Origin of the sequence: Tepidimicrobium xylanilyticum, from assembly GCF_900106765.1 — a bacterium.
GTDB classification, from domain to species: Bacteria; Bacillota; Clostridia; order Tissierellales; family Tepidimicrobiaceae; genus Tepidimicrobium; species Tepidimicrobium xylanilyticum.
In genome coordinates this window covers 1-57,671 of sequence record NZ_FNNG01000013.1, presented here as the reverse complement: position 1 = coordinate 57,671, position 57,671 = coordinate 1, and the positions used below count along the sequence as shown (strand labels likewise).

The 57,671-nt window shown below is 30.2% G+C and carries 72 protein-coding genes (1 of these 72 running past the window's edge); 3 read left to right on the top strand and 69 right to left on the bottom strand.

Translation table 11 applies throughout. The features are described from left to right. From BLV68_RS12440 to aroE, 66 genes are all read right to left on the bottom strand, one after another. A protein-coding gene (locus BLV68_RS12440; RefSeq protein WP_093754351.1) for a MurR/RpiR family transcriptional regulator crosses the window boundary here: on the bottom strand, positions 1-111 show its start. It extends 780 nt beyond the left edge of the window; 111 of the gene's 891 nt are visible here — the first part of the coding sequence; the start codon lies at positions 109-111; its stop codon lies beyond the left edge, outside the window. A 14-nt stretch (positions 112-125) separates the two neighbouring features. Continuing rightward, positions 126-659 (bottom strand): 2-oxoacid:acceptor oxidoreductase family protein, encoded by a 534-nt coding sequence (locus BLV68_RS12435; protein WP_093754315.1) that lies wholly within the window; start codon positions 657-659, stop codon positions 126-128. Position 660: 1 nt separating this feature from the next. Beyond that, entirely contained in the window at positions 661-1,482 is an 822-nt protein-coding gene (locus BLV68_RS12430; RefSeq protein ID WP_093754313.1) for a 2-oxoacid:ferredoxin oxidoreductase subunit beta, read from the bottom strand. A 1-nt stretch (position 1,483) separates the two neighbouring features. Beyond that, positions 1,484-2,626: a 2-oxoacid:acceptor oxidoreductase subunit alpha gene (locus BLV68_RS12425; protein WP_093754311.1), complete on the bottom strand. Its 1,143-nt coding sequence runs from the start codon at positions 2,624-2,626 to the stop codon at positions 1,484-1,486. Then, positions 2,619-2,822, bottom strand: a complete 204-nt coding sequence (locus BLV68_RS12420) for a 4Fe-4S binding protein (RefSeq protein ID WP_093754309.1) — start codon at positions 2,820-2,822, stop codon at positions 2,619-2,621. Before BLV68_RS12420 ends, BLV68_RS12425 begins: the two co-directional genes overlap by 8 nt. Before the next feature lie 152 nt (positions 2,823-2,974). Continuing rightward, entirely contained in the window at positions 2,975-4,372 is a 1,398-nt protein-coding gene (locus BLV68_RS12415; protein WP_093754307.1) for an oxaloacetate decarboxylase subunit alpha, read from the bottom strand. 14 nt (positions 4,373-4,386) lie between these two features. Then, on the bottom strand, positions 4,387-4,956 hold the full coding sequence (locus tag BLV68_RS12410; RefSeq protein ID WP_234949918.1) for a class I SAM-dependent methyltransferase: 570 nt from the start codon (positions 4,954-4,956) through the stop codon (positions 4,387-4,389). Beyond that, a complete protein-coding gene (locus BLV68_RS12405; RefSeq protein WP_093754303.1) occupies positions 4,946-5,356 on the bottom strand; it encodes a GNAT family N-acetyltransferase in 411 nt (136 codons plus the stop codon). The genes BLV68_RS12410 and BLV68_RS12405 overlap by 11 nt, the downstream gene beginning before the upstream one ends. An 82-nt stretch (positions 5,357-5,438) precedes the next feature. Further along, on the bottom strand, positions 5,439-6,146 hold the full coding sequence (locus tag BLV68_RS12400; protein WP_093754301.1) for a pseudouridine synthase: 708 nt from the start codon (positions 6,144-6,146) through the stop codon (positions 5,439-5,441). 162 nt (positions 6,147-6,308) lie between these two features. Continuing rightward, positions 6,309-7,406: a D-alanyl-D-alanine carboxypeptidase family protein gene (locus BLV68_RS12395; RefSeq protein WP_234949917.1), complete on the bottom strand. Its 1,098-nt coding sequence runs from the start codon at positions 7,404-7,406 to the stop codon at positions 6,309-6,311. A 52-nt stretch (positions 7,407-7,458) separates the two neighbouring features. Beyond that, positions 7,459-7,911 carry a GerW family sporulation protein gene (gene ytfJ, locus BLV68_RS12390; protein ID WP_234949916.1) on the bottom strand — a complete coding sequence of 151 codons (453 nt, stop codon included), beginning with the start codon at positions 7,909-7,911 and terminating at the stop codon, positions 7,459-7,461. Then, entirely contained in the window at positions 7,856-8,470 is a 615-nt protein-coding gene (locus BLV68_RS12385) for a DUF2953 domain-containing protein (RefSeq protein WP_093754295.1), read from the bottom strand. The genes ytfJ and BLV68_RS12385 overlap by 56 nt, the downstream gene beginning before the upstream one ends. A gap of 105 nt (positions 8,471-8,575) precedes the next feature. Continuing rightward, positions 8,576-9,121 carry an SMC-Scp complex subunit ScpB gene (gene scpB, locus BLV68_RS12380; protein ID WP_093754293.1) on the bottom strand — a complete coding sequence of 182 codons (546 nt, stop codon included), beginning with the start codon at positions 9,119-9,121 and terminating at the stop codon, positions 8,576-8,578. Continuing rightward, positions 9,122-9,874 (bottom strand): segregation and condensation protein A, encoded by a 753-nt coding sequence (locus BLV68_RS12375; protein ID WP_093754291.1) that lies wholly within the window; start codon positions 9,872-9,874, stop codon positions 9,122-9,124. Between the two features lie 12 nt (positions 9,875-9,886). Beyond that, positions 9,887-10,477 (bottom strand): site-2 protease family protein, encoded by a 591-nt coding sequence (locus BLV68_RS12370; RefSeq protein WP_093754289.1) that lies wholly within the window; start codon positions 10,475-10,477, stop codon positions 9,887-9,889. Positions 10,478-10,576: 99 nt separating this feature from the next. After that, entirely contained in the window at positions 10,577-11,734 is a 1,158-nt protein-coding gene (locus BLV68_RS12365; RefSeq protein ID WP_093754287.1) for a D-alanyl-D-alanine carboxypeptidase family protein, read from the bottom strand. Between the two features lie 139 nt (positions 11,735-11,873). Beyond that, positions 11,874-13,199 (bottom strand): pyrimidine-nucleoside phosphorylase, encoded by a 1,326-nt coding sequence (locus BLV68_RS12360; protein ID WP_093754285.1) that lies wholly within the window; start codon positions 13,197-13,199, stop codon positions 11,874-11,876. Continuing rightward, positions 13,196-14,032, bottom strand: coding sequence for a purine-nucleoside phosphorylase (locus BLV68_RS12355; protein WP_093754283.1), 837 nt, complete (start codon positions 14,030-14,032; stop codon positions 13,196-13,198). The genes BLV68_RS12360 and BLV68_RS12355 overlap by 4 nt, the downstream gene beginning before the upstream one ends. Before the next feature lie 3 nt (positions 14,033-14,035). Then, a complete protein-coding gene (xerD, locus tag BLV68_RS12350; RefSeq protein ID WP_200773782.1) occupies positions 14,036-14,935 on the bottom strand; it encodes a site-specific tyrosine recombinase XerD in 900 nt (299 codons plus the stop codon). Positions 14,936-14,985: 50 nt separating this feature from the next. After that, the gene (spoIIM, locus tag BLV68_RS12345; protein WP_093754281.1) at positions 14,986-15,621 is read right to left on the bottom strand and encodes a stage II sporulation protein M; all 636 of its coding nucleotides are present in this window, start codon (positions 15,619-15,621) and stop codon (positions 14,986-14,988) included. Positions 15,622-15,698: 77 nt separating this feature from the next. Then, positions 15,699-16,238, bottom strand: coding sequence for an NUDIX hydrolase (locus BLV68_RS12340; protein ID WP_093754279.1), 540 nt, complete (start codon positions 16,236-16,238; stop codon positions 15,699-15,701). A 15-nt stretch (positions 16,239-16,253) separates the two neighbouring features. Then, positions 16,254-17,330, bottom strand: a complete 1,077-nt coding sequence (locus tag BLV68_RS12335; RefSeq protein WP_093754277.1) for a DUF3866 family protein — start codon at positions 17,328-17,330, stop codon at positions 16,254-16,256. 8 nt (positions 17,331-17,338) lie between these two features. Further along, positions 17,339-18,154 carry a phospho-N-acetylmuramoyl-pentapeptide-transferase gene (locus BLV68_RS12330; RefSeq protein WP_093754275.1) on the bottom strand — a complete coding sequence of 272 codons (816 nt, stop codon included), beginning with the start codon at positions 18,152-18,154 and terminating at the stop codon, positions 17,339-17,341. A gap of 4 nt (positions 18,155-18,158) precedes the next feature. Then, complete coding sequence (locus BLV68_RS12325) at positions 18,159-18,848, bottom strand: glycosyltransferase family 2 protein (RefSeq protein WP_093754273.1); 690 nt, start codon at positions 18,846-18,848, stop codon at positions 18,159-18,161. Position 18,849: 1 nt separating this feature from the next. Further along, positions 18,850-19,749, bottom strand: a complete 900-nt coding sequence (locus tag BLV68_RS12320) for a copper transporter (protein WP_093754271.1) — start codon at positions 19,747-19,749, stop codon at positions 18,850-18,852. 13 nt (positions 19,750-19,762) lie between these two features. Further along, complete coding sequence (steA, locus tag BLV68_RS12315) at positions 19,763-20,881, bottom strand: putative cytokinetic ring protein SteA (protein ID WP_093754269.1); 1,119 nt, start codon at positions 20,879-20,881, stop codon at positions 19,763-19,765. 278 nt (positions 20,882-21,159) lie between these two features. Further along, positions 21,160-21,981, bottom strand: coding sequence for a sporulation transcription factor Spo0A (gene spo0A, locus BLV68_RS12310; RefSeq protein WP_093754267.1), 822 nt, complete (start codon positions 21,979-21,981; stop codon positions 21,160-21,162). A 120-nt stretch (positions 21,982-22,101) separates the two neighbouring features. Next, positions 22,102-23,418, bottom strand: a complete 1,317-nt coding sequence (gene spoIVB, locus BLV68_RS12305; RefSeq protein ID WP_093754265.1) for a SpoIVB peptidase — start codon at positions 23,416-23,418, stop codon at positions 22,102-22,104. A gap of 203 nt (positions 23,419-23,621) precedes the next feature. Beyond that, positions 23,622-25,325 carry a DNA repair protein RecN gene (recN, locus tag BLV68_RS12300; RefSeq protein WP_093754263.1) on the bottom strand — a complete coding sequence of 568 codons (1,704 nt, stop codon included), beginning with the start codon at positions 25,323-25,325 and terminating at the stop codon, positions 23,622-23,624. A 59-nt stretch (positions 25,326-25,384) separates the two neighbouring features. Further along, positions 25,385-26,203 (bottom strand): TlyA family RNA methyltransferase, encoded by an 819-nt coding sequence (locus BLV68_RS12295; protein ID WP_093754261.1) that lies wholly within the window; start codon positions 26,201-26,203, stop codon positions 25,385-25,387. 28 nt (positions 26,204-26,231) lie between these two features. After that, the gene (locus BLV68_RS12290) at positions 26,232-26,828 is read right to left on the bottom strand and encodes a hypothetical protein (protein WP_093754259.1); all 597 of its coding nucleotides are present in this window, start codon (positions 26,826-26,828) and stop codon (positions 26,232-26,234) included. 675 nt (positions 26,829-27,503) lie between these two features. Continuing rightward, positions 27,504-28,373 carry a polyprenyl synthetase family protein gene (locus tag BLV68_RS12285; protein WP_093754257.1) on the bottom strand — a complete coding sequence of 290 codons (870 nt, stop codon included), beginning with the start codon at positions 28,371-28,373 and terminating at the stop codon, positions 27,504-27,506. 4 nt (positions 28,374-28,377) lie between these two features. Beyond that, positions 28,378-28,611 carry an exodeoxyribonuclease VII small subunit gene (gene xseB / locus BLV68_RS12280; protein ID WP_093754255.1) on the bottom strand — a complete coding sequence of 78 codons (234 nt, stop codon included), beginning with the start codon at positions 28,609-28,611 and terminating at the stop codon, positions 28,378-28,380. Then, a complete protein-coding gene (xseA, locus tag BLV68_RS12275; protein WP_234949915.1) occupies positions 28,601-29,824 on the bottom strand; it encodes an exodeoxyribonuclease VII large subunit in 1,224 nt (407 codons plus the stop codon). The genes xseB and xseA overlap by 11 nt, the downstream gene beginning before the upstream one ends. Before the next feature lies 1 nt (position 29,825). Beyond that, positions 29,826-30,818, bottom strand: coding sequence for a Kae1-like domain-containing protein (locus BLV68_RS12270; RefSeq protein ID WP_143035283.1), 993 nt, complete (start codon positions 30,816-30,818; stop codon positions 29,826-29,828). Further along, entirely contained in the window at positions 30,781-31,194 is a 414-nt protein-coding gene (gene nusB / locus BLV68_RS12265) for a transcription antitermination factor NusB (RefSeq protein ID WP_093754249.1), read from the bottom strand. The genes BLV68_RS12270 and nusB overlap by 38 nt, the downstream gene beginning before the upstream one ends. A 42-nt stretch (positions 31,195-31,236) precedes the next feature. Then, on the bottom strand, positions 31,237-31,470 hold the full coding sequence (locus tag BLV68_RS12260; protein ID WP_093754247.1) for a DUF2273 domain-containing protein: 234 nt from the start codon (positions 31,468-31,470) through the stop codon (positions 31,237-31,239). Between the two features lie 18 nt (positions 31,471-31,488). After that, positions 31,489-32,037, bottom strand: coding sequence for an alkaline shock response membrane anchor protein AmaP (amaP, locus tag BLV68_RS12255; protein ID WP_093754245.1), 549 nt, complete (start codon positions 32,035-32,037; stop codon positions 31,489-31,491). 61 nt (positions 32,038-32,098) lie between these two features. Further along, positions 32,099-32,512 (bottom strand): Asp23/Gls24 family envelope stress response protein, encoded by a 414-nt coding sequence (locus tag BLV68_RS12250; RefSeq protein WP_234949914.1) that lies wholly within the window; start codon positions 32,510-32,512, stop codon positions 32,099-32,101. Between the two features lie 55 nt (positions 32,513-32,567). Beyond that, positions 32,568-33,230, bottom strand: coding sequence for a SpoIIIAH-like family protein (locus BLV68_RS12245; RefSeq protein ID WP_093754243.1), 663 nt, complete (start codon positions 33,228-33,230; stop codon positions 32,568-32,570). Positions 33,231-33,241: 11 nt separating this feature from the next. After that, positions 33,242-33,820, bottom strand: coding sequence for a sporulation stage III protein AG (locus BLV68_RS12240; protein WP_093754241.1), 579 nt, complete (start codon positions 33,818-33,820; stop codon positions 33,242-33,244). After that, entirely contained in the window at positions 33,813-34,424 is a 612-nt protein-coding gene (gene spoIIIAF, locus BLV68_RS12235) for a stage III sporulation protein AF (RefSeq protein WP_159428696.1), read from the bottom strand. The genes BLV68_RS12240 and spoIIIAF overlap by 8 nt, the downstream gene beginning before the upstream one ends. Before the next feature lie 31 nt (positions 34,425-34,455). Next, positions 34,456-35,637 (bottom strand): stage III sporulation protein AE, encoded by a 1,182-nt coding sequence (spoIIIAE, locus tag BLV68_RS12230; RefSeq protein WP_093754237.1) that lies wholly within the window; start codon positions 35,635-35,637, stop codon positions 34,456-34,458. A gap of 11 nt (positions 35,638-35,648) precedes the next feature. Further along, positions 35,649-36,038, bottom strand: a complete 390-nt coding sequence (spoIIIAD, locus tag BLV68_RS12225) for a stage III sporulation protein AD (RefSeq protein ID WP_093754235.1) — start codon at positions 36,036-36,038, stop codon at positions 35,649-35,651. Between the two features lie 15 nt (positions 36,039-36,053). After that, positions 36,054-36,251 (bottom strand): stage III sporulation protein AC, encoded by a 198-nt coding sequence (gene spoIIIAC, locus BLV68_RS12220; protein WP_093754233.1) that lies wholly within the window; start codon positions 36,249-36,251, stop codon positions 36,054-36,056. A 13-nt stretch (positions 36,252-36,264) separates the two neighbouring features. Beyond that, a complete protein-coding gene (locus tag BLV68_RS12215; RefSeq protein WP_093754231.1) occupies positions 36,265-36,789 on the bottom strand; it encodes a stage III sporulation protein AB in 525 nt (174 codons plus the stop codon). 13 nt (positions 36,790-36,802) lie between these two features. Continuing rightward, positions 36,803-37,780 (bottom strand): stage III sporulation protein AA, encoded by a 978-nt coding sequence (gene spoIIIAA / locus BLV68_RS12210; RefSeq protein ID WP_093754229.1) that lies wholly within the window; start codon positions 37,778-37,780, stop codon positions 36,803-36,805. 83 nt (positions 37,781-37,863) lie between these two features. Then, complete coding sequence (locus BLV68_RS12205) at positions 37,864-38,208, bottom strand: CD1247 N-terminal domain-containing protein (protein WP_093754227.1); 345 nt, start codon at positions 38,206-38,208, stop codon at positions 37,864-37,866. Between the two features lie 42 nt (positions 38,209-38,250). Next, positions 38,251-38,808: an elongation factor P gene (gene efp, locus BLV68_RS12200; RefSeq protein ID WP_093754225.1), complete on the bottom strand. Its 558-nt coding sequence runs from the start codon at positions 38,806-38,808 to the stop codon at positions 38,251-38,253. Between the two features lie 12 nt (positions 38,809-38,820). Further along, a complete protein-coding gene (gene aroQ, locus BLV68_RS12195; protein WP_093754223.1) occupies positions 38,821-39,261 on the bottom strand; it encodes a type II 3-dehydroquinate dehydratase in 441 nt (146 codons plus the stop codon). Between the two features lie 40 nt (positions 39,262-39,301). Then, positions 39,302-39,862: a shikimate kinase gene (locus BLV68_RS12190; RefSeq protein ID WP_093754221.1), complete on the bottom strand. Its 561-nt coding sequence runs from the start codon at positions 39,860-39,862 to the stop codon at positions 39,302-39,304. Then, positions 39,855-40,121, bottom strand: coding sequence for a late competence development ComFB family protein (locus BLV68_RS12185; protein WP_093754219.1), 267 nt, complete (start codon positions 40,119-40,121; stop codon positions 39,855-39,857). The genes BLV68_RS12190 and BLV68_RS12185 overlap by 8 nt, the downstream gene beginning before the upstream one ends. Positions 40,122-40,148: 27 nt before the next feature. After that, positions 40,149-41,141 carry a hypothetical protein gene (locus BLV68_RS12180; protein ID WP_093754217.1) on the bottom strand — a complete coding sequence of 331 codons (993 nt, stop codon included), beginning with the start codon at positions 41,139-41,141 and terminating at the stop codon, positions 40,149-40,151. A gap of 42 nt (positions 41,142-41,183) precedes the next feature. Then, positions 41,184-41,729, bottom strand: a complete 546-nt coding sequence (locus BLV68_RS12175) for a PulJ/GspJ family protein (RefSeq protein ID WP_093754215.1) — start codon at positions 41,727-41,729, stop codon at positions 41,184-41,186. Next, entirely contained in the window at positions 41,729-42,178 is a 450-nt protein-coding gene (locus tag BLV68_RS12170) for a type IV pilus modification PilV family protein (protein WP_159428695.1), read from the bottom strand. The genes BLV68_RS12175 and BLV68_RS12170 overlap by 1 nt, the downstream gene beginning before the upstream one ends. A 10-nt stretch (positions 42,179-42,188) precedes the next feature. Further along, the gene (locus BLV68_RS12165) at positions 42,189-42,638 is read right to left on the bottom strand and encodes a GspH/FimT family pseudopilin (RefSeq protein WP_093754211.1); all 450 of its coding nucleotides are present in this window, start codon (positions 42,636-42,638) and stop codon (positions 42,189-42,191) included. 6 nt (positions 42,639-42,644) lie between these two features. Next, positions 42,645-44,639 carry an S-layer homology domain-containing protein gene (locus BLV68_RS12160; RefSeq protein WP_093754209.1) on the bottom strand — a complete coding sequence of 665 codons (1,995 nt, stop codon included), beginning with the start codon at positions 44,637-44,639 and terminating at the stop codon, positions 42,645-42,647. 16 nt (positions 44,640-44,655) lie between these two features. After that, the gene (locus BLV68_RS12155) at positions 44,656-46,065 is read right to left on the bottom strand and encodes a LysM peptidoglycan-binding domain-containing protein (RefSeq protein WP_159428694.1); all 1,410 of its coding nucleotides are present in this window, start codon (positions 46,063-46,065) and stop codon (positions 44,656-44,658) included. Next, positions 46,007-46,615 (bottom strand): PilN domain-containing protein, encoded by a 609-nt coding sequence (locus BLV68_RS12150; protein ID WP_093754205.1) that lies wholly within the window; start codon positions 46,613-46,615, stop codon positions 46,007-46,009. Before BLV68_RS12150 ends, BLV68_RS12155 begins: the two co-directional genes overlap by 59 nt. 10 nt (positions 46,616-46,625) lie before the next feature. Then, positions 46,626-47,684, bottom strand: coding sequence for a pilus assembly protein PilM (gene pilM, locus BLV68_RS12145; RefSeq protein WP_093754203.1), 1,059 nt, complete (start codon positions 47,682-47,684; stop codon positions 46,626-46,628). Between the two features lie 129 nt (positions 47,685-47,813). Next, the gene (locus tag BLV68_RS12140) at positions 47,814-48,575 is read right to left on the bottom strand and encodes a prepilin peptidase (RefSeq protein WP_093754201.1); all 762 of its coding nucleotides are present in this window, start codon (positions 48,573-48,575) and stop codon (positions 47,814-47,816) included. An 11-nt stretch (positions 48,576-48,586) separates the two neighbouring features. After that, the gene (locus BLV68_RS12135; protein WP_093754199.1) at positions 48,587-49,015 is read right to left on the bottom strand and encodes a type II secretion system protein; all 429 of its coding nucleotides are present in this window, start codon (positions 49,013-49,015) and stop codon (positions 48,587-48,589) included. 137 nt (positions 49,016-49,152) lie between these two features. Then, a complete protein-coding gene (locus tag BLV68_RS12130) occupies positions 49,153-50,361 on the bottom strand; it encodes a type II secretion system F family protein (RefSeq protein WP_234949913.1) in 1,209 nt (402 codons plus the stop codon). Positions 50,362-50,375: 14 nt separating this feature from the next. Then, complete coding sequence (locus tag BLV68_RS12125; protein WP_093754197.1) at positions 50,376-51,428, bottom strand: type IV pilus twitching motility protein PilT; 1,053 nt, start codon at positions 51,426-51,428, stop codon at positions 50,376-50,378. A gap of 10 nt (positions 51,429-51,438) precedes the next feature. Further along, entirely contained in the window at positions 51,439-53,118 is a 1,680-nt protein-coding gene (locus tag BLV68_RS12120; protein ID WP_200773781.1) for a GspE/PulE family protein, read from the bottom strand. Positions 53,119-53,150: 32 nt separating this feature from the next. Continuing rightward, positions 53,151-54,017 (bottom strand): shikimate dehydrogenase, encoded by an 867-nt coding sequence (gene aroE / locus BLV68_RS12115; RefSeq protein ID WP_093754195.1) that lies wholly within the window; start codon positions 54,015-54,017, stop codon positions 53,151-53,153. 172 nt (positions 54,018-54,189) lie between these two features. Here aroE and BLV68_RS12110 point away from each other — a divergent pair, with 172 nt between their 5' ends. Further along, complete coding sequence (locus BLV68_RS12110) at positions 54,190-54,795, top strand: YhcN/YlaJ family sporulation lipoprotein (protein WP_159428693.1); 606 nt, start codon at positions 54,190-54,192, stop codon at positions 54,793-54,795. 62 nt (positions 54,796-54,857) lie between these two features. Beyond that, positions 54,858-55,562, top strand: a complete 705-nt coding sequence (locus BLV68_RS12105; protein WP_093754191.1) for a polysaccharide deacetylase family protein — start codon at positions 54,858-54,860, stop codon at positions 55,560-55,562. Between the two features lie 30 nt (positions 55,563-55,592). Here the strand turns inward: BLV68_RS12105 and BLV68_RS12100 are convergent, their stop codons facing one another. Continuing rightward, complete coding sequence (locus BLV68_RS12100) at positions 55,593-55,985, bottom strand: sigma-70 family RNA polymerase sigma factor (protein ID WP_234949919.1); 393 nt, start codon at positions 55,983-55,985, stop codon at positions 55,593-55,595. Between BLV68_RS12100 and BLV68_RS12095 the strand changes: the two genes are divergently transcribed. Then, positions 55,950-56,333 (top strand): helix-turn-helix transcriptional regulator, encoded by a 384-nt coding sequence (locus BLV68_RS12095; RefSeq protein WP_327192049.1) that lies wholly within the window; start codon positions 55,950-55,952, stop codon positions 56,331-56,333. The two genes, BLV68_RS12100 and BLV68_RS12095, sit on opposite strands and share 36 nt — an antisense overlap. Positions 56,334-56,704: 371 nt before the next feature. Here the strand turns inward: BLV68_RS12095 and BLV68_RS12090 are convergent, their stop codons facing one another. Together BLV68_RS12090 and BLV68_RS12085 are read right to left on the bottom strand one after the other, a co-directional pair. After that, complete coding sequence (locus tag BLV68_RS12090) at positions 56,705-56,908, bottom strand: LexA family protein (protein WP_159428692.1); 204 nt, start codon at positions 56,906-56,908, stop codon at positions 56,705-56,707. 199 nt (positions 56,909-57,107) lie between these two features. Then, entirely contained in the window at positions 57,108-57,569 is a 462-nt protein-coding gene (locus tag BLV68_RS12085; protein ID WP_093754018.1) for a hypothetical protein, read from the bottom strand. Positions 57,570-57,671 lie beyond the last annotated feature (102 nt).

Below are 57,671 nucleotides of genomic sequence, written 5' to 3'. Positions count from 1 at the left end.
AGCGGCTCTATCATAATTATGCATAATGAATTCTGCTATTAATTTTTGTCCTTTACTTAAACGTGGAAAACTATTTTGTATTACCTTTATTAAATCAATATGTTTATCCATATGATCTACCCTTTTCAATTTTTTATTAAATTAAAACCTTCTTCTAGTGCTTTTTTATTCAAATCTTCAGTGCCTCGTGGTACTCTGTTTAATACTGCTTTTTCTAATGATTCTTTGCTTACTACATTTGTCAATTCGTAAATGCTTCCTAAAGCTACAATATTTGCTACCATAGGTTTTCCTAACTTATTAGTTGCAGTATCCAGTATAGGAACAGAATATATCTTTATATCCTTTCTATTAGGCTTATTAGCAATCGAATCATCTATTATCAATGTTCCGCCTTCTTTTAAAGAATTGATATATTTATTACAAGCGCTTTCAGTTAAGGCCAATAATACATCACATTTATCTACCTTTGGATAGTTTATAATACTATCTGAAATTATGACTTCCGCCTTACTAGCGCCCCCCCTTGCTTCAGGTCCATAGGATTGAGACTGGACCACGTTTTTACCATCGTATAATGCTGCTTCAGCTAAAATTATTCCAGCTAAAATTAATCCCTGCCCCCCTGAACCGCTTAATCTAAACTCTTGATGAATCATATTAAATCTCCCCTTTAAAAGATTCTATAATCTTTTCATATTGCTTTGTAAATTCTGGTCTTTCTCCCCTATAAATTTCTCCAACAACAATTTTACCAGCCCTTTTTTCTTCAGGGAGCTTATCATAAGCAGTCTTGTTTATCGTTCTTTCTTTTAAATATTTGATCATATCTACCCCATCGCCCTTTTTATTCTTTCTACCATAGTAAGTAGGGCAAGTCGTGATAGTTTCAATAAATGAAAACCCTTTATTCTTAATTCCTTCCTCCACCTGTTTGATTATCATGTTAGGATTATATAATGAGGCCCTACTAACATAAGTTGCCCCTGCAGCTATGGCTAAATCACATAGATCAAAATTAGGATCAATATTGCCAAAAGGTGCAGTAGTTCCTATATCACCTGTGGGTGTAGTTGGTGAATATTGACCTCCAGTCATGCCATATATATTATTATTAAATACAATTGTGGTAATATCGATATTTCTTCTAGCTGCATGAATTAAGTGGTTTCCACCAATTGCAGCACAATCGCCATCTCCTGTTATAACTATTACATTAAGTTTAGGATTTGCTAATTTAATCCCCGTAGCAAAAGCTAAAGCCCTTCCATGAGTAGTATGAACAGTATTAAAGTCTAGATATCCAGACGCCCTAGAGGAACATCCGATACCAGAAACTATACATACATCATTTTGGTCTAACCCAATATTATCAATTGCCTTGACTATAGCTCTAGTTACTGTACCATTTCCACAACCGGGACACCAAATGTGAGGTAAAGTCTCCGTTCTAAAATATTTTTCAATTAAATGGCTAGCCACATTAACCCCTCCTGCTTTCTATGAATGAGATAATCTCCTCTGGATTAATTAATTCTCCATTTACTCGTCCGTAACTTTCAACGCTAGTATACTTCCCAGCAATTCTGTCTATTACTTCAAAATATTGGCCCATGTTCATTTCAACGACGGTTATTCTCTTAACACTTTTTGCTAATTTATTTATTTGCTTGTCTGCAATTGGCCAAATAGTTATAGGTCTAAATAAACCAATATTCCTGCCACTTTCTCTTAATTTGTCTACAGCGGATTTTGCTGACCTTGCTGTTGCTCCATAGGCTATTATGGCTTCATCTGCGTCTTCCAGTCTATATTCCTCATACTCAACTATGTCATCTTTGTTTTCTTCTATCTTATTAACTAGCCTTCTTATCAGCTTTTCAGCAATTTCCTTATCATTAGTAGGGAATCCATTTTTCCCATGTACTAAACCAGTAACATGATACCTATATCCTTTACCAAAACTTGCCATTTCAGGTACTATATCTCCTTGTTTAACCTCATAAGGTTTATATTCTTCAGGAGTAGAAGTTGGCTCTTTTCTATTATATATTTTTATTTCATCTGCATTAGGCATTTCTATTTTTTCTCTCATATGACCAATTACTTCATCCATCAATAGTATAACTGGGGTTCGATATTTTTCAGACAAATTAAAAGCTTTAATAGTAGTATCAAATATTTCCTTTACTGTAGATGGATATAATGCAATAATAGAATGCTCACCATGAGTCCCCCATCTAGCTTGCATAATATCTCCCTGTGCTGGTGAAGTCGGCAACCCTGTACTTGGTCCTCCCCTTTGAACATTTACAATTACACATGGAACTTCTGCCATAATAGCATAGCCAATGCCTTCTTGTTTAAGAGAAAATCCTGGGCCGCTAGTTGCAGTCATGGATTTCTTACCAGCTAAAGAAGCTCCTATAATGGCACTTACGCTTGCAATCTCATCTTCCATTTGTATAAATTTCCCACCAATTTTAGGCAATCTAGCAGCTGAGATTTCTGCAATCTCTGTTGAAGGGGTAATTGGATAACCTGCAAAGAATTTCATACCAGCAACTATAGCACCTTCAACGCAAGCTTCATTTCCTTGCATTAATTTTACATTGTTTTTAGGCATTTGATTTACCTCCTAAATAAATAGCATAATCAGGACATCTCAATTCACATTGACCGCACTGAATACATGCACTTAAATCCTTAATATGTATTTTTCCGTTTTTTATTTCAAGTACATCTTTAGGACAAAAAGCAACACATATACCGCATCCTTTGCATAGCTCTATTTCCACATTAAGCTTTTCAACTATTTTCAATGAATGCTCCCCCTTATTGTGATTTTTTCTACTATTATAATAACAAAATTATACTATTCATGCAAGAATTATTTCATATTTTTACTAACTTAATTAAATTTGCAAGTTTTATTTCATTATTTAGAAAAAAACAGCCCCTTTTCGGGCTTGTTTTATACTGGATAAACACTGAATTCTTCGTCTAATAAGCTAACATCTATTTTATACTTCTCCACTTGTCTATGTTTGAAAAAATCAAGAGCAACTTGTGGGAACAATGCGTAGGTTAATACATCTTCTTCTTGTTCTATATACTCTTTAATTTCTTTCCTCAACTTATCTAACTCGGGCTCTAACAAATCTGCAGGTCTGCCAGCAAATACTTCTTCATCTCCAATAATCTTCTTTTTTATCTCTTCTTTTATAGGTACAGCTGGTTTCCCATATAATCCTTTAACATAGTTTTTAGTCTCTTTTGGAACCATTTTATATCTCTCACCTAATAATACATTAAATACTGCTGTAGTCCCAACCATTTGACTCATAGGAGTAACCAAAGGCGGATATCCTAAATCCTCTCTAACTTTAGGGACTTCCTCTAACACTTCCTCAAATTTATCTAATGCTCCCTGACTATTTAATTGAGAAACGAGATTTGAAAGCATTCCACCAGGTATTTGATATCTTAAAGTTCTAACATCCACATTTAGCACCTTCTCGCTTAGTAATCCTTCCTTTAAATATCTATCCCTTAACTGCTTAAAATAGTCGCTAACTTCTAATAATAAGTCCATATTTATATCCGGGTAATAAGGCGATCCTTGTAGCGACGCCACCATTGATTCAGTTGCTGGTTGACTAGTACCCATTCCTAAAGGTGATATGGCTGTATCTATAATATCTGCACCTGCTTCAATTGCTTTCATATAAGTTTGATTTGCTATTCCACTAGTAAAGTGAGAGTGAATTTGAATTGGTAATGATATATTTTCTTTAAGACCCCTTACAAGCTTTTCAGCTTCGTAAGGCATCAATATTCCAGACATATCCTTTATGCAAATTGAATCTGCTCCCATTTTTTCAAACTCAATACTTAATTTTATATAATATTCATTGTTATGAACTGGACTGGTAGTATATGAGATAGCTGCTTGTGCCTGTCCTCCATATTTCTTAGTAAATTCTATAGATTTTTTAATATTTCGAGGGTCGTTTAGCGCATCAAATATTCTGATAATGTCAATTCCATTTTCTATAGATTTTTTTATAAACATTTCAACTATATCATCGGGATAATGCTTATATCCTAATAGATTTTGCCCTCTTAATAACATCTGTAATTTAGTATTTTTAAAAGCTTTCCTTAAAGATCTTAATCTCTCCCAAGGATCTTCTTTCAAAAATCTCAAACAACTGTCAAAAGTAGCTCCTCCCCACACTTCAAGAGAATGAAATCCAATTTTATCTAGTTTTTCAGCTATTGGTAGCATATCCTCAGTTTTCATCCTAGTAGCAATTAATGACTGATGTGCATCTCTTAATGTAGTATCAGTTATTTTTACTCCTGCCATTAAAACCCCTCCCATTATAATTTTTCAACGCCATATAATGTTGGCGGATAGTTCTTTTGATTTAAAAAATTGAATTCTATAACATGATATTCATTTTGACGAAGGCTTCTTAAAAAATTCATTACCCCTTCTTTCTCTTCAATGCCTCCTTCGTGACCAGTATAACAAGTTACTAGTAGTAATCCATTACTTTTTAAAAGGGATAAAGATTTTTCTAAACTTATTAAGGTAGTATTAACATTAGTCTTTATCTTTTTATTTCCACCTGGCAAATAACCTAGATTATATATAGCAAAATTTATATTTTCATTAACATGCTTGTCTATATTTTCATGACCATCCTCAATAAGGATCACCCTATTTTCTAGATTTTCATTATAGAGTTTTTCCCTAGTTATATTCAAAGCTACAGATTGAATATCAAAACCATAGACTTTTCCACTTTCCCCTACCAACTTTGCCAGTAAAACAGTATCGTTCCCATTTCCTACCGTGCAGTCACAAACCCTATAACCTTCTTTTACATAAAAGCACATTAACTTCTTTGCTAGATCTACAGCATTATTAAAATATTCAAATCTCATAAACCTCACCATAACAAGATTTATTAAAAAAATCGTTTATTTTCAAAATTAGTGGGAATTCCTCTTTCAAAGAATCATTATGCTTGAATCCAATTTTCTCTAAATAAATATCATAATTATGATAATACACTTTATTGATACCCATAGATTGACATTTAAATAATAGCCCTCTCAAAATACTCTCTCCATAGTTAGAACCCCTATAGGTTTCATTTACTACTATATACTTCAATATTCCGTAACTCTCAACAATGGATACCTTTCCAACTCCTATTATATTTTGTCTAGATCTTAACACATATATAATTCCCTCAGTCAAATCATCTTTTATTTTATTATCCACTAAAACAGTATTAACAGCATCAATATCCTCCTTATCAATTTGGGTTAACGTTATCAATAAAGCATCACTCCCATGTTCATTATAGTTAATATATAATAAAAAATAAAGTTGCTTATAAAAATCATATCATACCATTGTTCTAGAGGGATTTTAGATACTTAATTTCCTTATCAGTTAAATGTCTCCATTTTCCAACTTCTAAATCTCCCAATTCCAACTTCCCTATTGCAATTCTTTTTAAATTTATTACTGGATGTCTTATGTATTCACACATTTTTCTAACCTGTCTATTTCTTCCTTCATGAATCGCTATTTCCAACAAAGATCTATTTCCATAACTTTTTACAATTTTTACATAGGCTCTGGCAGTCTTTCTTCCTTCAATCATTAAACCCTTTCTAAACTTGTTTAATTTCTTACTATTTGGTATACCTTCGACTAATGCTAAATATTTTTTTTGCACTTCATATTTTGGATGAGTCAATTTATAAGCTAAATTGCCATCATTAGTTAATAGAAGCAATCCAGAAGTATCCTTATCAAGTCTCCCAATAGGGAATATTCTTGCATCTATTCCTTCAATTAAATCCATTATTATTTTATCATCTGGGTGACCTTTAACAGTTGTCACATAACCTACAGGTTTATTTAACATTATATATATTTTTTTTCCTTCTAGCTTTACTATCTTATTATCAACTTTAACTATATCCTTTTTAGGATCCACTTTAGTTCCCAATTCTTTTATTACTTGGTCATTTACTTTAACCCTCCCCTGTAAAATTAGTTCTTCTGCTTTTCTCCTTGAGGTTATTCCCGCTTGAGCTATATATTTTTGCAATCTCATATACTAAACCTCCCTCTTGATACTAAATCCATTTTAGCTAATTAATGAGATTTTGTAAATTACATATATTTTGCCTTGATAGATAATTTTCATTTCTAATTAAATTACATAGGTTAATTATCATGGTTTTTCTTACCATAAAAAATAAAGCCTTTGGGCCTATTAATCTCTAAACCTTCTAATTATCCTTTTAATAATTGATAATTGATCTATATTTTCTTTTGCTATTATCCTATCTTTATGAATAATTTGTCCATCTAAATAAACTGTTATATCTCCTATTTCATCACCCTTATTTATAGGGGCTTCCAAATAGTTGGGAAGTTTTATATTTAGCTTTACTTTTTCAAGCTCCTCTTCTTTCAACGGATATAGAAAGGTTCTTTTTGCGATTGCAGGTATGATCTCCTTTTCTCCATTTATAACAGGTATATTTTTGAAAAATTTCCCTTCTTCGTATATTACATAGTTCTTAAAATTTTCAAATCCATAATCCATTAACTTGTAGCAATCGTTAAACCAATTGCTTGCATTTAATACCACTGCAATTAATTGGATATTATTTTTAGTAGCACTAGTTACCAAACATCTTCCAGACATAATGGTATAGCCTGTTTTTACTCCATCACCTCCTGGATATTCCCATAAGGTCTTATTTTTATTATAAAAAATATTATTCTTATTTCTGTTAGCCCTCCAAGTTTTAGTGCTTACTATTTCCTGAAATTTTTCTATTTCAAGTGCTTCTGCTGTTATTAACGCTAAATCGTATGCTGTTGTATAGTGATTATCAGCATATAGACCATGGGGGTTAACAAAATTTGTATTTATTGCACCTATTTCTCTAGCTTTACCATTCATAAGTTCAACAAAACTTTCCAAATCATTTCCAATATGATTCGCAATTGCCATTGCAGAATCGTTGCCCGACCTTAACATTAAACCGTACAATAAATCTTCTAAAGTTAAAGTTTCACCTTCTGCCAAATAAATACTTGAACCTTCAATTCCAACCGAATTTTTTTTTATTGTTACTAAATCATTTATATTGCCATTTTCTAAGGCTATTAAAGCAGTCATAATTTTTGTTGTACTAGCCATTGGCAATTTAATATGAGGTTGGTAACTAAATAAAATCCGCTTCGAATTTCTATCTATAAGAATAGCACTTTGAGCACTTATGGCAGGTTTTTCTCCACAGACTACAGTATTAACAACTAATAAAGCTATTGATAAAAAAACCAAGAATATATGCTTCAACAATAAAACCTCCTTTTCAGTAAAATTAATAGAAGCAGAAATGTTCTGCTTCTTAAGATGGATTATGGACATTGTCTAAGTTCTCTCGTTCATTCTTGTACTGTTTTTCTTTTTTTATGGACTGTTGAATGCTATCTGCCAATTTATTTATAAAATCAAACAAACTAGCTAAAGCAGTGTTGCCCTCATCTACAGTTAGCAATTTAATATGACCATTTCCTGCTACAATAAACCCTACTGGTTGAACCGAAACTCCAGCTCCGCTTCCTCCGCCAAAGGGTAATTTGAGTTCATCAGGTCCATTTTGTGATGAGTTATTTTTTTTATTGAATTCACTGCCTCCTGATGCAAATCCAAAGGAAATCTTTGATACAGGTATAATGACCAATCCATCTGGAGATTGTACAGGTTCTCCAACTATAGTATTTACATCGACCATTTCTTTCAAGCTATTCATAGTAGTTTTCATTAACCCTTCTATTGGATGTTCTGTCAACCTTCTCACCACCTTTATTAGATTTTAAAATCCAAATCCATACAGTTATAATATAGACCATTCTTATTTTTATTATGCAATTAAATTCAATCTCCAACTGATTTTCTAAAAAGCAAGGAATTACATTAAAACTCAATTTTTTCACATCTTTTTCATTCAAAAGTAAACCGACGATAAAACTCTTAATAATCCAAATGAACCCAGTTATCATCCCAACAAGAAATGCATCCTTTAACCCTATTCTTGTTTCCCAATGAATATGTTCAACGACAATCTTTTTTAAAATGGTATTTACAAACTGTTTGTATTTATCATCCCTAAATAATGATCTTGTTCTATCTATAAATCCAGTATTATATTTCCTACTTCTATTCTCCTTATCAAAAGGATATATTTCAGGCTTTATTAAACCAAACAAATATGATGTAGTGACTTCTAAATAGCTATAATCCATTCCATATCTAAAATCAATAGTAAATTTTACCGGATATATCAATAATAGGACTAATAGTATTGGTATAATGAATACGATGTACTTCATCCTTTCACCCCAAACGTTATCTAACAATACCTATTTTCTCCAAAAAGAAGAAAATGATACATATTTTACATGTATCAAAAAAATGAGATAATTTATGTATTTGTGGTCAAAAAAAACTTGTGAGAATATACATTAATTCCCCAAGTCTTCAAATTTTTCATCAATTTCATAATCTAACAAAGGTGGAAGTTCATTAATATCTTTTAAACCAAAATATCTTAAAAACTCTTTTGTAGTTCCATATATTATTGGACGACCAGTCTTTTCCAACCTTCCCTTCTCTTCAATTAACTTTTTATTTAATAAGGTTTCCAAGGCTTTATCACATCTTACTCCTCTAATCGCTTCTATCTCACTTTTTGTAATTGGTTGCTTATAAGCTATTATAGAAAGGGTTTCCAAAGCTGCATTGGAAAGATTCCTATTATTTTTATTCTGAGTCAGCTTGCTTATCCAAGGATAAAACTCAGGTCTAGTTGATAGCTGGTAAGTATCCTCTACTTGTACTATTTTTAATCCCCTTCGGTTATAATCGAATTCATCAATCATTTCCTTCAAAATATCCTTAATGGTGTTATTGTCTTCCTCTAATATATATGCAATATCCTTTATAGATAAAGGATCCCCCCAAACAAATAATAAGGATTCAATAATAGCTTTCAATTCTCTTCTGTCCACTTATACTACACCCTCTTTATCATTTTTAGTGATTATAATATCATCAAAATTATTTTCTTGATATATTTTTATATATTTTATCCTTATTAGTTCTAGTAAGGATAAAAAGGTAACCACTATCTCTTTCCTGTTAAAAGTTTTTCCTAATAATTGACTAAATTTTATTTTTTTATTATGTTTAAGTATTTCCTTCATTTTCGCTATAGAATCATCAAGAGTATATTCTTCCTTTTGAATTTCATTTAAAATAATAGAACTATTGTCCCCATACCTTTTTCTTACTATATTATTTAATGCTTTAACCAAGTCCTTAAGTTCCATTTGCTCTAAAAAGTCTGTTTTATCTACAAAAGGACTTAAATCTTCCTGTGGCTTATAATATACCTTATTTTGTATATCTTCTAATTGTCTAAATCTATTGGTAACTTCTTTATATTTTTTATATTCTACTAATTTTCTTACCAATTCTAATCTTGGGTCATCATCGTCTTCTTCTGACATTTCTTCATTAGCTCCTTTTTTTGTCTGAGGAAGCAATAATTTTGATTTTATTTCTAATAAGGTTGAAGCCATTATTAAAAAATCACTTGTTACTTCTAAGTCTAATTCCTCCATTTTTGATATATAATCTAAGTATTGCTCTGTTATTTCATTAATTGGTATATCATAAATATCAATTTGAGCTTTTTCTATAAGATGTAATAGAAGATCCATAGGACCTTCAAAAGTTTTCAATACAATTTTGTATCCCATAATGCACTCCTATCAAGTTATGATTTTTATTAATAAATTCATACTAATATAAATAAGCGGACTTAGTATCTTATCTATAGTATCAGTAATAATTAATAATATTAAAACTATATATAAATACCGTTCATTTTTATAGAATAGGTATTCATATTTATCTGGTAGCAAACTTGCTAGAATTTTAGAACCATCTAGAGGGGGAAAGGGTAATAAATTAAAAACCCCTAACATTATATTGTACCACAATGCTATTAGTAAAATATTTTGCATCAAATAACTGGTAACTATATTTTTTGACAATATTATCCCAATAATTATAGCTAAAATAAAGTTCGACAATGGTCCAGCTAAAGAAACAAGCAAAGTATCTCTCTTTCTATTTTTAAAATAAATAGGATTTATGGGTACAGGCTTGGCCCACCCAAATCTAAAAATAAGCATAAAAATTAAGCCGACCACATCTAAATGTTTTAAAGGATTTAAAGATAATCTGCCTGAATTTTTAGCTGTGTTATCCCCTAATAAATATGCCATATATCCGTGTGAGAACTCATGAACTATTATTGCTAATAATAAACCTGGAAACCTTAATATTATATCCTGCATTTTATCTATCTCCTTTAATTATTTAACCTCGACTTGCAAGTCGAGGTTTCTGATTCTATTTTATAATGTTTTAGTGTAAAATACAAATAGTATTTATTATCATTTGCTAATTAGTAAACTTTTTATAGTTTTTTTAAGCATTTCTTTAAAGTTAGCCTTATCTACTTTAGTCCTTGAAACCAATCTGATTGTATCTGCTTCATGACCATCAACTCTTACAATTAACCTGCCAATTTCTTGCCCTTTTTCAATTGGACCTTCTAAAAAATCAGGCAAAACTATTTCTTTGCTTATATTTGCTTTATCGCCTTTAGATATTAGTATAATGCTATCTCGATCTAAGACTGCTTCTACGTGTGAAATATTACCTTTATGAACCGGAACCTTACCTAGTATATCTCCTCTTTTTCCTATGGTTATAGAATCATAATTAGCAAATCCATAATCTAGCAATTTTATGGTTTCATCAAATCTTATCTTTGATGTTTCAGCCCCCATAATGACGGCTATTAATTCAAGATTACCTCTTTTAGCAGATGCTGCTAAACAATATCCTGCTTTGCTTGTCGAGCCGGTTTTTATCCCTGTAGTTCCATCATAATCCTTTACTAGTCTGTTGGTATTAACAAGGCTTTGTACTTTATCTTTCTTTATTCCTACTAATATTTCATCCATATATATAGTTAACCATCTATGTATTTCATCGTATTTTAATAATTCTGCGGACATTAACGCTACATCGTAAGCTGAAACATATTGGTTGTCATCAGGAAGCCCTGTTGCATTGGTAAAATTCGTATTCTTCATCCCTAATTCTTTTGCTTTGTCATTCATCATTTTAACAAATAGTTCTTCACTACCTGCTATATGTTCTGCTAAAGCCACAGAAGCATCGTTAGCAGACCTTATGGTTATTGCTTTAAACAGGTTCTCAACCGTTTGGGTTTCCCCTTCTTCAAGCCAAAGTTGACTTCCACCCATTCCTGCTGCATGAGAACTTATCCTTACATTATCCGTTAATTTTATTTTACCTGATTCTAAAGCTTCCATTCCCAGCAATAGGGTCATTATTTTACTTATGCTAGCAGGAGGTACTTTCTTGTGAGAATTTTTTTCGTACAAAACTTCTCCGGTATTAAAATCCATCAATATGGCAGACTTAGCTTGAATATTTAATTTATCATCAGCATAAATCCTATAAGGTGTGGAAGCAAAAATCATTAATATCAGAATGAAGGAAATGATTCGCCTATTCACTTTATAACCTCCCAAATTAATCTTTACTTTTATGGTATCCATTCAATTCCTTAGTTATACAAACTATTATTAAAAATTAAAAACTCTACATAAAAAAACACCTTGTAATAGATTACAAGGTGTTAAATATAAAATACACTTAATATAATTCGACACCATCTTTAGTTACAAGGCCATATATTAATTTTTTGGGTTCTTCATTCCTAGTGCCAATTACATATATATTCTGCAACCTTTTTTCTACTTCCTTACCTAGTTCCATATCGTTACAATGTATTTCAGCTAATGTTTCATCAATTTCTACTTTATCGTCTACCTTTTTAACTAAAATAATACCAGAAGAATAATCTATGGTAGACTCCATATTTTCTCTACCTGCTCCAAGTAACAAAGCACATTGACCAATTTCTTCAGCATTTAAGGATTTAACATAACCAGATTTGGTACTTTTAACTTGAATTATATACTCTGATTTTGGTAATAAATTTAAATTTTCTACCTGACTGATATCTCCTTCCTGATACTTAACTAGTTCTTTAAACTTATCATAGGCAGCTCCACTTTTAATTATTTGTTCTAACAATTCTCGTCCTTCAATTTCAGTTTCAACTCTTTTTGCTAAAACTAACAATTTGGAGCCTATGAATAAGCTAAGTTGTAGCAAATCTTCCGGACCATTTCCCTGTAAAGTCTCAATGGCTTCCTTAACTTCCAAAGCATTTCCAACAGCTCTTCCTAAAGGTTCATCCATATTGGATATTACTGCTATTGTTTCTCTACCATACCCTTGTCCAATATCTACCATAGCTTTAGCTAATTCAATGGCGTCATCAAGCTTTTTCATAAAAGCTCCACTTCCGATTTTAACATCTAATATAATTGCATTTGAACCAATAGCCAACTTTTTACTCATAATACTACTAGCAATTAAAGATAAATTCTCTACCGTAGCTGTAACATCTCTTAAAGCATAAAGTTTTTTGTCTGCTGGTGCTATATTGGCAGTTTGACTACATATGCAAATATTAGTTTGATTTGCATTATTAATAAGTTCTTCATCATCAAGCTCTACTCTAAATCCTCTAAAAGACTCCAGTTTGTCCAATGTACCTCCAGTATGACCTAAACCTCTTCCAGACATTTTTACAAATGGTACTCCACATGCGGCAACCATAGGACCTACTATTAAGGTTACAGTATCACCTACTCCTCCTGTAGAATGTTTATCTACCTTTATTCCATTTATTCCAGATAAGTCTACTATATCCCCTGAGTTTATCATTGCCTTGGTTAAATCTAAAGTTTCCCTTTTATTCATCTTGTTGAAATAGATAGCCATCAACAAAGCGGACATTTGATAATCTGGTATTTCTCCATTAGTATACTTCTCTACAATGAAGTTAATTTCTTCAGTAGTAAGTTCCTCCTTATCCCTCTTTTTTTTAATAATGTCGTATATCCTCATCTATTACACCCCTTATTATAATTAGATAGTATGCCAACTATCAGTTTCTCGAACTTACCTTTAACTTTTAAAGAAGTTTCTATAACTTCTTCATGGCTTAAAGGTTGGTCTAATATTCCTGCTGCCATATTAGTTATACAGGATATCCCTAAAACTTTAATTCCTTGATGAACTGCAACTATTACTTCTGGTACCGTTGACATCCCAACTGCTGAAGCTCCTAATATCCTTGCTAGTCTTACTTCCGCTGGCGTTTCATAAGAGGGACCTGTAAACCACATATATACTCCTTCTTTTAAATCAATACCAATATCTTTTCCAACATTTTTTGCTAACTTAATAAGCTCATTATCATAGGCTCGAGTCATATCGAGAAATCTAGGCCCTAATTCATCTAAATTAGGTCCAACTAAAGGATTTTTCCCTGTAATATTAATATGATCATTAATTATCATTAAATCACCAGGAGTAAAATTTTCATCAACTCCACCAGCAGCATTAGTAACAATTAATGTTTCTATTCCTAGGCCTATCATTACTCTGACTGGAAATACCACATCCTTTAATGGGTATCCCTCATAATAGTGGAATCTCCCTTGCATAGCTACTACATTTTTATTCCCTAATTGCCCCAAAATCAATTGGCCTTTATGTCCCTCTACGGTGGATTTGGGAAAGTTTGGAATCTCCTCGTACTTAATTATATGCGAATTCTTGATTTTGTCTCCTAAATCCCCTAATCCAGAACCAAATATAATACCAATAGTTGGTACTATATTTGTCCTTTCCTTAATAAAGTTTATGCTATTTTGTAATTTCTCCATATATTCCATTATTTACCTCCTAAGCTCTAGGATGTGTTTTTTATATACATCCCGTAATCTTTTATTTTCTATAGCGTAAGTGTATATTTGGGTGGTAGAAATATCCGAATGTCCAAGTACTTCCTGTACAGTTTTTATATCTGCTCCATTTTCTAATAAATGGACAGCAAATGAGTGTCTGAGGGTTTGAGGAGTAATCTGCTTATCAATTTTTAGTTTTTTCGAATACCCTTTTATAATTTTCCAAAATCCTTGCCTGGAAAGCCTGTCTCCATTATAGTTCAAGAAAAGAGCTTTTTCTTCTTCATTTTTTAATACTTCTATCCTATATTCACCTATATACTTTTTTAAGTATCTTAAAGCAACACTCCCTATTGGTATAATTCTTTCATTTTGCCTGCTATCCCCAATAATAAGTTGTCCTAAATCTAGATCTATGTTATCAAGATCTAAAGCAATTATTTCTGAAACTCGCATCCCAGTAGCATATAATAGTTCTAACATTGTTTTGTCCCTAATTCCCTTAAAATCCTTATCGCTGGGCTGGGATAATAAAGCATCTACCTCCTCCTTGGTTAATATACAAGGCAATTTCCTCTCAGGCTTTGGCGAGCGAAGGTTATGGGTAGGATCCTCCTTAATATAATTATTATTTAGCATGTACTGATAAAAACATCTGATAGAAGCAAGATTTCTAGAAATTGTAGAAGGTGCCCTCCCCTTCTTTTGTAATGACATTAAATAAGTAATTATAATGGTTTTATTCACCTCAGTACTATCTTTTATATCATTTTCTAATAGATATTCTTTAAACTGCGTTATATCTCTTATATAGGCATCTAAAGTATTAGAAGTTAAGGATTTATCGTTTTTTATATAGTTTATGTACTTGTTTAAAACAGAATCTGGCATAGCTTTTCTCCTTTGCTATTAGTAAAATGTTCTTTCCAAATTATAAACTATCAATTTAAATAACCGGTTAACATCTTTAAAAATATAGGTGATACATATCCTTCAATGATTGAACCAATAAGAATTGTAATATTGAATATAAAAAAGGTAATGGTATAATCTATAATTCTAGAAAAAATATTATTTTTTATAATACGTAATCTTCTCATCTTTATACTGTTGATAGAAAAAGTAAGCCCAATAGAAGCTATAGAGATTATGCCTGGTATAATAAATAGATTTTGTGGTAATATTCCTAGGATTGAAAATGCCAAGCCATTGATACCATATTCATGTACTAAAAATCCAACAGTAAATCCCAAGGCAAAACCCCTAAACAATATAATTATAGGTATTAAAGGTAAACCAATAAACACTATACCTAATATCCATATTAATCCAACAGTTTTAAAATTGTCAACTAAAGATTGCTTTAAAATGGTGATATGGTTAAAACTGTTGCTATTTATGCTCTTAAAGAAACTATTAAAGAATAATATCATTTCGTTTTTTTGATTAGCATCCAGTATTTTAATGGTCACTGAACCAATAATAATACCAATTACAAATAGGACAGTTATTAGAAAAAATATTATAAAACATTCCTGAAATATTCTAAATAGCCATCTTCTTACCTTATTTACCAATGATAAATCCTCCTTTCAATTAATACAAGCTTATATGAAATAATATGCATTGTAGGAGGATATTATCACAGGCTTATTTACTTAGAGTCTAAATACTTTTTTGCAAAGAAAATACTTATAATGGTTTTGCTATCAGTTATTTCACCCTTATTAACCATATCTATAAGTTTATGAATAGGAATTTCTTTTACTTGTATATACTCATTTTCATCTGGATCTTGTTTAACAAACTCTAAATCGGTAGCTAAAAATAAATAGACCTTTTCGTTGGTGAATCCAGGAGATGTGTAAAATTCTAGTATATATTCCATTTTATTTGCTTTAAATCCCGTTTCTTCAATTAATTCCCTAATTGCAGTTTCCTTGGGTTCCTCATTGATTTCAATCTTTCCAGCTGGAATTTCCAAAAGCATTTTTTCAACTGGTTTTCTATACTGTTTAACTAATATCAAGGATCCATCTTCTTTTATGGGGATTATTCCTACAGCTCCCGGATGTTCTACAATTTCTCTTTTAGAATATTTTTTACCCGGTAATTCTACTGTATCTACTCTAAGATTAACAATCTTACCCTCATACACCCTTTCAGACTTCATGGTCTTTTCTTCATAATTCATTTAATCATTCCTCCCCTATTTTAACCCTTTATAAACAAATTTCCCTACAGCACCAAGGGTTTTAAAGTATTCTTTATCATTGTTATAATCTCTACCCATGGTACTAACTTCAAGCTGGAAAAAACTTAATGCATTAACGATATCGTCCCCGTATTCATATATTATTTCATATTTATTTTCTATATCTAGCTTATCAATCTGAAGCTTTAAAATGTTTAACTTATTATCCTCTAATAGAGGTAATATTAACTTGCCGCCAGTTTTAACGATTTCTGTTAATACCGTTCTAGTATGGTGGCTTATTCCGAAATGGCGCTCCCTTGCATCTTTAAAACTAATTCGAGGCACTATAATGGCTTGCCCTCCAAGTGTATTAACAGCATCTATAATATGTCCTTGTTCTATCCCACTAAATCCATATTTAGTTCCCGTTCCAACTATACCAGGTCCCATTGCAACAATGGTTACATCACTTTTTAAAATCTCTTTAGCTGCAATCAACCCTGTGTAGATATTGGTACATTCCAAATCCCCTCCAAAAGCGTGCCCTATAGTAATAGTACTATCTATTAATTTTTTCGCCTTCAAATCTCTTACAGTATTACTAAAAGCTAAAGGTAACGCCCCGCCATCGGTCATTAAATAATTGATTTTTATTTTATTATCAAACCATTTTAACATTGCAGCAATAGGTCCTAACATACTATGTAGAGAGCCTACAATCACTGGATAATTGTTTAGGGACCTAAATTCGTTAAAAATGTGATGATATCCACTACCTTCTTCTTCTGCAGCTAACACCTTAAATTGGATAGGAGTATATCTTAATTTCATAATATGACCTTTACCTTCTAATTTTTTTGATTCATTGCTATAATTATATAAAACAAAGTGTGCTCCCCCAGTACCTAAAGATAGCTCTACAGCTGTGGTATTTACTATGACCATGTCTCCTTCCTTCACTGGTCCAGTAATATCTGTATAGTTTATTGCCCTTGAAATTGAGTTATTCATCTTAACTTTAATCCAAGAAACACGCTCATATTCCTCTTCAATTGTTACCACCTTTGCCTTACTATAACTTAACAGCATAATCCCTCCTATCTACCTAAATTATCAATAAACTTTAACAATCTATTGTCTTCTATAATTTGGGTAAAAGATACCTTTTCCGCTAATACATGCAAAACAATTAAAGCTATTAAAAATATTATTTTTGCTTCAAACACTTGAGTAAATGCGCAATATATACCTAGTGTGATACCAAGTATATTAGAACCAACATCTCCCATCATAGCTTTCCCTTTTAAATCTAATGGAAGATATATTACCAATATTCCATAAAAGGAATAAAAAAAGAAATTAAATTCCTTAACGTTACTTGTTATTAACATTATAATAGAAATTAATATAAATACCTTTATTGATCTGCCTGGTCTGAGATCAAACAAATTGATTAAATTGGTAAATAAAGCTATTATCAGAGTATTTATAATTATCTCTATTATATTCTTGCTAATTAGCAAGGAAATTAATAAGGATAAAAGGAATCCAGTTCCCGCTTTTATTCCGCCAGTTGTTAATTTCCCCTTTATGAAGGATTTGATGTGACCTTTAAACCCTTTAATATTTTTATCTCCAATTAAATCGTCAAGCAATCCTACCAATCCCATTAAAATAAAGGATATCAAATATAGAGCAATATTAGTCATTTTAAATTTATATATTAACATTATGAGATAAACACTAATCGTATGAATAAATACAAAGGACAAACCCATAGTATAGGGTATATCATCTCCTTTATAATTCTGGGATACAACATTATTTTCAATTAGCATGTTTAAAATCATCGGTACACCAATGTAGGATAGTACAAAACTTAAAACAAAACTCATAATTTCTATATTAGCCATAGCTTCACCTTCTAAAGAATAAAACTGTTAATGCTTTTAATATGCTAATAAACTGTTTCCCTCTATGTATAAATCCTTTGATAGATCTATCAGTATATCTATGAGTCATATTTACTGGCACTTCTTTATACCTATAACCGCCTTTTAAAGCTTGTATGGTCATAGCTATCTCTATACCATATCCGTCAGGAATATATTTAATGGATTCCATAATTTCTCCCTTATATACCCTTTGACCAGAAAGAGAAGTATCCATTTTATTACCTGTATAATAATATACTCCCCATTTTGCCAATTTTTTTACTAAACCAAAGCCTCCTTTGACTGTGGTATTTGCTGAAGGCTTAGGAAATTTAGCTATTGTAAAATCTACTTCATTTAATAATACAGGTTCTATTAGCTTTTTAACTTCAAAACTACTTTCTCCTAAATCTCCATCTATAAAACCAATATAATCATATTCCATTTCTTTTATAGCCTTTCTCATAGCATATCCTTTGCCCCTATTTTGAGGTAAGGAAATTAAATTAACATTTAGTCTCTTTACTATATCAACTGTATTATCTGTGGAACCATCATCTATTATCAATATTTCATCGATTAAATGGACCTTTTTTAGCCCATTAATTGTGGCTTCTATCCTATCTTCCTCATTATACACAGGAACAACAATTAATACCTTCTTATTATCCATTTTATCTCTCCTTAGAATATTCTATGGGTGGCAAGCTAGATTTAGGAGTTAATTCTTCTGCTGTTGGTTTTACACCATAATGGCCTGGTCTTCCTTCCATTGCCAATACTAAGGATACTTTGCCTACATTTGTATTTACATTATCAACAGTACTAATTCGAAATCTCTTATAAGCTTCGATATAAGAAAAATTTGAATTCTCTTTTTCAATACCTATAATTTGCTTATTCATTGATTTTGCAGTATCAATAATTACCTTATCAATCATATTAAGCCTATCTTTTTCCTCTCGTGCACTACCACCTGCTATAATTAAATAATCAACAGGCTTATTGATAAGTCCTACTACATCAATAAATCCTTTTTCAATTAGTTTTGATACCAATTTGGTTTCTTCTCCTTTTAGTATGGAATTCGTTAATTCAATTATACTATTTGCTATAAGCTGATTATTAAAAAGAGGAATGTCTAGTTCTTTATAGATTTCCCCCAACAATAATTCTTCGCTTGTCATCCTATCCGTTATTGTAGTTATGTTAACGATATTAGCACCAGCAGTTTCTAAAATTTGTCCAACTCCTGAATACATATAGTCCGACTTTGTTTCAATAATTGCAACATTAACACCATGCAATTTACCTTTTACTATCTGTTCATAAGTCGAATCTATGAAATACTTGTACATATCCCTTTCTTTCTCTACATATTCTATAGATGCTTTTAATTGCTTGTTTTCTTCTGATAGGAAGTCAAAGCGTTCCTCTAGCTTAGCAGCAATGTCTTCCTTCTGTTCTACAATAATACTTTGTGCATCAAGAGTAAACCCAATATATATTCCAATTCCTAAGGCAGCAAAAATTGCAACAATCGATATCACATAGAACTTCATATTTGGTATCATAGTTTTTCCTCCTCTACAATCCTAACATCATCCTAATCCTAATTTTTAATAATATTAGTAGTTCTCTCATAATAGGATGCATGAAGGTAACTACTAAAATTGGTATTAATGCTGCTATAGTAATTCCTATAACATATTTTAATTTAAATGTGCTGTGATAAAGTTTATTTACCCCCTTGGCATCAACAAGAATAGAACCTACTTTCAACCTTACTAAAAATGTGCTAGACATACCCTTTCTCCCTTTTTCCAAGAAATCAATCATATTTGAATGTGTTCCTACTGCTACAATTAAATCAGCCCTATTTGTATAAGCTAAAAGCAAAGCAATATCTTCACTCGTTCCAGGAGCAGGAAAAATTTTTGCTTCTATGCCTAAATTCTCAACTCTTTTAAGGCCCGGTGCTTTCCCATCAGGATAAGCATGAACTATTATTTCATCCGCTAGTTTTAAACATTTATCCGATACACTATCCATATCTCCTACTAATATATGGGGAGTATATCCAAAATCGAGTAAAGCATCTCCTCCGCCATCTACACCTATTAATATGGGTTTAACTTCATCTATATATGACCGTATAGCCTCTAGGTCCATCTTATAATCCCGACCCCTTACCACCACCAACACATGCTTACCTTCTATTCTCGTTTTGGTCTTAGGAACTTTAATTTTACCAGTAACTAGACCTTTTTCCTTTTTTGCATATTCTAAAGTATTTTCTATAAAATCTTCCAATTCCTTTTCTATATTAGCATAACCGATATCTAATAATTCTTCAATCCTATTTTTATCCAATAGCTGACACTCAGCTATTTTTTCCCCTCTTAAAATAATTGCATTCTCAGCAATCTCAACTATTTCGCCTTCATCTATTTTATCGAACAAATTATCTTTGCACTCGTAAATGGGAATATTTGCTTCCAATAAAACCGAGGGACCTTGATTTGGATATCTTCCACTAATAGTTTCGCAAACATTTATCACACACTTAACCTTTTTTTCTACTAATGAAAGAGCTGCTACTTCATCTAAATCTTTATGAGATATTAAAGCAATATCCCCGTTTTCCAGTCTATCAACTAAATTTTTGGTTTTTCTATCCTTTTTAACAGTTCCCTTTAAATACATAGATAATCCTCCTACTGGATGTTATATAATTATTGCCAAATAAATTTATAACAATAACCTTCTACAGAGTTAATTATAACACAATATATCAATGTATCAAAAATTATTAATCAAACAGAATAAGCCTTATTGCGTATAACTATTATTCTATTCAGACAGATTTAAAGCGACTCCTTTATTTAGCAATAACTAAATAAAGGAGTCGTCATTAATAAGTTTTTCATTTTATTTTATGCTATCATTATTGAACGGTTATCATTCCGATAAAACGATTTAATTTAAACACTTCTTTCCATCATTTCCATTTCTAATCTTAACTTATCAGCAACCATAGCAATAAACTCTGAGTTTGTAGGTTTTCCTTTATTGGTATTGACGGTATAACCAAATATATTTTCTATAGTATCCACTTTTCCCCTAGTCCAAGCTACTTCAATAGCATGTCTTATTGCTCTTTCTACTCTGCTTGGAGTTGTCTTAAATTTGGTCGCAATGCTTGGATATAATTCTTTTGTAACTGCACCTAAAAGTTCTATATCTTGAATTACCATTAAAATAGCTTCTCTCAAATATAGATACCCCTTTATATGGGCAGGTACTCCTATTTCGTGAATTATATTTGTAATTCTTGCTTCTAAACTCTTAGTCATATCTATATTCATACTACCATCTGGTTTTGGAATCTTTACATAGTCTCTTTTAGGCGTCATTGGCTCTTTATCACTTGCTCCAGAAATTTGCTTTAATCTTTTTATGAATATGTTGAAATCAAACGGTTTAACCACATAGTAATCTGCTCCTAATTCAATAGCCTTCTGAGTAATTTGATCTTGACCTACTGCAGATAATACTACAATTTTAGGTGTTTTATTTAATTCCAACGCATGTATTGCTTCTAGTACAGCTAACCCATCTAAATGTGGCATAATGATATCTAATATTAATATATCTATCCTTTCCTCTTTAATTTTATCTAATGCTTCTAATCCATCCTTTGCAATACCAACTACCTCAAACTCTCCTTCCCTAGACAAAAATTTACTTAAAATTTCACAAAATTCTCGGTTGTCATCTGCAATTAATACTCTTGTCTTCTCCAATTAAACTACCCCCTGTTTAGAATTATTGGTAATATTATCTATTCGACAAACCTTCTCTATTTCCTTCTATATTATGAAAAATCTTTAATTTTTTTAAAAAAAAAGATAGGCTTTAACCTATCAATAAGTTGAATTTGCTAATTTATTCTCTGTTTGATATTTAGGGGTTAATTGCTCCAACATCCATTCTATATATATACCATAACCCTTAGTGGGGTCATTTACAAAAACATGGGTTACAGCCCCTATTAATTTGCCATTTTGTATTATGGGACTTCCACTCATTCCCTGAACTATTCCTCCAGTTTTTTGTAATAAATCCTCATCCGTTATCCTAATTGTCATGCTTTTTTGACTTGGGAATTGTTGTGGTTGCACTTTTAAAATTTCTATTTCAAATTTTTCAATTTTATCATCATTTATAGTGGTTAATATATAGGCCTTTCCTTCCTTTACCTCCTCTTTGAAACCTATGGGAATTGGTTTTCTTTTATTTGACTGTATAAATTCATCACCTATAACTCCGAATATTCCATAAGGTGAATTTTTAGTTATTTGGCCCAATACTTTCTCTGTTTCATAAAAAATACCTTTAATTTCTCCTGGACTACCTCTCTTGCCTTGTTCGATATTAGCAATTTTTGCATTGGTAATCTTACCATACTCTATATTTAGAAGATTTCCTGTATCCATGTCTGTTATCCCATGTCCCAAGGCTCCAAAAGCTTTGCTATCCTTATCATAAAAAGTTAATGTTCCTATTCCTGCAGTTCGATCCCTTACCCATATACCTAGCCTATAACAGTTATCCTGCATGCTCCTTACTGGTGTTACCTCTGTTTCAAAATGTATTTTATTTCTTTCTATTAAAATTTTTACATTATTATCTTTAATCTCATTTAATAGGTCAACAACATGTTCAGCGTCTTTTACTTTAACATTATTAATTTCTAATATTGTATCTCCTGCCTTTATGCCTGCATCTTTTGCTGGATTATATCGTTTACCATCATAACCCAATATATCGGTCACTGCTACTACTAAAACGCCTTTGGTATTTATTTTTACTCCCAAAGCATTTCCACCTGGTACAAGATAAGGTCGTTCTACAACATTTACATCAAATTTTTTGATGGGTATTATTCCTAATAATCTCAGTTGAAATTGAGCCTCTCCAGTTTGAATACCATCAACTTTATAATTTTTTCTAAGGCCTTTAAATTTGCTTTCATTATAAGTGGATTGTACAATTGAATCATTATCCTCTACTACTGTTAAAGAAAAAGGGAAAGAAACATCTATATATTTGTTTTCTCCTTTTATTATTTTAATTTCAGTAGGGTAATATATTATATTCAATAACTGATTTATATAGTAAAAAATTAAAACTAGTACCAGTATAAAGAAAAATCTTTTATATTCTCTATTTCCATTCAAAGTGCAATCACTCCCCCAATCTACCCTCGATCCATTTCACCTCCAAAAATAATTTTAAACGTAAATATAATTTAGCCTTTTTCCACCCTATTTATACTTCAAAAATATTAATTATAATGTCAAGAAAAATAGAATTTGGCAAAAAAAAGACTTCTAAATCAAAGAAGTCTAAATATTAGGATTATATAATTTTAAAATTTCAATTAATTAAAGTTACTCTTTAACTTTTTAGACATCTCTAACATTTCTTTAGCATGCAATTTCGTAGTATCAGTTAAATTTACTCCTCCTAATAGTCTTGATAATTCATCTATTCTTTCTTCTTCATTCAATTTTTTCACAATAGTAGTCGTTTTATTATCAATAGTTTTTTTATCTATTAAAAAATGTGTATCTGCTAGAGCTGCTATTTGTGGTAAATGTGATATGCAAATTACTTGATGATTTTCTGATATCATTTTAATCTTTTCACCTACTACTTGTCCAGCTCTTCCACTAATACCAGTATCTATTTCATCAAATATTAGAGTTGGTATATGGTCATAATCTGCTAATGTCCTTTTAAAAGCCAACATGATTCTAGACATTTCTCCACCTGAAATAATTTTAGTTAAAGGTTTTAGTTCTTCACCTTTATTAGTAGAGATTAAAAATTCTATTCTATCCCATCCTATTTCGGTAAAATCCTCCAGCCTTTTAAAATCCACTTTGAAAACTACATTATCCATGTTTAAATCTTCTAATTCTTTAGTAATAAGCTTTTCTATTCTTTCGCTTATTTCTTTTCTTAAGTCTGTTAATTGGGCACAAAGAATGCTTAATTCTTCTTCAGCATTTCTAATATTGTTGTTAATTTTTACAATTTCCTCTTCGATATTAAGTAGTGTATTATATCTTGTCTCAATTTCATTTTTATATTCTAATATTTCATCAATGGTATTTCCATATTTTCTTTTTAATTTGTTTATTGTATCTATCCTTTTTTCTAATTCCATTAATCTTTCATCATCTATTTCTAAATTTTCTAGATACCTAATTATACTTCTATATAATTCTTGCAATTCATAGTTTATGTATTCCATTGTTTTGCTATAATCTTTTAGTTCATCGTCATAATCTTTAATTCTATTAATATTAGAAATACATTTGTTGATATTATCAATTATGGAAACATTGCCATAATTATTATCTTTCATCATATTAGCAATTTCGGCTAATGCCATCCCTATTTCCTTTATATTTGACATTTTACTATATTCTTTATAAATTTCCTCTTCATCAATATTTCCTAATTTTGAATTTTCAATTTCCTCTATCTGATATTTAAGAAGGTCCATTTCTCTATCTCTATCAATGGAATCAAGAGTTAATCGCTGTAATTTTCTTCTTTCACTTGATATTTCGCTATATTTATTAGCTACCTGTTCAAGTAAAAATTTTAATTTTGAACCTCCAAAAGTATCAATAAGCTTTATATGATTTTCTGTATTCAAAAGTGATTGATGTTCATACTGACCATGTATATCAACCAAATTAACAGTAATATTATTTAACATGTTTAAAGTAACAGTTCTACCATTAACCCTAGATATGCTTCTACCATTAGAATATATTTCCCTTGTAATAATTAAATAATTATCTGGATCACTATCTATACCATAGCTTTCCAATACTGAATTAATCCTCTGTGGATTTTCTAAGAAAAATATTCCTTCTAAAACTGCTTTTTCCTTTCCTGTCCTAATTAAGTCTCTATTTGCTCTTTGTCCAAGAATCATACCTATACTTTCAATTATAATAGACTTACCTGCTCCTGTTTCTCCAGTTAATACATTAAAGCCCTTTGTAAAGTTAATTTTTAAATTATCTATAATAGCAAAATCCCTTATGCTCAATTCCACTATCATTGCTATACCTCCAATTTAAGGTAAACCTAATCTTAAACATTTGCAATTTAATTCATAATCTATTTTAAAATTTTGTCATATAGTTTGTCATGAGCTTGAGATATAATGGTTAGAATCACTGATTTATCTATAGGTTTAATTTTTTCAGACTTAGTTATATTAGCTAAAAACTCGATATTCCCTGTATTGCCAGTTATAGGTGAAAAATCTAAACCAATTACCTTTAGCCCTATATTATCACAGTATTCAATTATATTTTCTAAAACTTCCTTATGAACCTTCTTTTCTTTAACCAAACCTTTTTTCCCAACTTTTTCCCTGCCAGCTTCAAACTGAGGTTTTATTAATGCAACAATATTACCACCTTCATTTAATAGTTTCTTAGCTACAGAAAGAACCAATTTTAGAGAAATAAAGGATACATCTATAGTAATAAAATCTACCAACTCACCAATATCTTTATTTGTAACATACCTAATATTTGTTCTTTCCATAACTATAACTCTTGGATCCATCCTTAAAGTCCAATCTAGCTGGCCATATCCTACATCTATAGCATATACTTTCTTTGCCCCATTTTTTAACATACAATCAGTAAATCCCCCAGTAGAGGCTCCTATATCTATTGCTATTTTCTCTTTTAGATCTATATCGAAAACATCTATTGCTTTTTCTAACTTCAACCCTCCTCTACTTACATAATTAATCGGGTTATTCTTAATTTTGATTTCATCATTTACATTTACTAGTTCTCCAGGCTTATCTATCCTTTTGTCTCCAATATAAACAACGCCTTCCATAATAATCCTTTTTGCTTTTTCTCTCGAATTTGCAAAACCCTTTTCAAAAATTAATATATCGGCTCTCTTTTTCGTCATATATGCCTCCTAAGAACACTATTTGTCATTAATTGCTTCTATTCTTCTTATCGGAAAATAAATCTATTCCCAATTTATCATCTATAATATTGACTATTTTGGCAGTCATCAAAATTATTTTTTCTGAATTCATTATCGCAATTGATTTACCAAAGGCTTTTCCTCCTACTGTAAAAGCAGCTACTAAAGAAGTTAAAGTTATGCTTAGCAGCATACCATCCTTTATATCATAAATTGCTATTAACTTATATATTATAGTTGTGCTAATAGCTCCACTTATTATACCACTTATATCTCCAATAACATCATTACAAAAATTTGACACTTGCCCTGCATTCCTGATCAATCTAATGGCATATTTAGCTACTTCTATTTTGTTTGCAGCCATAGCATGAAAGGACTTTTCTTCAGCAGAAGTTACAGCAATACCTATAATATCGAAAAATATACCCATAAATATAATAATTAATAATATAATGAAAGCTAACGCTATTTCTATGTTTTTTACCAATCCCTCTGTAATTACGCTTATAACTATAGCCATTATAAAAGTCCAAATTGTAATTAGTATAACCCATCTTAAATTATATTTCTCATACATGCCTACATCGTTTTTTTTACTCATGCTACTTAAATTCCTCCATATATGCTGGTATTTTAAAAGCTGATAGCATTATGCTATCAGCTTCGCTACAAGTGGCAGCATACTGAGTAAATCTTGCGGCTTAAGGTCCAGCAGGATTTCCCTAAAAGAAACTGTATGTTGCCATAACAGCGGTTTCCCTTTAATTCTTTTACTACCACGTCGCCATAAGTAGAACTGGATTGCCACTTAGTCCGCACTGTAATCCTCAATATGCCTCTGTTAAGAACAGTCTAGGAGTTTTCCTCAACAACCAGCCTAATCCTTAGCCTCTTTTGCAATATTGGTTTCGATAACAAAACTTTTCCTACTTGGGCCCTAAGTAGAAAGAGTTGAACTTATCATCCGCCAATATCACTCAAGGCAGGCTACTCTGTATGTTTATTTTTCAACATAACATACAGGTTTATCTTACCACAATGGTAAGTCTCCACGAAAGTAGGGTCAACGCCTGCATGCCATTGCAGATCGCCCCATCTTTCTTACTCCCTGCAACGACCCTCGACTGGGCGTCGCGAGCCGAAACAAGGAACTTCATCGATATGCCCTTCGACGGATTTTTAGCCCCGCCCTCGAGATTAGCTGTATTGACTAGAATACTGTGCCACTTGTTTAACTAAATAATTATAGCATAATACTAGTAAATTATCAACACTTTTAATAATTTCTATAAGTAAGCAATTTAACCAACTCTTTCAAAAAATTTACATCTCTATCTTCATAATAGCTTAATATATCAAATGCTTTTTGACTTAACTCATCTATTACAGATATAGCTTTACTTTTATCATGAAAACTTAGAAAGGTCACCTTGTTAACTAATTTATCCTTCTCCTCATCCAAAATATCATCTCTTATTTGATAAGCTAAGCCCAAATATAATCCAAATTTTCTCATTCTCTGTATATCTTCTTTATCTCCGCCCCCTAAAATAGTTCCAGCCACTACTGAGGCTTGAATGAGTGCAGAAGTTTTAGATTCATACATATAGATAAGCTTATTTATATCCATATTAATTTCATTGGATAATAAATCGACTACCTGGCCTCCAATCATTCCAAATATACCTGAATATCTGGCTATCTCATAAGCTGCCCACATATTCCTTTGATAATCGTCTAAAGTCTTTGAATTTCTCAGAGAATAATCCAACATAGTTTCGAAAGCTAAATTTAATAATCCATCTCCAGATAATATGGCTATAGCTTCTCCATAAACTTTATGAGTAGTAGGCTTACCTCTTCGGAAATCATCATTATCCATAGAAGGTAAGTCGTCATGGATTAATGAATAGGTATGTATCATCTCTACTGCTAATGCAAAAGGTAGTGAATTGTCATAATTTCCTTTAAACAATTCACTACTCTTTAACAAAAGGATTGGTCTTATCCTCTTTCCGCCATCTAACAAGCTATAATTAATGGATTCAAATATTAATTCTTGATAACCAGCTTTATCACTTAACAATTTATATAATTCCTCTTCTATTACATTCTTTATATTTATTAGTTCTTCATTTATTTCCATTAAATCATACCTCCAAGTAGAAATCCTTCTCTTCTAAATCACCATCTTCATCCTCAATTAAAATTTTTATTTCTCCTTCTACTGCTTTTAATATCTCATTACAATAATTATACAGATAAATTCCTCTTTTAAATTTTTCTAATGAATCCTTCAAAGATAAGTCATCTTTTTCTAATTCCTCAATTATCCGTTCTAACTCCTGTAATGCCTCTTCATAAGATAGCTCATTATTTGTCATAATAATGCTCTCCTTTACTAATATTAATAACCTTAACATTAATAATACCATCTTTTAATAACAGTTTTAGTTCATCATTTTTTGATATACCTTCTATTGTAGTAATCATATTTTCATTTTTGTCTAAAATGATGCTATAACCCCTATTTAATGATGTAATTGGATTTAAAAAATTTAAATTATTAAATAGATTGGTTAGTTTCCCTTTACTAAATTCAATCCTCTTTTCCATTATAATGTTAAGCCTCTTAAACAAATTGTCAAGTTCTTGAACCTTTTCTCGTAATTGATAAACTGGATTATTAAAATCTAAGCTCCTCTTGATATAACTTAATTTCACACTATTATTGCTGAGTAAGTAATTAATATTACTGCATAACTTACTACACTTATTATTTAAATCTTCCATCAGTTTATCTAGCTCTGGAGTAACAATTTCTGCAGCAGCAGATGGAGTAGGTGCTCTTAAATCAGCAACAAAATCGGCTATAGTAAAATCCGTCTCATGCCCTACAGCTGATACTACAGGAGTATTCATAGCAAATATGGTTCTAGCTACAGCTTCATCGTTAAAAGCGAATAACTCTTCTATAGAGCCTCCTCCCCTTCCCGTAATAATTACATCTATGTCTTCCCTTTCATCAAGGAATTTAAGTCCCTTACATATTTCTTCTGGGGCTTGTTCTCCTTGGACTAATACTGGGTATATTATTATATTTGCTACGGGAAATCGTCTTTTTATTACGGTAATTATATCTTTAATTGCAGCTCCCGTAGAAGAAGTTACTATTCCAATTTTTTTAGGAAAAAAAGGTAATTTCTTCTTGCTTGATTCATCAAACAAACCTTCTTTTTCTAATTTCCTTTTTAATTCCTCAAATGCTACAAATAAATTACCAATTCCGTTTTCCTCTATATCTTTTACATAGAGTTGATAATCTCCTTCCTTCTCATATATGGATATATAACCAGTGCATACTACTTTTATACCGTCTTTGATATCAAAATCTATGTATTTGTTATCATTTTTGAACATAACACATTTAATTTTTCCCCTGTCGTCTTTCAAAGAAAAATACATATGTCCACTATAATGGTGCTTAAAATTTGAAATTTCTCCTTCAACCCGCATATTAGATAATAGCCAATCTCCTGCAAAAACTCTTTTTATATATTGATTAACTTCACTTACCTTTAATGGTTTAGATTTCACATTAATCACCCACTATATACCCTTCTTTTCCTAAAAAGGCAATACCTACGCCATTATCCGTACTCATTTTTTTCTGAGCAAAGTATGGTTTTATCCCCTTGTCAACAAGATTTTCATTCAAATGGCTTCTTATAAAGTTATTAGCCGAAACTCCACCAGTTATCAATATTTCCTTTAAACCATATTCCATATACGCATTATTAATTACTTTAAAGATTAGATTTGTCACTGCACTAAAAAGAGTTGATACAATATCTTCAAGATCATAGTTTTTACTTTCTATTAAGCTGCTAAAATAATTCTCAAGGCCTGATAAATTAAACCAGGTACCTTTGCTTATTTTGATAGGCACTTTTAAGTTTAAAGGTCTACCAGTCTGTGATATTCTATCAAGATCCTGTCCGCAAGGGAAACGGAATCCCAACTTTACTCCAATTCTATCTATTAATTGTCCTAAACTTATATCTAAAGTTCCACCAATTATTTCAACGTATATTCGATTCCCTTTGTTACTAACCAGTAGCAATTCAGTTGTACCTCCTGAAATATGAAGGCAAAAAAACCTTTCACTACATTTTAAAGAGCTGCCCATTATCCCAGCTCCAATATGTCCTTCCTGATGGCTATATTCTTTAAAGTTTGCTCCTAATATTTTTGATAATATGAATGCTTGGTTTCTCCCAACAATAAAGACAGGCATATAAGAACCTTCTACATTTCTAGGTTTATTACTGCAGGAAACAGTAACTATTCCATTGATATCTATATTTGCCGTCATCTCTTCTATTAAATGAGGTAAATTATTAATATGTTGAAAAACTGCTTCTTGTTGCCTTAAGCCCCTTTGACCTTCTTTGACCTTTAATGTCTTTCTTAAATTTAAAACTATATTGTTGTCACCATCAATTACAGCTAGAGAAGTAGTATATGCGGATGTATCTATCCCAACAAAATATTTATTCTCCATCTTCATCCCTTCTTCTGACAAATCCACCTAAAACTCCATTAATAAATTTAGACGATTCAAAAGTACTATAGGTTCTTCCAATTTCTATGGCTTCGTTAATAGATACTTCAATAGGTATATCCTCCCTATAGATTATCTCATAAATAGCAATTCTAAGTATGCATAAATCAATTTTAGCTAATCTATGTAATTCCCATCCTTCTAAGTTTTCCTCAATATGATGGTCAATTATATCCAAGTTCTCAACAATTGTACTTATAGCTTTTTCTATATATTCTTTTTCATTTGGATTGAACTTGTTATATTCAAAAAAGGTATCAATCATATAATTTGAAAAATCTGAGTTTATTTCCATTTGATATAATAATTTCATTGTAGATTCCCTTGCGTATCTTCTACCCATTTCTATCCTCCCTATTTTAAGATGCAAAATAAACTGCATATTTTAATCATTTGATTTAGAAAATATTCTTATTAATAGTTCTTTAATATCATTAAAACTATAGGATTTGCTCCCTAAAATAAATCCAAACCAAGTAGTAAAAAACAGGAATATAGTTTTAAAAAAACCAATTGTAAGTACTAGTATTCCAAATAAGAAACCAAAAAAACCACCTAATACCTTATTGCTATTGTTCTTTACATATGTAATTAATTGATACATTAACTCTCTTATCAATTATAAACACCTCATATATTATTTTACACTTCTAATAGATAAAGCAACATTACTAATAATAACTTTAATCTCACTAACCTTAACTCCAGTTGAATTTTCTACATGTTCTTTTACTTTATTTTGCAGTTGTTTAGTTGTCTCTGGAATATTGATTTCTGGATATACTTCTCCCTTTAAATTTATGAATATTTGACCGTCTAAAATTCTAACTTTAGTTGTTATATTTTTTATACCAGTAAATTTATTAAAAACACTTTCCACCAAACCTTTTACAGTTTCAGAAGAAATGAGTATTTCACCACAATCCGTTTGCTGTATTAAATAGGTTGTATTATCTTTTCTTCCCTTAATCTTTAATCCTATAAGCAACATTCTGATGCTCAATAACAACAAGGCTAGTCCAATTGCAACGTAAATATAATTTTCTTTTATTCCTTTGATAAAATTAACCAATAATTCCGAAGTAATAGGTCCAACCTGCTCGAAAGGAAATATAATCATTAATAGTGAAAATATAGCTGTTAATAAAGATAAAAGGACTAATATAACGTTATCAATTAAAAGCATAGAGTCATCCTCCTACGACTAATATTTAAAATTACCCTCTGGTTGCCAGAGGGTAAATATATTATTTTACTCTTGTTTCACTATCTATTTTTGGTTCTTCCTTTGGTATGTTAACGCCTTGAACATTTACATTCACTTCAACAACTTTTAAGCCGGTCATAGTTTCAACTGCTTCCTTTACATTTTGTTGTACCTTCATTGCAACTTCAGCAATTTTATAACCATATTCTACAATCAAAAATATATCAATAGCTGTTTCTTTTTCACCAACTTCAACTTTAACGCCTTTAGATAGATTTTTCATACCAAACATTTCTGTAATGTCTCCTGTAATTCCACCACTCATGCTGGATACACCTTCAACTTCTGTAGCAGCTAATCCAGCGATAATAGATACAACTTCATTGGCGATTTTTACAGTGCCATATTTGATTTTATCATTACTAGATAACTCCGTCATCTTATTACCTCCCATTAGTGAAACTCCTTAGAGTAATTATATCAGAGGGTTAAGTTTTTTACAATTAATTCTACCTTTTTTTCATAATTTTTATATTGGAAGCATCTAAATTAGTTTCTGTCATAACTACTTCTAAGATTTTTGCAATATCCTGTTCTGTCAATTCATCTACAGAAACTACGATCCTTGCGTTTTCTTCTGTAAGGAAAACCAAAGCATCATCAAATCCTTTTGCCTTTACCAACCCTTCTATTAATATCTCTTTTTCAGAAATTTCACCTATGTTCATTATCTTCTTTTGAGCCTCATTTCTCACTTCTTCACTTGTAGCATCGTTATTAACTATATCATTTAATCTATCAATTAGATTTGCCCTCAATTTATCCCTTGATAATCTCTGTTCTACGTAATAATTACTCGAAACTAAGCTATCTCCTTTTTTTATAGTCTCTTCAATAGTATCATCAGTATATTTGCTTATCTCATCTATGTTTTGAAAATCATTACTATCTAATATTTCAATCTCATCCTCATTATTTCCTTCCGAAATAGTAGGTACAAGCCCTTTTTCTTCATCATTAAATTCTTTAGCTAATTCCATTTCCTCATATTTTTGATAATCATTAGAGACCTTAGATAAAGCTTGTTTGGTTAAATTATGATTTAAGTACCCTGTAAAAACTAATAACATTAATAATAATATTATTATTGCAGGTTTTCTCATAGAAAACATAATTATCCCTCCTATTTACTAGCATAAATCTCAACTTTATTGCCAGGTACTCCCAGCACAGTTTTTACTGCTTCATACAACATCTCTTTCACTCTTATATCTTCAGCTCCTTCTGCAATAACTATTACTCCTCTTACAGTAGGTTTTATTTCTTTCAATACAACTAAAGAACCTTCATTACTCGTAACAACTTGGATAGTCATATCTTCCCTTACAATTTCCCTAGTACCACCTTGGGAATCTACTTCACTCGTAGTTTCATTGTTTTTGGTAGTGTTAAAAGCTGGTATTTTCTCTACTGTATCTTCCAAAGTTATCATTACTTTTACAGCCCCTACACCCTTCAGTTGGCTTAATATGTTTTCTAATTTTTCTTCCAAAATAGCACCATAATCGCTCTCATTACTTTTAATATCATTATTCCTCTCTAATTGAAGGGTAGAAATATTGTCCTTTTTGTCCTTAATAAAAATATCTGCTAATATAATAAGTATGATACCAATAATGAGTATTATGAATAAATTCCTAATTAATTCTTTATTATCTAATTTATTCAGATACTCCTTCATCCTTTCTAAGAGTTTATCCATCCTTTTCACCTTCCTTGTATAAAAAAACCTTAATATTATTTTTAGGAATATTAAAATTTTCATAAATTGACATTATTATTTCTTCATTATCTTTCAACTCCTCCAATTCCATAGATTTTTCTATTCCATTTCCAATTCTCACCTCTTCAATTTGTCCCACCAATATTAAATCTTCTTTTAATTTTTCTTCTTTTCTTATGTCTTTTAAGATTATTTCTATATCCTTTATTTCTCCAAAATTAGCTTCATCTTCACAAATGGATATATTGATCTTATCGATTGCATAATCTGTAGACTCTTTTAACAACTCTTTAATTTCCTCCTCCATAATGGCAATAAATACGTCCTTTGCTTGTTTCCCTTGTAGTTCCAACAGTTTAGGATCCTCTTTATGGGCTACTTTTATCTGTTGAATGGGTTTTGTAAGAATTTCACTATCCATATTTATATCCTTTTGAATCAATTTGATAATTGGAGATACAACGACCATCAATATCAACAGACCTGTTACCATATCTATATATCTTTTCATGTTTTCGTTAGGAAGGATTATTTCCACAATACTTATAAATACGAATAAGATTGCTAAATCTTTAATCCACAACTTTAATAATTCAATTATCCCATCTTATCACCTACCTTAACATCATAGTAGCATTCCCAGCTTCCACTATTACCGTTATCGTTATAAAAAACATGACTGCCACTGAAAGCATTCCTATCAAAATCAACAATAACGAGTTAGCTACTTCAGTATAAAAATTTGATATATTAATAGATGAAATTGGTTCAACAAATGCAGCTGCTATTTTATAAATAAATATGATAATTATTATTTTTAAAGCAGGTATGATACATATCAAAAATAAGCTTGCAAGTCCTATTATCCCAATGCCATTTTTTAATATTAGCGAACTACCAACAACCACTTCCATCGCATCCGATAGAAATTTCCCTATTATGGGAATAAAGTTGTCTACAGCAAATTTAGCTGTCCTGATTGTTACTCCGTCAATATTAGCTCCAAGTCCATACATAGTTATTATTCCTATAAAAACTGTAAAGGAAGCACTAATGAGCACTATGATGATCTGACGCATCAACTGTGACAATTTCGAAAATTGTACTTTCTGAGAAATATTACTTATAACACTGATAATAAAAGTAAAGAATATTAGTGGAAAAACTAAATTTTTTATTAAGATCCCTATGACATTTACTATCGCTACTAACACTGGGTGAAAAATTGTTCTAGTACTTAAACTACCAATAGCAGTCAAGAGAGTTAGTAATATAGGTAATAATATTTGCATAAAATTAACCATATTAATTACTGTATTTTTTCCTAATTCTAATGCTAAATTAAAACTGTTCATTATCTGCATAACCAATAAAATATAACAAGTATATTGGGCCAGTTGAGAAACGGTGTCCTTTTCAAAAGCACTTTGTAAATTTGTTAAAAGGGAGCAAGCAATTGTTATTATTAATATTTGAACTATTAAGTTTAAATTATTATTAATTTCATTAAAAATAGTTTTTACTATTCCGTTGATAATCTCATTCAAATCGAACTTTTTTTCTCCTTTTATCATTGAAATAATATTTTCTTTCATATCTATTTTAGGCAAAATGACCTCATTTCCTCTTAATATGTCTTCTAACACAAGTTCTAATTCACTAATATTTAAAGTATCTAGCTGTTCCTTTATAATTTGGTCAGTTACTTTAATGTTTACATTATCTGTTGATTTAGCCAAGGTATTACTTGAAAAGATTAGTATCAGTATTGTTAATATAATTGTTCTTTTATTCATTTCATTCACCTTTAGGGTAGCATTTTGATTATTAATTCCAATAGTGCTAACATAATTGGTATAGCAAGTACCATTATTAACATTTTGCCAGCCATTTCTATCTTTGAAGCTATTGCATCCTCACCTGCATCCCTAGATATTTGAGCTCCAAACTCAACTATATAAGCTATACCGATAATTTTAAGTATTACAGAAAAATATGTAATTTGAATATTTGTACTCTTAATCAATTGATTTAATGTATCAACTACATATGCCAATTTATCCATTATCATAAAGAATATTAATATTCCTGTAGCTAAGCTAATAAAAATAGCAAACTCTGAACCAATGCTTCTTCTCACCACAACTGCTAAAATAGTAGAAACAATCCCAATTCCTACAATTTGCAATATTTCCATGTTTTCACTTCCTATTTAATATAGTTGAAAAAGGGTTTTTATGCTATCAAATAATTTAGATATAAGTCCTATGACCATGCTAAAAACTATTACCACACCTACCAATGTGGTAATATAGGCAAACTCTTCTTTTCCCGCTTTATCTAAAACGGTATGGAGAACACCTAATAAAATGCCTATACTTGCAATTTTAAACACTAAATCTATATTCATAGCTAACTCTCCTCTATACTAGTATTATCAGAATAGCAATGCCACTTAAAATTCCTAGATTTTTATACAGTCTTTCATTTCTATCCCTATCAATTTTTGCATCCTTCTGCAATAATTCCATTTGTTTAAAAATGAAATTAAAATTCTTTTCTTGATCCAACCTATCAGAAGAACCCAATACTCTTCCTAGTGATAAAATGATTTCTATATCCTCTTCTTTTAAATTTAGTCGATTTTTCAATATCCATTCTATGCTACTAAAGCTTTGATATAGATTACCCTTTTTGCTTCTTTGTAAATGATTTTTGATTTCTTGAAATATAAAGGATACTTTTTTGTTGCCTTTTTTATATACATTACTTAGTGCTTCAGGTAAAGGGTTAGCACCATATACTATTTCAGTTTCCAGTATTTTGAAACATTGCTCTAAATATATTAAATTATTTAGCCTATCGGTATATTTTCCTCCATAACAGAATCCAATTAATGTAGTAGATGTAATTATTAATGCACTTCCAATTAATTTTATTAAAAGCATAATAACCTTCCTTTCACCTGTATACGGATTTAAATGAATTCCCATCTACTATATCTTTGATGGTACCTATTCCCTTGGAATTGTCTAAGAAAATATATCTTTTAAAAACCTTTTCTTCAATCAGTATTTTTAAACTCCTTTTAGATATCAAATCTTCTAAATCATCTCCATGTATAGTAGCTATAATCCTTATCCCGGCCTTAATAGCTTCATGAATTGCTTCCACATCTAAATTGCTTCCTATTTCATCCATTGCTATTATCTCAGGTGACATAGCTCTTATCATCATGATAGTACCATCTTTTTTGTTACTTCCAGATAACACATCAGTCCTTATGCCAATATCAAATTGTGGCATTCCATTATATATTCCAGCTAACTCGAACCTTTCATCTATAACCCCTACTTTAAATCCTTTATTACCAATCAGCTCACTACCATTGCTCAACAATCTAATTAAATCTCTTAGCATAGTAGTTTTTCCGCATTGGGGTGGTGAAACTATTAAAGTATTATAAACCCTATTAGATTTGTCTATTAGAAATCTTATTATTTTTTCAGAAACACCTTTCTTTTCTTTAGCTATTCTTATATTTAATGAGGATATGTCCCTTATCGTTTCTATTCCATTCACACCATACAATACCTTTCCTCCCAATCCAACTCTGTGGCCTCCTTTTAAGGTTATGAATCCATTTTTTATCTCTTCCTCAAAAGCATAAACCGAATAATTGCTGATTAACTGAAAGGTTTCAATTAAGTCCCGTTTATTCACTATTTTCCCTTGTGTCTCGTCTTTAGTCAATTGGCCATTTTCGGTCACAAAAAAATCTGTATTACCAAAGTATATATTTATAGGAGATCCATATCTAAGCCTTATTTCTTCAATAATTTTTTTGTACGTATCTGGAATTCTTTTCAGAACCTGGCTTATTTCATAACCAATATATTCTAAGATATTTTCATATACATCGATTCCTCTATCGACCACAACATGTCCCTCCTTTTATATATAAATATGAATGTCCAAAAATAATATGCAAAAAAAGACTTAAAACCAAAAAGGTTTTAAGTCTAATTATGCTCATCTTCTGATTCTTCCAACTCTTCATCCTCTTCAAAATCAATATAGTCAAAATCGTCATCAAAATAATCATCTTCATAGTCTTCATATAACTCTTGATCTTCATCATCAAAATCGTATAATTCATTTTCTATCTCAGACAAATCCTCATCTATATATTCTAAATATTTTTCTAAATCCTCATAGTCTTCCATTATTTCATCAATTATCTCAGTAAAATCTTCTAAGATATCGATGATATGCAATAGCAATTTTCCTTCCTTAGTTTTTTCGCCAATCTCAAGTCCTTCTGCCAGTCCCTTTAAGTACGAAACTTTTTGATAAAGATATTCCAATTGTCTCCCCTCCTCTTTAATATATTTATATTTTATTATTCCCTAGACCCTTGATAAATACTCTCCAGTTCGAGTATCTATTTTAATCTTGTCTCCCACATTTACAAACAGAGGCACATTGACAACTGCACCTGTTTCAAGGGTAGCAGGTTTTGTTGCACCAGTTGCAGTATCCCCTTTCACGCCTGGTTCAGTATGAGTAACCACTAACTCTACAAAGTTTGGAGCTACTACTTCAAAAGGCTTACCTTGATAAAAACGAATAATTGCATTCTCATTTTCCTTTATGTAAATAATTGCGTCCTCTACTTGTTCTTTTTCTAAAGGTAATTGCTCATAAGTCTCATTATCCATAAAATAAAACAAATTACCATCATTATAAAGATATTGCATTTCCTTAGTCTCAATCCTTGCTTGAGGAAATCTATCAGTAGGATTAAAGGTTACATCTTTTATAGTCCCAGTCATAACATTTTTAATCTTTGCACGGACAAAAGCTGCACCTTTGCCTGGTTTAACGTGTTGAAAGTCTACAATTTGATATACTTCTCCATCCATTTCGAAAGTAATTCCCTTTCTAAAATCACCTGCTGAAATCATATTATAACCTCCTTAATTATTTTCTCTCATGTAGTTAAAAACTTCTAAAGCTAATAAATAGCTATTCAATCCAAATCCAGTTATTTGGCCCATACAAACAGGAGCAATGACAGATTTTTTTCTAAATTCCTCCCTCTTATATATGTTAGATATGTGAACTTCTATTACTGGAATATCCAAAACTTCAATAGCATCTCTAATAGAAATGCTATAATGAGTATAACCACCTGGATTTATTATAACTCCATCATACCCACCATTAAGAGTTTTATGAAGAATATCTATGATCTCTCCTTCACAATTTGATTGCACGATTTCAACTTCCATATTAAGACTATTAGCCTTCATTTGTATCATATTATTAATTTCATCTAAGATAAATTTACCATATATGGATTTATCCCTTTTCCCTAATAAATTCAAATTAGGTCCATGAATGATCAAAATTCTCATTGGCATCTTCCTTCATTTATGCTATTTATTATAGCAGCCATTAATTTTTACTACAAGAGGTATGTTGCTTAAAAATATAAATAATTTCATCTCCTATTGCTTCCATAGTTTTATGATCCACATTTACTACTATATCAGAATTGGATATATACAAATGCCTTCTTTTCTTATATATTTCCTCAATCCTCTTCCTTAAATTGATTGCGTCTTTTAGAAGAGGCCTTTCCTCCTTATTAGCTGGAGATGATTCTATATTTGCAACTATTGAATCTATACTAGCTTGTAACAAAAAAATCATTCCTTTTTTCTTAAGAATTTCAATATTTCTTTTGTTTAATACTACTCCTCCTCCTGTAGAGATTACAGCTCCTTCCTTTTTTATTGTTTTCTCAATTATGTCTTGCTCTAGAGCTCTAAAGTATTTTTCTCCATATAATTTAAAAATATTGTTAATGCTTTGCCCAGTTTTATCAACTATCATCTCATCTGTATCGATGAATTCCAAATTGAGCTTCTCTGCAATATATTTACCTACCGCTGATTTTCCAGACCCGCTCATGCCAATTAATACTATATTTTTAAAATTGCTAGATCTATTCATGTTGTGGTTCAGCTCCTACTATTTCAATGGCCTTTGTTATTTCTTTAATTAAATCTGCGCTAAATTGATAATTAAGAGTATCTACTCTGCCATATAATTTTCCCCTTTCAGTTACTACATATCTGGGTTTCAAATTGTTTAATGTTATTGCAGCAATGTCTAATTTGCATTTATCACATGTGCATATGTCATCTCTATCTTCTAATATTTTATCTATCGCAAAGATGACCTCATCTTCCATTAAATTGACAAGTTCCATTTTCACCCCTCCTTTGTTGTTGGATTATTAATTTTTAATGATTTCAATTTTGGGGTCAACAAATTTAGGTAAATATATTCCATACTTCCTAATTATATCAAAATCATAGTTAGCATTTATTCCATTTTTTTCAAAAGGTATAGTACTCAAATCTTTTAGCAAAACTACTCCATCTACATTCACTTCATTTAAGGTGTTCACATAAATACTACCTCTATTTAAAATAAGTATACCTGAAAAATCAAAGTTACAATTAATTTCCAAATCACCTTCTATGTAGAGAATACCCTTAAGTATTACTTCATCTAATTCTCTTTCACTCTCAATAGTTAAAGTAGGAGTAACATAACCATCTCTTATTATCAAAATCATTTCATTACTTATAAGAATCTCTTCTTTTATGGGTTTCTCCATCCCATTTCTAAAATACATAATACTGGTTCTGCCATCCATCAATTGATTAATTTCAACTCTATTATAGTCCATCGCCTCCAATATTATTATACCACTTGGAGATTCTTCAAAGATAATATTTTCTTCTAAATATGCCAGATAATTTTCAAATTCTTCTATCCTATCTTGTGGAATTCTATCTATGGACAAAACAGGATTTCTCATTTCAAAAAAATCGTTTATTATTGTAAGTTTTGCACTTATATCTTGCTTCACATTATTACAAACACTATAAGTTTCTAACTCCATTATCATTCTATCTTCCTTTTTAAAATTAACTGTAACAATTTTATTAGAATCTCCTTTAAATAAATCCTCTGAATCTATTAAAATGTTTCTATCATATATAGGGGTAATTCTGCCTAATCTAATAAATGTTTCAATTCTTGGCAATAGCTGTTCTTTGTAATATTTTTCATCTTTTAACACCATGTTGATTTTTCCCTCTGAAAGATAAAAGGCTTGTATACTATTTAAGCTAGAATTTACTATGAAGTATTCTATATTAGATAGATACAGTAGAAATAAAGCTGATATTAACATTATAAACATTATTAATAGGACCATATTAGTAATAAAACCCTTGTCCTTTATGACAACCCTCTCCTTTTAATACAGAACAGGACATCTTATAAAAATAGTCATATTAAATTCAGTACTTCTTCTATTGTTTTCACCTAAAATAACAGATAACTTTACTATTCTTTCATTAAAATCAGCATAAGAGTCTTCTATAGATATTATATATTCAGCTATTTCATTATGCCCAGAAAATCCACCAGCCCTTGGTAATCTTTCTTCATTAGTATTAGCTGTAATTCTATATATTTTATTATCTTTAAAATAATAGGTAGAATAGTTATATTTATAAGTAGCATTCGGAGCATAGTTCATCACTACAAATCCAAAATTATTCTCATATTTTTCATCTAATGAATCGATTTTAGCTGATGAAATTATTTTATCTGCGGACCTTACTTCATTTTTAATAAATTCAATCAAATATTTCCCATTCAATATTATTTCATCTTCTATTTCCCCAATTCTATAACTATTTACAGTTATGGTTAAAACTGAGTATAATGTTAATGCTATTAATGAGAATATGCTAAGAGCTAGTATAATCTCTAAAAGAGTATAACCGCTTTTATCCATTAATTATTCATTCCACCTTTTGTAGGAGCAAATATAATAGTAATAACATCCATTTCCTTAATTTTAGTATTCTTTCCATGTTTTAGCTCTACGGATAATTCCCATATTTGATCTCCTCGATTTTTCTTATAGATTTTGCAACTATATTCATAAGCCATATCATCATTATCTAGAGGTAAAATAATTGATATGTTATCAGCGCTACATAGAATATTAATCAGGTCTTCTATTTTCATATCAAATATGTATTCATTTTGGTCCAAATAATCATAAGCTTTAATTCGTTCGATGATAGATTCTATTTCCAATAACATTAAAACCTTTTCTTTTGCTAAATATATGTTGTTTAAACTTGTATTTATAATTGGAAAAAAAGTTATTACAATAATTCCTGTTAAAAATATCCCTAATAACAATTCAATTAACGAAAACCCCTTGCTATTTTTCATTTTCTCCCTCTTAATCATAATAGATATTAACTTTACCCGTTGCTGGAGTTACAGTAATCTGTATTTCTTCTCCGTTACTATTTTCTAAATATATTGTACCAGCATATTTAGGAGCTCCTGAATAATTAAAAACAATCTCATTCTTATTATCTTTAATGTTAATCTTCTTTATCTTTACACCGCTTCTAAATTCCTTCCTTTTAATAGTTTCGGGAAGCTTATCATATTTGATTATTAAATAAGTATTATCAGATCTGAGTTCTACCCCATATAATCTCGATTCTATAATGGCTCTATTCCTTGCATAATTAATATCCTTTTTTAACTCAATTATGTCCTTTCGTTCCCTAAAGTATGATAGATAATTGACTTTGATAGCTGGTATAAGGAACAGCATAGATAATATAAAAATCACTAGAATTAGTTCAATGAGACTTTTTCCCTTATTGTCTTTTAACATTTTTGCTTAATACCTCCAATCATTGAGGATATAAAGCATATATACCGCCTCTGCTCTAGTAATAAAATTATCTGGACTATCATAATATTTGCTCCTGTAATTTTTTTCGTAAAGTATTTTAGTTGAAATATTATCCCATTGGAAACTGTCAGACTCTAATATTTTGCTCATTATGGATTCAATTTCCCTGTAGGATACTCCTTTATTCGCAAAAATAGAATCCATTCCCCAGTTATCAATGTAGCCTTTCTCACGTGCATATTGTAATAAATCATTGAATTTAATCTCATCAATAGTTTTGACTACATCCCAATTATACACTCTACTTAAAAGAGCTAGAAATTCACCTTTTGATATATTGTTATCAGGCTTAAAATTATTATCAGAATAACCAGAAACTATTCCCCTTCTTTGGAAAGCAATTATTTCATTTTTGGCCCAGTGGCTTCTTATGTCCAGTAATACATTATAGTTTTTATCTATTAACACTACGTAAATATTGCCTTTATCTCTAAAGGAGTTAGGTTTAACATAAGTCGTTATATATCCATCCTCTATATAGGACGGCAAATACAACCATAGGCCATTTGATAGCTTATAAATGCCTCCATAGTTTTTTCCATAGTACTCAAATTTCAACTCAATATCCTTTTGATTATCCTCTCCATTGGATTTATTTAGTATACTAACCTTATAGAAATTGGAAGCTTTTATATATTCACTATCTATTATATAATAATTATCTGGTAAGATGTCTATGGAGATTACAATTGGATTATAATAAATCCCACTTTCTACTTTAATATGGAATTTACCGTCTAAACTAGATATTTCCCCACCAGAAATAGGTAGTACTTCTGATTTTGTCTTGCTTATTGCTGATTCTTGAGATAATTGCTGATATTTAGTATCATATTCTTCTGATAAACCTTCTAAAAATCCACTATAAAAACCTTCTATATATCCGGTAGATTCATTATGTAAGTCGTATTCCCTTATCAATCGTGCTTGTGTAGAAAGATGTTTTCTCCAGTTCTTTTCAGATTTAAAATAATAGTCCTCTAATGCTTTCGTTTCACCTTTAATCATTCCAGAAATCTTCCCTTGATTATATCCCATTTCAAAGGTTCTTCTATGTATTGCTAAATTCATAGCTCTATAACATTCATTATAGCTCTTTTCATAAGCCCTTTTAAATCCTACTAAAAAACCTTCCACATACTCAGTTACATCGCTATTTAGTAAAAACTTCTCAATAATAGTTGAGTCAGATGGCATATTCCTTGTATAGTTCAAAGTGTTATTTTCAAAGTAATCTTTTGCTCCATAGTTTCTGCCTAAAATTTTTCCAATATATTCTCCATGATGTAATCCTTCATCATAAGAAAGCTTAATTATTTCTAAATTGGATTTAGTATATCCTTCCACATATCCTTCTCTAAATTTCTTCTTAAAAGTATTTAAAAAGGAATGTCTATCTTGATAATTAAACCTATTTAAATCAAACATGTCAACTATATCAATATCAGAGGGCAGTGCGCTAGGTGGATTTAAATCTTTACTTGCATAATAATCTTTGAAACCATAAACTTCTCCAGTTAACAAACCTAACATATCAGCATAATCAGTATTTCTGATATTCAAATCTGCATCGTCAGAAGGGTTATTCCCTTTTAAAATTTCATTATATCCTTTTATAAAACTAGCATAATATCCTGACATAAAACCTTCATTATAGACATTAGACTGATTATTTAGATAATATTTATACTTATTCTCCACTTCATAACGGTCAATTAAGTCTTTATAATTAGGTGTTATATCTATTGCATAAAGATATTTAAATCCTTCTAAAATTCCATCATAATATCCAAAATACTCTCCTAATTTCTCTCCATTCTTATATTCATCTTCCCATGTATTAGCAAAAACTTTTATATTATAGTTAAAGAACAGGAAATTAAATATTATAATTGAAAAAATTACTTTAAATATTTTCAAGTTCAGTCACCTTACCTTATTTAGGAATAACCAATATTCTTCCTTCTTTAATATCCTTATCTGATTTTATTTCATTCCTTTTTATAATTATATCTTTCTTTTTTGCAGTACCATAGAATTTCATACTTATCTCATCTAATGTATCGTCTTTTTCCACTACATAGATTGAGAAGGATTCGTTATTTTCATCAAACCCATTAGTTCTTTTAGTATAATTCGCTTCCACTTTGTCCAATAATAAAACTCCGTAGTCTTCCCTATTATTAGCCAATTCTATATATAATTTGTCCAGTTGTAAAGGATAAAGGGCTAAATCAGATGGAAATTTGACCTCAATATAATTCCAGCCTTTCCACGATATACCCCTTGATAATTCAAGGTCTACAAATTCACCAGCTTGTCCTTTCATTCTAAAACCCAGAGTGGCTGGAGAATATTCAAAGGAATATACCCATATCCCTACAGTATCTGGAGGATATTTCAATATTATATTTCTATTTGATAAATCTAAATAAGCTCTATTCTCACTTTCCAAGGCTAAAATATTGTACTCGAACCTTATAGAATGCTCATTGGATATTGAGTTTGTAGATTTATAAACACCACCATTAACATATTTGCTTGATGGTATGAAGTAATAGTTATCATCTTCAAAATCCTCCAATATTTCCATATGATGATTATCTACTTTATCTTGCAAATCCGTCTCATCTTCTAAACTAACTTCATCTTCATAAATAACCTCATCTTCAGGAGAACTTAATTCCTGTAATGGATAAAAAGGGTTTTCTTCAACTACATTAGACGCATATTCTAAGTTAGTTTTGCTATCATAAATTGGGTTATATTCAATTAGACTGTATATCTTCATGGATAGATGCCCTGCTAATACTTGACTATCTACACTATCTATTAGTAAGTCTGTAACCAATAACTTTTTTGGACATTCTTTTATTTTTCTAAGAATTTCAATTAATCCATTATATGGAGCTCTGAAGGGTATATGTACATCTATTGTGTGGAATGAAAAATCGTCAATATATTCCTCCTTAGGCGTAGTAAAATTTATATCAAAAAATTCCATATTTTCATTATCAAAAAGGTCACTCAATAGAACTATTATTTCATATTGATCAATATACGGAAAATATTTGCTAGTAAGGGCAATCTTTTCTTCATATAGTTTTTTTCCTTCCTTTTCAATATTATCTTCTTTCTTTAAAATAGCATTGATCTGGGATATTTTTTCTTCATAATCTTTTCTTTGAAGGATTAAAGCTTGCAATTTCATATATTGTGGAAAAATTATAAATCTATACATTGTCCAAAAAAATATGATTGTTCCCAAAATGTAAAATAGTATTATTTCATTTTTGGTCATTTTCCTCTTTATCATTATTTTCTTCATGAGCCCTATTTTCTCCATCTCCATCCACATCCTCAAAATTTATATTTAGAACAAAATTATAATTTTGACTTGACTTGGTAATAGTTGAAATGAAAACATTTTTGAAATCTTCTATAGATTTTAGATTGTTACTAAACACTGCTATGGAATATTGATCTCCTGAATAGCCTATTAGCTCAATACTATCTGTATTTATACTTATAGAGGTAAAATAAACACCATCTGGCCTTCTAAGTGTAATACTTTCTAATAAGGAATCATCTATTATGCTTTTTTTTGATATAATTCGATCCAATTGTCTATATTGTTCTAAATAAATTCTAAATTCTTTTACTTCCTCTTCTTTTTCCTTTATTTTTTTCATTTTTTTAGTTAATAGATTGTCTTCTAGAACCGCTTCCATTTTAGCTACATCTTTTGAAATCCTTCTAATCCTTATCTGTAAATGAGTAGTATAAATAACTATAAATAAACATAACGGTATGGTAATAAAATAGTAAATCCGTTTTTCTTTGCAAAATTTATCCTTTTTACTTATAAAATATTCAAAAAAATTTAGGTCTTTCATGTCAAATCACCTATCTTCTTACCAATGCACCAATAGAATTAATGTATTCAAACATATTACCATTAAAATCCACATTATCTAAAGATTCAATTATAACAGTAGGAATGTTGAAATAATTAGAATAAAATCTATCTAAACCATTATAATTTGCATTTCCACCACATAATAGGATCATATTTATTTGATAACCTAGCTCTCTAGTTAGATAGTATCTGAAGATCATTTCTATTCTCTCATTTAGTGTAGTAAGTACGCCTTTTATTAAACTTAAAACTGTATCATACTCTGAACTTTCTTCACTAGATATATCTGAATTGAATATATTATCCTTAATCTCAATAAGTTTTGAATCATCATACTCATAATAATTTAAAATGCTTTGGTCTAAATATTTTCCTCCTATATCAATTACTCTACTTACATATATGGTCCCATTTTTAATTATGGAAACCTTGGTATTTTCATAACCTATATCAATAACAGCAAAGGTCAAATTTTCAGTTGGATAATCTCCGTTGATGCAGGTACTTAAACTCAGCAATTTAGCTATTGAATTAGATTGATAATCTAATACTAAAGGATTTAAACCTAAATCTTTTAGTAATCGATAATGGTTATTTATTATTTCCTTTGGCATCCCAATTAACAATAGATTTATCTTTTCAATATCATCATCATAAAAATAATCAATTACTTGAAATTGCACTACAAAGTTTTCAGGATTAAGAGAAATGTACTCTTCAATCTGAAAACTTATCACCTTTTCAATATCTTCTGGTTCTACCTTTGGAATTACTGCTTCCCTTATTATTGTCTTTGAATTATTAATAGTCAAATAGGTATCCTTTATTCTTATTTTCCTTTTCTTAAGTTCCTCATCTAATACATAATAGAGCAAATCCTTGTCCATTTCTCCATCCTGATAGGCACCTTTAGGAGTATTAATGGCAAAATAATCATCTACTATAATACTTGAATCCATTATCTTACCTACAATACCTTTAATCTTATAGCTACCAATATCTAAAGAAAGTATACTTTTCTTAGGGAGAAGGAATTTCAAATTCAATTAAAACCATCTCCTTTCAGATATAAAATCACTTTATAACTCTGCAAATTCTTAAATTATATTTGCAGTTAAAGTCGATATTTTCTTTAATATTTAGATTGATTTGGTATGAAATAGTTTGTTATCCAATTAGAATAAAAAATTAATTATATACCAATTAATAATTCTATCTCCCCAAAATAAAGTAATTATAAATCCTAATATTAAAGAGGGAGCAAAGGGGATACAATCTTTTCTTCCTTTAATTTTGAAACATAGTAAAATAATTGAAACAATACCTCCTATTAAAAACGATAAAAGAATACTTAAAATAATTCTGGGGATTCCTAGAATGAAACCTAACACTCCAATTAGCTTTACATCTCCACCGCCTATTTCACCTTTTGATGCAAAAAAAATAATAAGAAAAATTAACAATCCCACACCCAGCCCCATTAAACTGTTAATCAAATTCAAAGTGCTGTTATAGAATAATAAATTTAATATACTAAATATAATTGAACCTAATAATACTAATAAGACTAAAATATTTGGAATTAATAGATTTTCTAAATCTATAAAAATAATGATTCCAAATAAACTGAATAAATAAGCATAAAATATAAAATTTAAACTAAGTCCATAATGCAAAAAAATTATAAGATATATAATTCCATTTAATAACTCGACAATAGGATATCTTAGAGAAATCCTTTTTCCGCAGTATTTACATCTTCCTCTTTGGAGTAAAAAACTAAGTATAGGTATCAAATTGTACCATTTTAAAGGGATCTCACATTTCGGACAATAAGAACGTGGGAAAATAATGCTTTCTTGTTTTGGAATCCTATGTACACATACATTTAGAAAGGAACCTATAATGATACCTGAAACAAATATGAATACTGCCATTGATAATCTCCTTAATTATTTTTATTTATCATAACAGGTTCTACTATAATGTTGCCTTTTTCATCAACCGTTACTTTATAATCATTGCCAGTAAATTTAGTACCATCTGATCTTTTTAATTCATCTGTAATTCCTCTAGGAATAGTAGGCCATTCTTCAATATATGGAGCCCAAGGCTGAGCATCAGCTTTTTCTCCTCCAGTTCCTGTCCACCCATTGCTATCTATTATATCTCCATCTGCTATATGCATGGTAGCTGCACTCATGAGTACCCTTACGTTTGCATTATGGGCAGCTATGGCTGCTTTTTTTCTCGAAACACCTAATCTTGGTATAGCAATAGTAGTTAATAAGCCAATTATGGATATTACTATAATTATTTCAATTAGCGTAAAACCTTTATAGTTTTTATAAAACTTCGCAATAATTCTCCAAATCATTTTATCCTCCTATTCTACTATTTTGTAATTATAGAAAGGCAGAATTCTCATAATATTCTAATATAAAAAATTGTATTGCACCTTTCATATCTAAAAATATGTAGCCATGTAATTCTTCAAAATCTTTTTTTAGATTTTTAAATATCAATTGTATTGACTATATCAAACATGGGCATCGCCATTGCAAGAATAATAAAACCTATTATTATCGCCATACAAATTATTAGAAAAGGTTCTAATAAGGTAGTTATTCTTTGAAAGAATACTTCTACCTCTTCATCAAAAAAATCAGCAGTCTTATCCAACATATTGTCTAAAGTTCCAGATTCTTCTCCTATTTTTATCATAGAATCTACCATTGGTGGAAATATAGCAGTTTTTTTTATTGCTTTTGACATAGGTATACCTTTCCTTATATCCTCTTTAACCTGACATAATTTGTTTGTTAATACCTGGTTCTCCATTATATTACTAACTACATCTAATGCTTCCAATAAAGGTATCCCACTATCAAATAAGGTAGCTAGAGTTCTTGCAAATCTAGAGGTTAAAATCATTATATGGTTTTTCCTTATTCCAGGAATTTTGATTCTTAAAGTATCATATAATAATCTCCCTTTTTTTGTTTTTTTAAAATAAGCAATTCCTGCCAACAATATAGAGATGGCTCCTATGAATAGATACCAGAAATCGATTAACCATTTACTCAAAGTTAAAAGAATTCTAGTTGGTACTGGCAAAATAAGACCACTAAATTCAAACATGCTAACGAAAGTAGGCATGACTACAATAAGTAAGAAAATTATTACTGCTATTGTAACGATACATAAAACAGTTGGATACACCAAAGCACTTTTTATCTTGTTTTCGATAGTAGCTTCCTTTTCATAATACACAGCCATTCTCTTCATCAATATATCTAAATTCCCACTAACTTCTCCTGCTAATACTATATTAGATAGGAGAGATGGAAAAATATTATTATGTTTAGCTATTGCATCAGATAGGACCATCCCCTTTTGCACATCTTCTTTCACAATAGATATAGCTTTTTGCAAAGTTTTATTTTCCGTTTGTTTCTCTAAAATATCCAAACAATTTATAATATTTATTCCAGCATCTATCATAGTATAAAACTGTCGACAAAAAATAGCTAAATCTTTTTTAGTAACCTTTTTAGGAAATATTTCTTTACTTATGTCCTTTCCCACATCCTCCTCAATGGATATGGGATAAAAATTACTTTTCCTTAGCATATCCAATACTTCTAAATCCGAAGAAGCATCAAAATATCCCTCTTTAATAACTCCTGACTCAGAAACTGCTCTATATTTATATAATGGCAATGTAAACCACCACCTTATATTATGTACTTTCGTACATAATCCATATCCATTGCTTGTCTTATTAGAGTTTCTCTAGAAATAACCCCTCTCCTATAAAAATCTAATAGGCAATCATCCATAGTTTGCATTCCCTGCTGCTTACTTGTTTGTATTATTGTATCTATTTGATATGTTTTTTCTTCCCTTATCAAGTTTCTTATTGCATGAGTAGCTATCATTATTTCCGAAGCTACAACTCTCCTACCTCCTTCAGTCCTAGGCAACAATTGCTGAGATATTATAGCTTGTATTACTGAAGACAACTGAACTCTAATTTGTTTTTGCTGATACGGTGGAAAAACATCTATAATACGGTCTATTGTTTTTGCTGCACCAATAGTGTGCAGAGTTGATAATATTAGGTGACCAGTTTCAGCAGCAGTAAGAACAATACTAATAGTATTTAAATCTCTCATCTCTCCAACCATGATTACATCTGGATCCTGCCTTAAAGCTGCACTTAGAGCATTGGAAAAACTGCAGGTATCCCTACCAATTTCCCTTTGATTTACGATACTTTTTTTATGTGTATGTAAAAACTCAATTGGATCTTCTAAGGTGATTATATGGCAATTTCTTTCTTCATTTATCAAGTTGATCATAGAAGCTAAAGTAGTAGATTTACCGCAACCAGCAGGTCCAGTGACAAGTATTAAACCTCTTGGAAACCTTGTTATATTCTTTACAATAGCCGGTAGTCCTAATTCGTCAATAGTGGGAACTTCTAATGGAATTACCCTAATAGCCATTGCATAGCTATTTCTTTGCTTATATGCATTTATACGAAAATGGCCAATACCTTGTGAAGAATAAGATATATCTATATGCCCCTTCTGTTCCAACTCTTTTAGCTCCTTATTACTTAGTATCTGTCTAATTAAATTCTCTATATCTTCTGAATCTAGCGATCTTTCGTTTAAATGGACCAAAGAGCCATGAACCCTCATGGAAGGAGGGATTCCAACAGTAAGATGAATGTCTGATGCTCCTTCATTAACCCCAAATCTGATTAATTCTAATAAATCCATTCTCTTCCTCCTACCCCAAAGTATAGCCTGCTTTTAGACATTCTTCTAAAGTAGAAACACCTTCTATGGCTAATTTGATTGAGTTATTCAATAAGGTGGTCATACCAGAATTTATAGCCTCGATTCTCAGCTTATCAACGCTTGCACCTTTAGAAATCAATTCTCTCATACTTTCGTTTACCAACATTATCTCATGTACAGCTCTTCTGCCAATAAAGCCATTATTACATTCATTACATCCTTTTGCTTTATAAAGAATAACAGACTCTTTCTGATCTATACCTAATAATGACTTTTCAGATAGATTTGCTTCATAAGAAATTTTACAATTAGGACATAATTTTTTTATCAGTCTTTGTGAAATAACTCCAATTACTGCTGAGGATACCAAGTATGGTTCTATCCCCATATCTATTAATCTGATAATAGATGAAGGACTATCATTTGTATGAAGGGTAGAAAGGACTAAATGGCCTGTTATCGCGGCACGCGTTGCAATTTTAGCTGTTTCAGTATCTCTAATTTCACCTATCATGATTATATCTGGATCTTGTCTAAGAATAGACCTTAAACCACTAGCAAAAGTTAATCCTGCTTTAACATTTACTTGAACTTGGTTTATGCCTTCCAATTTGTATTCTACAGGGTCTTCTATGGTTATTATATTCTTTTCAATGTTATTCAACTCCTTTAAGATCGCGTATAACGTTGAAGTCTTGCCACATCCAGTTGGTCCGGTCGTTAGTACAATGCCGTAGGGTTGCTTAAGTATCTTATTAAATAATTTCAAGTTTTCTTCATTAAGCCCTAATTCAGATTTTGTAAAGAAAAAATTCTCCCTATCTAAAATCCTTATAACTATCTTTTCTCCATGTATAGTTGGCATCGTAGATATTCGCAAATCTATCTCTTTACCGTTAAATTTTATATCAACCCTACCGTCTTGAGGTATCCTCTTTTCAGCAATATTCATTTGCCCCATAATCTTAATCCTTGTGATTAAAGCCGAATAAATATTAATGGATAATCTCAAAATTTCATTTAGGTCCCCATCAATCCTAAACCTTATTCGTATAATATCTTCAGAGGGCTCAATATGAATGTCGCTGGCTTTCAACTCAATGGCTCGTTCTATTATAGAATTTAGCAATTTAACTACTGGTGCAGACCTAATTTCTAATAATTCTTCCTCGTCTATACCTTCAATATCGTCATATTTATGATTGCTTGAAAATTCTTCTATCAGCTTTTCCGATACACCCTTTTTGTAATATTTGTCAATATATTTTCTAATACTTTTCCTATTTGACATTACAGGTTGTATTTCGTATTGAGTATGTAGTTTTACATCATCTATTGCAAATATGTTAAGGGGATCTGCCATAGCAATCATAAGCAAATTATCTTTTAAATCAATTGCTATTAAATCATATCTTCTAGCAATGGTTTCAGGTATTTTGAGAACTATTTCAGATTTTATCATATACTTTTCTAAATCAATATATGGTATACCTAGTTCATCTTCTAATACTTCTAAAAGGCCTTTCCCTTCACCTAATCCTTTCGCTATAATAGTTTCACGATTTTTTTGATTATTTTCTTGTCTTATTAAAGTGTCATTAAGTTGTTCCTCTGTAATTTTATCAGAGTATAAAAAAGATTCTCTTAATTTAAATTCATATTTCCTCATAATTACACCTTTATTTAATATATACAATAGTATTATTCTATGTAGTTTTTTAAAATCCTCCTAATTTTTTCAAAATTTTCTAGAAAAAATAAATCTTTTTTCCCAAGCCATATTTCCTGACTACATAATCCCTGATTTATTAACATTGAAATTCCGTTAATAGTTTTATAACCCTTAAATTCAGCTAATTGTAATAACCTTGTTTTTTTTGGTTTATAAATTATGTCATATACTATTAAGTTTTCCTTGAACCCCTCAATATCTATAGGGCTTTCAGTTTGATTTGGATACATTCCAACGGAAGTACAGTTAACAATCATATCAACTTCTTTCTTCTTTACGTTTTCCAATTTTAAGGAGTCATATTTAACTTCAATTTTAGGAAAATATGAAGATATTCTATCCGATAAAGTTTCAGCTTTAGATATAGTTCTATTTGCAATAATTATACTCTTTACACCCTCCATAGCTAATGAAACAGAAATTGCATTAGCAGCTCCTCCTGCACCTAATACCAATATTTTTTTATCTTTTACATCGATTTTTTCCATTTCCAAAGATTTTAAAAATCCTTTTCCATCAGTATTAAAACCTATTAATTTACCATTCAGATTTCTTACAGTATTCACAGCTCCTAAAACCTTTACATTTTCAGATACCTCATCTAAGTAGTTTATTATAGTGATCTTATGAGGTATTGTAACATTAAAACCCTTTACGTTTAAAATTTTGAAAGCTTCGAGAATTAATTCCAATTCTTCTTCTTTTATCTCAAATGTGAAATATATGCTATTTTCTCCTATCAATTCGAAGTAACTATTATGAATTATTGGTGATAAGGATTTCGATACAGGATTGCCAATTAAGCAATAAATATCTTTATCTTTAATAGTTTTCATTGATCTCCCTCCTTTGTGTGCAATTATATTATAACATAATGATTTAGAATTTTATTATCAATTATGATAAGATCAGTTATGATGATTTATTCCTTCTTTATACATATATTAAAAAAATTAACCTTAATAAAAAAACTTAAAAAAGCAAAAATAGATTTAGGAGGTGGATATTTTGAAAAAAAATAAAATATTATTTTTTCCCTTGGTTCTCGCTTTAGTTTTAATTACAATTGGTTGCACAGTTAATCGTCCTGGAACGCAAACAAGAATAGGACGTAATACAACTAATAATGATTTAGGCTTAAGAAGAAACAATAATATGCTCGGAATTAATAGAAGAAATACTAACCTAATAACCGATAGAAACAGAATTAATGATGATAACTTGGTAAGAAATATGGATAGCAATATGCTTGATAATAATATGCTTGATAACAGTATGAATAATATGTCTACCCGAGCTAACGCCATTGCAAGAAGAATTACTAATTTAAACGAAGTTAACAGGTGTTCAGTATTGTTAAGTGGTGATACTGCCATTGTTGGGGTAGATATAAACGATAATTTTGAAGGAAAAATGTCTGAAAACTTGAAAATAAAAATCGAAAATATTGTTAAAGATATGGATAATAATATTACAAATGTCAGCGTAACAGCAGATCCCGATCTATTTACTAGAATATCTAATATGGCGAAGGATATTCGTGAAGGAAGGCCTATAACTGGTTTCGCAAGACAATTTCAGGAAATATTAAGGAGAATATCCCCAACAAGATAAATCCGGATTTCCCGGATTTATCCTCCTACATAATCATTACAAACTTTTTAGGGGGAAAAGAAATGAAAAAAATCAACTATTTTTTTTTACTAGCCAGTTTGACATTATACTTCTCGTCTATTTCAGTTAATGCATGTAGTAATAGATATGGAAGAATAGTAAACCAGGGACCAAAAAATGAGAAAGTTATTGCCCTAACTTTCGATGATGGACCTCATCCTAAATTTACTAATGAAATTCTGGATATATTAAAGGAATATGATATAAAAGCCACCTTTTTCGTTTTAGGAAAATTCGCAGAAGCATATCCAGAAATAATCATTAGACAATGGCAGGAAGGCCATGAGATAGGAAATCATACTTACTCTCATGTAGATGCTAAAAGTGTATCTAAAAAGATACTGTATGAGGAATATAAAAAAACCCAGGAAATTATTGAAAATCTAGTTAATAATAGGCCAAAGCTTTTTAGGCCTCCTTACGGGTCTTTCGATAGCCAAGCTTTAGATATAATGGAAATGGATAACTCAATAATGGTCTTATGGTCATCTCATCAGGATTCCAAAGATTGGAGTAATCCTGAAGTAGATGAAATAGTAAATACTACACTATCAAGTATCAAAAATGGCGACATTATTCTATTTCATGATTATGTCTATTATAACAAAAGTAATACAGTTGAAGCATTAAAAATAATAATTCCTGAACTTATAAACCGAGGTTACAAATTTGTCACCATTTCAGAATTACTAAATCTAATAGAATAGTAAATTGCATGTTCAGCAAACAACTTGGCATTAACTATTTAAAGCTTTGCTAAGCTTTTCTAAAGCTCGTTTTTCTATCCTAGATACGTAAGATCTGGATATTCCTAGCATTGAAGCTATTTCCCTTTGAGTCCTGCAACCTCCATCCGTCAATCCATATCTTAATTCAAGTATCTTCCTTTCTCTATCTTTCAATACCTTATTAATAGCATTATACAATCTTTTAGTTTGCAGCTTTAAATGAACTTCATCTAATATATGATCTGTATCAGTACCTAATATATCTAATAAGGATATTTCATTACCTTCTTTATCAATACCTATAGGCTCCTGTAAAGAAACTTCTCCTTTGGATTTTTTATTAGATCTCATGGTCATTAAAATTTCATTAGCAATAGTAACATTACGGAAACATTTCATCATAGCCAAAATTTACTTAAATCCACTTCAGATTTACCTACAATAGGCTTCCGTATTAAATATTATAGATTATTAAACAATATGAAACAAGAAGAACTTGCAGTAAAGGCTGGATTAGATAGAGCTACTATTATCAGATATGAAAACAATTTAGTAGAACATTCTATAAATATTATTGATAAAATATCACATGCACTTGGAGTAAATCCTACCATCATATATGATGATTATTTTAGATTTATTAGTAGCGATTACGGTAAGAAAATTAAACAATTAAGAATTAAGTTTAATTTAACTCAAAAAGGCTTAGGTAGTTTGTTGCAAGTCCACAGAAAAACAATTTCAAAATGAGAAGCAGAGAAAGAATATCCGACTTGGAAAAACTATATGAAATTATTAAAGTATTTCCCATGAAATAACCACAATACAACATACTTTTATTTTCTTTTTCTTTAGAACAATTATAGATATAAAAACCAACTTTTTATATTTTATTTGATGTTATTGGTCGTAATTCAATACCTGACTTTGTGTTAGCCATTTTTAGGCTTTTTATAAAATATATATGTAAAATATAGCTATATCTTTTATTTTTCGTTGTAGGAGAAAATTAAAGGTCGTTTTTTTTCGTATGAATAAAAAAGAGGTAGGATTTATAATATTCTACCTCTATAATCTATATAACTTATGAATGCCAAATGAATGAATATGATTTAAATGTCTTATAAAACCCTTAATGCTCTTGGGCTATTCTCTCTTCTCTCAATATATCCTTTTTCCTCCAACTTACTTAAATATCTATGAACTGTACTTGTAGACTTAAAACCTACAATTTCACTTAACTCTCTTACAGATGGACTATATCCATTTTCATCTATGTATTTTACGATAGCATCAAATAGTTTAGATTCTTTTTCATTTAGCATGGTCATTCCCCCTTTAAACATATTATATACGAACGTAAGTTCTGTGTAAAGGGATTAAATAAAAAAGGTAGGATTTTGCTTCCCTACCTCTATTTATACCATATATAATTCTGATCTCTCTACATTCTTAGGGAACATTTGATAGTTTAACAAGGAAAAATCAAAATCATTAACAATGATATTTTTAATCTTTTTCATATTAGCCAATAATTTTTACAAGTATTGCTGTTATTACAGATGTAATTATTGGAGCCATAATATATGATTTCCAAAAACTACTCCTTTTATCTATATTATCAACATCTGTTTTTATTTCTCCGACTTCTCTATTTAGCTTATTTAAACTATCTATTACATTATCTAGTTTATTACTTAACATATCTATTTTCTTATCATATTTATCATCTAACTTAACTAAATGATCCAAAATTCTATCTATATCCATATTATAACCTCCAAATTGGGTGGAACTATTTAAAGATTCCTCATATAAATTATATATGTCTTTAACACATTTTATGTACCCAGCATTATAAAATCCATTAAGTAACAACCTAAGTGATTTATTGTCCAAGATATACACTTGACTAGAATCTTTATTATAAGTTACATATTTATAATCCATATTATTTTTTACTATATATTCTTCTACAGTAGCCATTAATTATTCCTCCAATAAATTAAGGCTTTTTAAGAAATTATCACTAACGTTTATTTCTCCAAAGTTTTCTTCATATTGTTTAATATTTTTTTCAAGAATCAT

Excerpts from the sequence above, each read along its gene's own strand:
- BLV68_RS12215 (WP_093754231.1), bottom strand. The coding sequence starts at position 36,789 with ATGCTTTTAATAAAATTAATTGGAAGTGCATTAATAATTACATCTACT.
- aroQ (WP_093754223.1), bottom strand. The coding sequence starts at position 39,261 with ATGAGAATTTTGATCATTCATGGACCTAATTTGAATTTATTAGGGAAA.
- BLV68_RS12245 (WP_093754243.1), bottom strand. The coding sequence starts at position 33,230 with ATGTTTTCTATGAGAAAACCTGCAATAATAATATTATTATTAATGTTA.
- BLV68_RS12425 (WP_093754311.1), bottom strand. The coding sequence starts at position 2,626 with ATGCCTAAAAACAATGTAAAATTAATGCAAGGAAATGAAGCTTGCGTT.
- BLV68_RS12090 (WP_159428692.1), bottom strand. The coding sequence starts at position 56,908 with ATGCTAAATGAAAAAGAATCTAAACTATTTGATGCTATCGTAAAATAC.
- steA (WP_093754269.1), bottom strand. The coding sequence starts at position 20,881 with ATGTATTTAAAGGGAACTGTTAAAAAGGATAGAAAAACCAAAAATTTA.
- BLV68_RS12180 (WP_093754217.1), bottom strand. The coding sequence starts at position 41,141 with ATGGTCCTATTAATAATGTTTATAATGTTAATATCAGCTTTATTTCTA.
- BLV68_RS12165 (WP_093754211.1), bottom strand. The coding sequence starts at position 42,638 with ATGTTAAAAGACAATAAGGGAAAAAGTCTCATTGAACTAATTCTAGTG.
- recN (WP_093754263.1), bottom strand. The coding sequence starts at position 25,325 with ATGATAGTGGAATTGAGCATAAGGGATTTTGCTATTATAGATAATTTA.
- BLV68_RS12250 (WP_234949914.1), bottom strand. The coding sequence starts at position 32,512 with ATGGGAGGTAATAAGATGACGGAGTTATCTAGTAATGATAAAATCAAA.
- BLV68_RS12285 (WP_093754257.1), bottom strand. The coding sequence starts at position 28,373 with ATGGAAATAAATGAAGAACTAATAAATATAAAGAATGTAATAGAAGAG.
- BLV68_RS12155 (WP_159428694.1), bottom strand. The coding sequence starts at position 46,065 with ATGGAGAAAATAGGGCTCATGAAGAAAATAATGATAAAGAGGAAAATG.
- BLV68_RS12360 (WP_093754285.1), bottom strand. The coding sequence starts at position 13,199 with ATGAGGATATACGACATTATTAAAAAAAAGAGGGATAAGGAGGAACTT.
- BLV68_RS12330 (WP_093754275.1), bottom strand. The coding sequence starts at position 18,154 with ATGGCTAATATAGAAATTATGAGTTTTGTTTTAAGTTTTGTACTATCC.
- BLV68_RS12150 (WP_093754205.1), bottom strand. The coding sequence starts at position 46,615 with ATGAAAGACCTAAATTTTTTTGAATATTTTATAAGTAAAAAGGATAAA.
- spoIIIAE (WP_093754237.1), bottom strand. The coding sequence starts at position 35,637 with ATGAATAAAAGAACAATTATATTAACAATACTGATACTAATCTTTTCA.
- BLV68_RS12290 (WP_093754259.1), bottom strand. The coding sequence starts at position 26,828 with ATGAGTAAAAAAAACGATGTAGGCATGTATGAGAAATATAATTTAAGA.
- BLV68_RS12370 (WP_093754289.1), bottom strand. The coding sequence starts at position 10,477 with ATGCAGGATATAATATTAAGGTTTCCAGGTTTATTATTAGCAATAATA.
- BLV68_RS12325 (WP_093754273.1), bottom strand. The coding sequence starts at position 18,848 with ATGGATAATAAGAAGGTATTAATTGTTGTTCCTGTGTATAATGAGGAA.
- BLV68_RS12125 (WP_093754197.1), bottom strand. The coding sequence starts at position 51,428 with ATGGATTTATTAGAATTAATCAGATTTGGGGTTAATGAAGGAGCATCA.
- spoIIIAC (WP_093754233.1), bottom strand. The coding sequence starts at position 36,251 with ATGAATATAGATTTAGTGTTTAAAATTGCAAGTATAGGCATTTTATTA.
- BLV68_RS12240 (WP_093754241.1), bottom strand. The coding sequence starts at position 33,820 with ATGGATAAACTCTTAGAAAGGATGAAGGAGTATCTGAATAAATTAGAT.
- xerD (WP_200773782.1), bottom strand. The coding sequence starts at position 14,935 with ATGCCAGATTCTGTTTTAAACAAGTACATAAACTATATAAAAAACGAT.
- amaP (WP_093754245.1), bottom strand. The coding sequence starts at position 32,037 with ATGCTTTTAATTGATAACGTTATATTAGTCCTTTTATCTTTATTAACA.
- BLV68_RS12400 (WP_093754301.1), bottom strand. The coding sequence starts at position 6,146 with ATGAGATTGCAAAAATATATAGCTCAAGCGGGAATAACCTCAAGGAGA.
- BLV68_RS12120 (WP_200773781.1), bottom strand. The coding sequence starts at position 53,118 with ATGAGGAAATATGAATTTAAATTAAGAGAATCTTTTTTATACTCTGAT.
- BLV68_RS12375 (WP_093754291.1), bottom strand. The coding sequence starts at position 9,874 with ATGGGATACAAAATTGTATTGAAAACTTTTGAAGGTCCTATGGATCTT.
- BLV68_RS12415 (WP_093754307.1), bottom strand. The coding sequence starts at position 4,372 with ATGGCAGGAGTAAAAATAACTGATACTACATTAAGAGATGCACATCAG.
- BLV68_RS12190 (WP_093754221.1), bottom strand. The coding sequence starts at position 39,862 with ATGAATAGATCTAGCAATTTTAAAAATATAGTATTAATTGGCATGAGC.
- BLV68_RS12335 (WP_093754277.1), bottom strand. The coding sequence starts at position 17,330 with ATGCTGTTAAGTTATAGTAAGGCAAAGGTGGTAACAATTGAAGAGGAA.
- efp (WP_093754225.1), bottom strand. The coding sequence starts at position 38,808 with ATGATTTCAGCAGGTGATTTTAGAAAGGGAATTACTTTCGAAATGGAT.
- BLV68_RS12435 (WP_093754315.1), bottom strand. The coding sequence starts at position 659 with ATGATTCATCAAGAGTTTAGATTAAGCGGTTCAGGGGGGCAGGGATTA.
- BLV68_RS12085 (WP_093754018.1), bottom strand. The coding sequence starts at position 57,569 with ATGGCTACTGTAGAAGAATATATAGTAAAAAATAATATGGATTATAAA.
- BLV68_RS12105 (WP_093754191.1), top strand. The coding sequence starts at position 54,858 with ATGAAAAAAATCAACTATTTTTTTTTACTAGCCAGTTTGACATTATAC.
- BLV68_RS12140 (WP_093754201.1), bottom strand. The coding sequence starts at position 48,575 with ATGGCAGTATTCATATTTGTTTCAGGTATCATTATAGGTTCCTTTCTA.
- xseB (WP_093754255.1), bottom strand. The coding sequence starts at position 28,611 with ATGACAAATAATGAGCTATCTTATGAAGAGGCATTACAGGAGTTAGAA.
- nusB (WP_093754249.1), bottom strand. The coding sequence starts at position 31,194 with ATGGGTAGAAGATACGCAAGGGAATCTACAATGAAATTATTATATCAA.
- BLV68_RS12185 (WP_093754219.1), bottom strand. The coding sequence starts at position 40,121 with ATGGAACTTGTCAATTTAATGGAAGATGAGGTCATCTTTGCGATAGAT.
- BLV68_RS12355 (WP_093754283.1), bottom strand. The coding sequence starts at position 14,032 with ATGGAATATATGGAGAAATTACAAAATAGCATAAACTTTATTAAGGAA.
- BLV68_RS12410 (WP_234949918.1), bottom strand. The coding sequence starts at position 4,956 with ATGAGATTTGAATATTTTAATAATGCTGTAGATCTAGCAAAGAAGTTA.
- BLV68_RS12320 (WP_093754271.1), bottom strand. The coding sequence starts at position 19,749 with ATGATACCAAATATGAAGTTCTATGTGATATCGATTGTTGCAATTTTT.
- BLV68_RS12100 (WP_234949919.1), bottom strand. The coding sequence starts at position 55,985 with ATGATGAAATGTTTCCGTAATGTTACTATTGCTAATGAAATTTTAATG.
- BLV68_RS12340 (WP_093754279.1), bottom strand. The coding sequence starts at position 16,238 with ATGAATTATGAAGAAAAGACCATGAAGTCTGAAAGGGTGTATGAGGGT.
- BLV68_RS12175 (WP_093754215.1), bottom strand. The coding sequence starts at position 41,729 with ATGGATAAAAGCGGTTATACTCTTTTAGAGATTATACTAGCTCTTAGC.
- spoIIIAD (WP_093754235.1), bottom strand. The coding sequence starts at position 36,038 with ATGGAAATATTGCAAATTGTAGGAATTGGGATTGTTTCTACTATTTTA.
- BLV68_RS12295 (WP_093754261.1), bottom strand. The coding sequence starts at position 26,203 with ATGACGAAAAAGAGAGCCGATATATTAATTTTTGAAAAGGGTTTTGCA.
- BLV68_RS12170 (WP_159428695.1), bottom strand. The coding sequence starts at position 42,178 with ATGAAAAATAGCAAGGGGTTTTCGTTAATTGAATTGTTATTAGGGATA.
- BLV68_RS12135 (WP_093754199.1), bottom strand. The coding sequence starts at position 49,015 with ATGATTTGGAGAATTATTGCGAAGTTTTATAAAAACTATAAAGGTTTT.
- aroE (WP_093754195.1), bottom strand. The coding sequence starts at position 54,017 with ATGAAAACTATTAAAGATAAAGATATTTATTGCTTAATTGGCAATCCT.